Below are 45,165 nucleotides of genomic sequence, written 5' to 3'. Positions count from 1 at the left end.
AGAGAGGACGAAAAAAGGGCGTGAGCAAGACCGATCCGCCCACCCCCCCCCCCCCCCCCCCCCCCCCCCCCCCCCCCCCCACGGCGGGGTCACATCATGGCCTGCTCGGTGCGGTCGGCCGAGCGGACGTCGGGCTGGGCGGAGAGGTAGGCCCCGCCGCAAGCGGTCAGGCGCAGCGCGGTGTCGATCAGCGGCACGTGGCTGAACGCCTGCGGGAAGTTGCCGACCTGCCGCTTGGCGACCGGGTCCCACTCCTCGGCCAGCAGGCCGAGGTCGTTGCGCAGGGAGAGCAGCCGGTCGAACAGCTCCCGCGCCTCGGTGACCCGGCCGATCATCGCCAGGTCGTCGGCGAGCCAGAACGAGCAGGCCAGGAAGGCGCCTTCGTGGCCGGCCAGCCCGTCGACGTTCTCGCCGGAGGCGTCGTGGGTGGGGTAGCGCAGCACGAAGCCGTCCTCGGTGGCCAGTTCGCGCTGGATCGCCTCGATGGTGCCGATGACGCGCTTGTCGTCCGGCGGCAGGAAGCCCATCTGCGGGATCAGCAGCAGTGAGGCGTCCAGCTCCTGGCCGCCGTAGTACTGGGTGAAGGTGTTGCGGTCGGGGTCGTAGCCCTTCTCGCAGACGTCCGCGTGGATCCGGTCGCGCAGTTCGCGCCAGCGCTCCAGCGGGCTCTCGCCGGCGAACCCGTGGACCTCGTACGGGGACTGCTCCAGCAGTTTGATGGTGCGGTCGACGGCGACCCAGGCCATCACCTTGGAGTGGACGAAGTGGCGGCGCGGCCCGCGGACCTCCCAGATGCCCTCGTCGGGCGCGGTCCAGTGCTTCTCCAGGTAGCTGATCAGCTTGAGTTGGAGCTGGTGGGCGTGGTCGTGCCGGGACAGGCCGGTCATGTGGGCCAGGTGCAGGGTCTCCACCACCTCGCCGTAGACGTCGAGTTGGAGCTGGCCCGCGGCGCCGTTGCCGATCCGGACCGGCCTGGAGTCCTCGTAGCCGGGCAGCCAGTCGAGTTCGGACTCGGTGAGCTCGCGCTCGCCCGCGATGCCGTACATGATCTGCAGGTTCTCCGGGTCGCCCGCGACCGCGCGCAGCAGCCACTCGCGCCAGGCGCGGGCCTCCTCGCGGTAGCCGGTGCGCAGCAGGGAGGAGAGGGTGATCGCGGCGTCGCGCAGCCAGGTGTAGCGGTAGTCCCAGTTGCGCACCCCGCCGATGTCCTCGGGCAGCGAGGTGGTGGGGGCGGCGACGATGCCACCGGTGGGGGCGTAGGTGAGGGCCTTGAGGGTGATCAGCGAGCGGACCACCGGCTCGCGGTAGGGGCCCTGGTAGGTGCACTGGCCGACCCACTCGCGCCAGTACTCCTCGGTGTGGGCGAGGGCGGCTTCGGCGTCGGGTGCGCTGGGGGCGGGCAGGTGGCTGGCCTGCCAGGTGAGGGCGAAGGCGATCCGCTGGCCCGCGGTGACGGTGAAGTCGGCGTAGGTGGTGAGGTCGCGGCCGTAGGTCTCGGCCTTGCCGTCCAGCCAGACCGAGTCGGGGCCGGCCATGGCGACCGTTCGGTGGGTGCCGTCGGCCTGTTCGACCCGGTGCACCCAGGGGGTGATCCGGCCGTAGCTGAACCGCATCCGCAGGGCGGAGCGCATCCGCACCCGTCCACAGACGCCTTCGATGATCCGGATCATCTGCGGGACGGCCTCGGCCCCGGCGAGCGGGCGGGGCGGCATGAAGTCGATCACCCGGACACTGCCGCCCTGGGCGTCCCACTCCTGCTCGAGGATCAGCGAGTCGCCCCGGTAGCGGCGCCGGTCGGCGGGTACGGCCGGGGCGGCCGCGGTGGCCGGCACCGCCCGGGACTCACCCGAATCGGTGAAGTGCGAGCGCTGAGGCGGGGCGGTGGGGGCGACCTCCTCGCCGACGGGTTCGGCCGGGCCGATCCGCCAGAACCCGTGTTCATCGGTACCGAGCAGACCGGCGAAGACGGCCGGAGAGTCGAATCTGGGGAGGCAGAGCCAGTCAACGGCTCCGTCCCTGCTGACCAGGGCGGCGGTCTGCATGTCCCCGATGAGTGCGTAGTCCTCGATACGGCCGGCCACGTGGGTCTCCAGTTCGCAATTTGGGCGGCGGCAGCGCAGACGGTCGGTAGCAGGCGGTCTGCGGGGCCGGAGATCCGGGCTGGGCGGCCCCCGGACCCCCGACCGGTGTGTGCGGGGAGGACCGTGGGTCGCCCGGCGGGGCGGTGTGCGCCCCTGGCCTGGACGGGTGAACTGGTACGGGAGGTGTCCGGTCGCGCATCGGGGACCAAGAGGTGTCGTCCTGACCCCCTCGCCCTCCGCGTGCTCTGCTGTCGGCGATGCGTCCGTGCAGGATACGTCGGTGAGCTGGGGTGCGGCACGTGGAGAGCGTCCGGTTCGGGCGCCGTCACGCCTGTGATCGACAAAGTGGCCCGAGTGGGGGATCGAAGACGGTCCGGACGGACCAGGCGGGGCTCCTCCCTCCGGGCCCCTCGCGGTGTTGTCGGAACCACCCCTTCCGGGCGGTATCCGCCCGTCCGTTCGGAGCAGCCGGACGACCCGGACGGGCACGCCGCGACGGCCGGAACGCGATCGGTGCCGCTCGCTGATACGCTGGTACCCCGTGGACTGGTGGGATCAACCACCCCGGATCCGCCGCCCTGACGACCCCGTCGGAGCTCTCTTCGGGCTCCCCGGTCGAGTGCAAACTCCTCGTCGGCGCGGATGCGGGCAGTCCTCCACCGGAGTCACTTCGACACGCGACCCACGGGAGCCCCCTCTTGGCACAGCCCCATTCCGGCAAGGCAGCGAACGGCCGCGCCGTGACGACCAAGCACCTCTTCGTCACCGGGGGTGTCGCCTCTTCACTCGGCAAGGGCCTCACCGCCTCCAGCCTCGGCGCGCTGCTGAAGGCACGCGGCCTGCGCGTGACGATGCAGAAGCTCGACCCGTACCTCAACGTGGACCCGGGCACGATGAACCCGTTCCAGCACGGTGAGGTCTTCGTCACCGACGACGGCGCCGAGACCGACCTGGACATCGGTCACTACGAGCGCTTCCTGGACACCAACCTGCACGGGTCGGCGAACGTCACCACCGGCCAGGTGTACTCGACGGTCATCGCCAAGGAGCGCCGCGGCGAGTACCTGGGCGACACCGTCCAGGTCATCCCGCACATCACCAACGAGATCAAGTCCCGGATCCGCCGGATGGCGACCGAGGACGTCGACGTGGTGATCACCGAGGTCGGCGGCACCGTCGGCGACATCGAGTCGCTGCCGTTCCTGGAGGCCGTCCGCCAGGTCCGCCACGAGGTCGGCCGGGACAACGTCTTCTTCGTGCACGTCTCCCTGCTGCCGTACATCGGTCCCTCCGGCGAGCTGAAGACCAAGCCGACCCAGCACTCGGTGGCCGCGCTGCGCAACATCGGCATCCAGCCCGACGCGATCGTGCTGCGCGCCGACCGCGAGGTGCCGCAGGCCATCAAGCGCAAGATCTCGCTGATGTGCGACGTGGACGAGGAGGCCGTGGTCGCGGCCATCGACGCCAAGTCGATCTACGACATCCCCAAGGTGCTGCACGGCGAGGGCCTGGACGCCTACGTGGTGCGCCGCCTCGACCTGCCGTTCCGCGACGTGGACTGGACCACCTGGGACGACCTGCTGCGCCGCGTCCACGAGCCGCAGCACATCGTCAAGGTCGCCCTGGTCGGCAAGTACATCGACCTGCCGGACGCCTACCTGTCGGTGACCGAGGCGCTGCGCGCCGGCGGCTTCGCCAACAACGCCCGGGTCGAGATCAAGTGGGTGACCTCGGACGACTGCGTCACCCCCGAGGGCGCCCAGGAGCAGCTCGGGGACGTGGACGCGATCTGCATCCCCGGCGGCTTCGGCGACCGCGGTGTGGACGGCAAGGTCGCCGCGATCACCTACGCCCGCGAGAACAGGATCCCGCTGCTGGGCCTGTGCCTGGGTCTGCAGTGCGTGGTCATCGAGGCCGCCCGCAACCTGGCCGGCCTGCCCGAGGCCAACTCCACCGAGTTCGACCCCGCCGCCAAGTACCCGGTCATCTCCACCATGGCCGAGCAGCTGGCGATCGTGGACGGCAAGGGCGATCTGGGCGGAACGATGCGCCTGGGCCTGTACCCGGCCAAGCTGGCCGAGGGCTCGATCGTCCGCGAGGTGTACGGCGGCGAGCAGTACGTCGAGGAGCGCCACCGCCACCGCTACGAGGTCAACAACGCCTACCGCGCAGACCTGGAGAAGACCGGCCTGCACTTCTCGGGCCTGTCCCCCAAGGGTGACCTGGTCGAGTACGTCGAGTACCCGCGCGAGGTGCACCCCTACCTGGTCGCCACCCAGGCCCACCCGGAGCTGAAGTCCCGCCCGACCCGCCCGCACCCGCTGTTCGCGGGCCTGGTGGCCGCGGCGATTCGGATCAAGACCGGCGCCGAGTAGGCGTCCCGTCGTCGGACGGCGGTCGTGCGGATCTTCGCACGGCCGCCGTTTGGCATAGTTGGCCCTGAGCGCTAAGGGGAGAGAGATGACGGACATCCAGCAGATCAGGGACGTGGCGGAGGACTGGCCGGTACGGGCCTCCTCGGTGCCCTTCCAGGGGCGGGTCACCGGCGTGCGCACCGACGAGGTGCTGATGCCCGACGGCAGCTACGCCCGCCGCGACTACCAGACCCACCCCGGTTCGGTGTCCGTCCTCGCCCTCGATGACCAGCAGCGGGTACTGGTCCTGCGCCAGTACCGGCACCCCGTGCGCCAGCGGCTCTGGGAGCTGCCCGCCGGGCTGCTCGACGTCCCCGGGGAGAACCCGCTGCACGCCGCCCAGCGCGAGCTCTACGAGGAGGCGCACTGCAAGGCGGGGGAGTGGCGGGTGCTGGTCGACTTCTACACCTCGCCGGGAGGGACGGACGAGGCGCTGCGGCTCTTCCTCGCCACCGACCTCGCCGAGGCGGAGGGCGAGCGCTACCAGGCGCACGGCGAGGAGCTGGAGATAGAGACCGCCCGGGTGCCGCTGGACGAACTGGTCCGGCTCGTCCTCGCGGGCGAGCTCCACAACCCGACCCTGGTCACCGGGACGCTGGCGCTGCACGCGGCCCTGGCCGGCCCCGGCCTGGACGCGCTGCGCCCGGGCGACAGCCCCTGGCCGGCCCGGCCGTTCGGGGGGAACTGAGCCAGCGGCGCGCTCCCGGGGCGGGGGTGGGAGCAGGGCGGCCCACCCGGTCCCAGGCCCGGGTAGGGACCGGGGTCGGGCGTACGGGAACCGAGTGCGCGACCGTGCGCGTTCCCAGGGGGCCGGCGCTCGCCGTCGAGGAGTTCCGCGTGGCTGGCGGGCCGCCAGGAGACGTGCCGGGGCCTGGGGTTGACGGCACGCGCGGTCCTCTTCGGGGCACCTGGTTCTGACGGGTGATTTGCCGGTTGGTACTACCGGTGTCAGCACCGGTCCGTCGGGCGGCCGAACTACGCTTCGCAGACGGACTCACGGCGGGTCCCGGGGGCGGGTCGGCTGGTCAGGAGTGACGCGGGTGACGAGGAAGACGGCGATGGACGCACGGCCCACCGAAGACGGCGCACTCGACCGGCTGCCCCCGGTGCCCGCGCTGTTCAGCGGCCGGCGGACCGAGCTGGCCGCCCTCGCCGCAGCCGCCGCCCGCCCGGCGCGGGGCCGCTCCCCGGTCGTGGTGCTGGCCGGGCGGCCCGGCTCGGGGCGCACCACGCTCGCCGTACGGTTCGTCCGCTCGATCGCCCACGCCTATCCCGACGGCGTCCTGTTCACCCGGCTCTCCGCTCCCGACGGCAGCCGGGTCCCGCCGGGGCAGATCGCCCGGCGGCTGCTCGAACAGCTCGGCCCGGTGCCGGACGCGGTCCTGGTACCTGGCGGCGGGGACGGCGCCGACGGTCCGGCCTGCGGGGCGCTGCGCGAGGAACAGGCGGGCCGGCGGCTGCTCCTCCTGTTGGACGACGCCCGGGACGCCGGCCAGCTGTGGCCGCTGCTCGCCGACGAGCCCGGCTGCCTGGTGGTCGCCACCACCGCGGGACCGCTCACCGGGATCGAGGACATCGACCCGGTCATCCTCGGCGGTCTGGACCAGCCCTCGGCCGGCGACCTGCTCAGCGGGCTGGTCGGCGGCACCAGGATCGGCTGCGACCCGGTCGGCGCGGCCGACCTGGCCGAGGCCTGCGGGTCCGGTCCCGCCACGCTGCGGTTGATGGCCGGCTGGCTGCGCAACCACCCCAAGGCCGCCGTGACCGAGGCGGTGCGGGTACTGGCACAGGCGGCCCCGGCGGCCGCGAAGGCGACCGTGGTGGCCCAGGGCGGAGCCGGCGGCCGGGGCGGGGCGGTGCGGGAGCAGCTGCCGAAGCCCGTCCTGCGCGGCCAGGCGGGACCGCGGGACGGCGTACTGGTCCCCGTTCCGACGGGCGGGCCGGCCGGCGAGGCCGCCGGATCGGGCGCCGTGGCGCGACTGATCGGCCAAGCGGCGCGGCTCGGAGCCGGGAACCGCTCGACGCGCGCGGCCACGGGCGACGCCGCCGGGCGCGGGCCCGGCGACCCGGGCGAGGGAACCCGTACGGCGCCGGGCAGCCGTGAGGCGGTCCGGGCCGGCGACGGCCGCCCGCGAGGCGCGGACCGCGGGCGGCCGGGCACCGGTGCGGTTCCGGCGGCCGCCCGGGACATCTCCGATGCCGCGGGCGGCCGCCCGGGAGAGGCGGAGCGGGGGCGTCCGGTCGACGGGCGCGGGCAGCCGGGGGTGGAACCCGGACCGGGCGCCGGTGGTCGGGCCGGCCGGCGGCGGGGGGGACAGGACGCCGAGGCCGCGGCCCAGGGGCCGGTACCGGTGCCGGACACCGATCCGCTCAGCGCCGCCTTCGACCTCACCTACCGATCGCTCAACCCCGCACAGGCGCGGATGCTGCGGATGCTCACCCTGGCCCCGGCCCAGCTCGCCGATCTGCGGACCGCCTCCGCGCTGGTCGGCTGCCCGCCGCCGGAGGCCGAGGCGGTCATGCGGCAGCTGGCCGAGCGGGAGCTGCTGGACGTGGAGCCGCCCGCCGCCGACGGCACACCGCGCTACCGGCTCCCCGGGCGGCTGTACCTGCGGTTGGCACGGCTGCGCGATGCAGCCGACCGCCCGGCCGAGCTGCAGCTGGCCCGCGCCCGACTGCTGGAGCGGCTGGTGCGGCTGGTGGACTCGGCCCGGCAGCTGCTGGACCCGGCAGCCGGTCCGGTGACGGACCCGCTGCCGGGTCCGATCCGGCTGCGGACCGCCGCGCAGGCCGCCGGCTGGCTGATCGGCGAGCGCGAGTCGCTGTTCGGCGCGGTGGCGGAGGCGATCGGCCAGGCGGACCTGGACGGCTCGGCGGGCCGGCTGGTCACCGCGCTGCTGCGGGCCCTGCCGCTCACCGGCGCCGCCGCCCCGGCCGATCTCTACAAGCTGCACGGCCTGGTGCTGGAGGTGGCCGAGCGCGGCGGGGCCACCCGCCGGGCCGCCGCCGCCCTGCTCAACCTGGGCGACCTGCAGGCCGCCGCCGGCCGCTGGGAGCAGGCCGCGGCGCGCTACCGAGCCGCCCTGGACCATGCCAGGACCGCTGCCGACGACCCGGCCCGCGCCCGTGCGCTGGAGGGGATCGGCGAGTGCCACCGGGCTCTGGGCGACCCGGTGCGGGCGGCGGACTGGTACGGCCGCGCGCTCGCGCTGCGCCAGGGCCTGAACGATCGTCCGGCGGAGGCCCGACTGCTGGTCAGGACGGCCGAGGCGCATGCGGGTCAGCGCCGTTTCGAGGAGGCCGACCGCGAGTACCGGGCCGCGCTGGCGCTGCTGCGCCGCCTCGGCGACGAGCGCGGCCGGGCGGCGGTGGCGGGGGCGCTGGACGCCCTGCGGCAGTAGGCCCGGGCCGGGTCGGACCATCCGACCTGGGAGTAATGTCGTAACTGTGCGGTTGATGGCGATCTGCGGTGCGCAATCGTCACGAGCCTACGAAAGTGCCAATGTAACAAGCTGATTTATTCAGTTTGGAAGGCTGGCGGATTCGCTGGGCTTCATTACACTCGACAGCAGTCGCGCAGCGAAGTGTCTTTCGGTGTCTTCCGATGGCTTCCCCCCGTGCGCGTCGCCCGCCGGTCTTCTCCGGTAGGGACCCCCATGGCAAGAGGACGTGTTTAGCCGTGAAGGTCGGCATCCCCCGCGAGGTCAAGAACCACGAGTACCGCGTGGCCATCACGCCCGCCGGCGTGCATGAGCTGGTCCGCAACGGACACGAGGTGTTCATCGAGGACAACGCCGGTGTCGGCTCCTCGATCTCCAACGAGGAGTACGTGGCCGCCGGTGCCACCATCCTCCCCACCGCCGATGAGGTGTGGGCCACCGCTGACCTGCTGCTGAAGGTCAAGGAGCCCATCGCCGAGGAGTACCACCGTCTCCGCAAGGGGCAGACGCTCTTCACCTACCTGCACCTGGCTGCCGACCGGGCCGGCACCGACGCGCTGCTCGCCTCCGGCACCACCGCGATCGCGTACGAGACCGTGCAGCTCGCCAACGGCGCGCTGCCGCTGCTCGCCCCGATGTCCGAGGTGGCCGGCCGGCTGGCCCCGCAGGTCGGCTCGTACCACCTGATGCGCCCGACCGGCGGCCGCGGCGTGCTGCCCGGCGGTGTGCCCGGCACCCACCCGGCCAAGTGCGTGGTCATCGGCGGTGGCGTCTCCGGTTGGCACGCCGCCACCATCGCCATCGGCATGGGCTACGACGTGACCCTGCTCGACCGCGACATCAACAAGCTGCGCGAGGCCGACCGCATCTTCGGCACCAAGGTCAAGGCCATCGCCTCCAACGCCTACGAGCTGGAGAAGGCCGTCATCGAGGCCGACCTGGTCATCGGCGCGGTGCTGATCCCGGGCGCCAAGGCCCCGAAGCTGGTCACCAACGAGCTGGTCTCCCGGATGAAGCCGGGCTCCGTGCTCGTCGACATCGCCATCGACCAGGGCGGCTGCTTCGAGGACTCGCACCCGACCACGCACGCCGAGCCGACCTTCCAGGTCCACGACTCGGTCTTCTACTGCGTGGCCAACATGCCGGGCGCCGTCCCGAACACCTCCACCTACGCGCTGACCAACGCGACGCTGCCGTACGTCGTCGAGCTGGCCAACCGCGGCTGGAAGGAGGCGCTGCGCCGCGACCCGGCGCTGGCCAAGGGTCTGAACGTCCACGAGGGCCAGATCGCCTACGCGGCCGTCGCCGACGCCTTCGGCCTGGAGTCCATCTCCCTGGACAGCGTGCTCGCCTGACGGGACATCAGCTGAACGGTCCGCCTGACTGAGGCGGTGCCACGCCCCCGGCCCTCCCTCCTGCCCGCCATCGGGCGGGAGGGGCCCCCTCCTCGGGCCGGGGGCTTCGGCGTGCCCGGAACCGGTGGTGAAGGTCGGGTGGCGCCACGATGTCAATTCATGTGCAACACGTCACCCGCCGACCGCAAACAGCGTGGGTGACCCGCACGCCCCGGGGGCGGTGACCTCCGCGGAAACGTTAGGGCCAAGGGCCCTTTAAGGCCTTGACAGCGACCGGTCCGACAGCCGACACATCGTGCCCACTACCGTGGATTGTGTTGCTGCGAACGCCGCAGACGGCCTAGAGTCGCAAACCGTCGGCATGCTGCCACGCTGACGAATCGACATAGAGTCCTGGATGCCCAAGGAGGTAAGACGACTTGTGAATGAGTCGACATTTGCTCCCGGGGGTGGTCAGCCAGGACTGGCGGAGCACGCCGCCGGACAGCCGAACGAGGAGCTCACGGCCCGGCAGGCCACGGTGGGTTCGGTAGAGGTCGGCTCGGTCGCGGTCCGCACCTTCGAGGCACGCCAGAGCACCGGTGTCAGCACCACCTCCGTCATCGACTACGACGCCGACCTGGCCGCGCACGGCCTGGTCTACGGCGACTTCGCCTACGGCTCGTACGAGGACCCGGACGCCGAGTACGAGCCCGACCCGGAGTACGCCGCCACCCTGGCCCCCGACGCGGCCCGCCAGCGCCGCGAGCGGATCGGTCCCACCGGCCGCCCGCAGCCCTACTTCCCGATCCCCGCGCCGGTGGCCGAGCACGGCCCCGCGCAGATCATCGCGATGTGCAACCAGAAGGGCGGCGTCGGCAAGACCACGTCCACCATCAACCTGGGTGCCGCACTCGCCGAGTACGGGCGCCGGGTGCTGCTGGTGGACTTCGATCCGCAGGGCGCTCTCTCGGTCGGCCTCGGCGTCAACCCGATGGAGCTGGACGTCACGGTCTACAACCTGCTCATGGAGCGGGGCCTGACGGCCGATGAGGTGCTGCTGAAGACCGCGATCCCCGGCATGGACCTGCTGCCCTCGAACATCGACCTGAGCGCCGCCGAGGTGCAGCTGGTCAGCGAGGTGGCGCGGGAGTCCGCGCTGGCCCGGGCGTTGAAGCCGCTGCTGCCCGACTACGACTACGTCATCATCGACTGCCAGCCCTCGCTGGGCCTTCTGACGGTCAATGCCCTGACGGCCGCTCACAGCGTGATCGTCCCGCTGGAGTGCGAGTTCTTCGCGCTGCGCGGTGTCGCGCTGCTCACCGAGACCATCGAGAAGGTCTGCGAGCGGCTCAACCCCGAGCTGCGCCTGGACGGCATCCTGGCCACCATGTACGACTCGCGCACCGTGCACAGCCGCGAGGTGCTGGCCCGGGTCGTCGAGGCGTTCGGCGACCACGTCTTCCACACCGTGATCGGCCGGACCGTCCGGTTCCCGGAGACCACGGTGGCCGGCGAGCCGATCACCACGTACGCGACCAATTCGGTCGGTGCCGCCGCCTACCGCCAGCTCGCCAGGGAGGTGCTCGACCGGTGCCGCCCCGCCGAGTGAGTCTCCCGGGGGCCGACGAGCTGTTCCGGACCACGGGCGGGATGGCGCTCTCGCCCTCCCTCTCCCGGCCGGCCGAAGCACCCAGAGCGGAGACCGCCCGCGCGGCCGAGAACGGCACCGGGCCGCGAGACACCCCCCGGGACGCCTCCGGTGGCCGCGGCGAGCAGCCGGGGCCCGCCGAGAGCGCGCCGGACGGGCCTCAGCCGACCGGCGGACGGCAGCCGCAGGGGCAGCCCGGAACGGCGGCCGGGCCGGGAGGGGCGGCGCAGGCCGACGAGCAGGCGGGCGAGGCCACCAGGCGGGTCCGCCCCCGGGGCCGGGCCGTGCGACGGCCCACCGGACGCGAGCGGCACGACGAGAAGATCACCGTGTACGTGTCCGCCGAGGAGCTCATGGACCTGGAGCACGCCCGTCTGGTGCTGCGCGGTGAGCACGGGCTGGCGGTGGACCGGGGCCGGGTGGTCCGGGAGGCCATCTCCGTCGTCCTCGCCGACCTGGAGCAGCGCGGCGAGGCCAGCATCCTGGTGCGGCGGCTGCGCGGCCGCTGAAGCCGTCCCGCGGACTCTCCCGGCGGCGCGGGCCACTCGCCACGGCGGAAGGCCGTCGGGTCACGACTCCCTCGGGGACGCCCGCCCGATCGCACACGGATCCGCGCCCTTTGGGCGCTGCCTCGCCGTCCGCGGGCGTGGCGCAGGTGAAGATGGGGCGTCATGTCGAGTGCTGGGGCAACCGTCGGAGCCGTCCGGCCCGCCGAGGAGGCGGGTGAGGCGCGGGCCGGCTTCCTCGTGCGGCTGGACAACTTCGAAGGCCCGTTCGACCTGCTGCTCAGCCTGATCGCCAAGCACCGGATGGACGTCACCGAGGTGGCGCTGTCCAAGGTGACCGACGAGTTCGTCGCCCACATCCGGTCCATGGGCCCCGACTGGGACCTGGACGCGGCGACCGGGTTCCTGGTGGTCGCGGCCACCCTGCTGGACCTCAAGGCGGCCCGGCTGCTGCCCGCCGCCGAGGTCGAGGACGAGGAGGACCTCGCCCTGCTGGAGGCCCGCGACCTGCTGTTCGCCCGGCTGCTCCAGTACCGCGCGTACAAGCAGGTGGCGGCGGTGCTGGGCGAGCGCTGGGAGGCCGAGCTGCTGCGGCGTGCCCGCAGCGTGGGCCTGGAGCCGCGCCACGCCGAACTGCTGCCCGAGGTGGTGCTGGGCATCGGCCCCGAGCGTTTCGCCCAGCTGGCGGCGCGGGCGATGGCGCCCAGGCCCAGGCCGGTGGTCTACGTGGACCACATCCACACCCCGCCGGTGAGCGTGCGCGAACAGGCCGCCCGGGTGGTCGACCGGCTCACCGCGCTCGGTTCGGCGACCTTCGACCAGCTGGTGGCGGACGCCGAGTCCACGCTCGTGGTGGTCGCCCGGTTCCTGGCGCTGCTGGAGCTGTACCGGGAACGGGCGCTGGACTTCGAGCAGCCGCAGGCGCTGGGCGAGCTGCTGGTGCGGTGGGTCGCCGATCCCGGGCGGCCGGTCGAGGTCACCGACGAGTTCGACCACCGGCCGGTGGACGGGGACCGGGAGACGGCTGAGGAGGCATCGTGACGGAGCAGCCCGAGGGAACCGACCGGCCGGGCCCGCGCAGGCGGGCCCTGGGCGTCCCGGGGCAGCCGAGGGCGCACGAGTGGCAGGAGTCCGCCCACGGCCCGCAGACGCCTGCCCGTGGGCCCGCGGAAGCGGTGCCGGTGCCCGCCGGGCCGGCTGACGGGCCGTTGGCCGGCGGGAGCGAGGTGACCGGGGACGGAGGGCCGCTGCGGGCCGCGCTGGAGGCGGTGCTGCTGGTGGTGGACGAGCCCGCCACCGAGGCGCGGCTGGCCGAGGCGGTGGAGCGTCCGCGCGCGGAGGTGGCCGCGGCGCTGCACGAGCTGTCCGCCGAGTACACCGCCCAGGGCCGGGGCTTCGACCTGCGGCTGGTGGCCGGGGGCTGGCGGTTCTACACCCGCGCGGAGTGCTCGCCCGCCGTGGACCGCTACGTCCTGGACGGCCGGCAGGCCCGGCTCACCCAGGCCGCGCTGGAGACGCTGGCGGTGGTCGCGTACCGGCAGCCGGTGTCGCGCAGCCGGGTCTCCGCGGTACGCGGTGTGAACTGTGACGGCGTGATGCGTACCCTGGTACAGCGAGGACTGGTGGAAGAGACCGGATCCGAGCCCGAAACAGGTGCGATCCTGTATCGGACGACGAACTACTTCCTGGAACGGATGGGGCTGCGCGGCCTGGACGAGCTGCCGGAGCTGGCACCCTTCCTGCCCGAGGTCGACGACGTGGAAGCGGAGTCCCTCGAAGGCACGATGATCGCGGAGGCGGTCGCCGCCGCACGTGCGGCGGGCGGCCCGGACGAGACCGGTCGGGCTCGCGTCTGATCGGCAGGGGGCGGTGAGGTCGGCCGAAACGACTTGCACTACTCCCAACGGATACGACGTACGGACATTTTGATGCGTAGCAGTGGCAACGGCAGGAACAGCGGCGGCGGCCAGGGCCGTGGTGGACAGGGCGGGGGCCGGGGCGGCTCGTACGGCGGCTCCCGGGGCGGCTCGTCCTTCGGCGGCGGGCGGGGCGGTTCCTCGTCCTCGCACGGCGGCGGCTCGTACGGGCGCGACCGCGACTCCTACGGCGGCGACTCTTCGTCGCGCGGGGGTTCCTACGGCCGGGACGACCGGCGGCAGGGCTCGGGCCGCAAGGGCGCGCCCCGCCCGGAGGAGCGCCGGTACGACCGGCCCGAGTACGGCGGCGGGCCGAACGCCACGCCGGGCCGCAGCGGCTTCGCCGCCCGCAAGCCCGGGCCGGCCCCGCGGCCGCGCCGCGAGGGCCAGGGTGCGCCGGGCGACCCGCGCCGCCAGCCGCAGCGCTCGCGCGAGCTGCAGGCCCGGATCGAGGACGCGGTGCTGGCCCGGCACGACAAGCCGGCCGCCAAGCTGCCCAAGACCTTCGGCGAGCCCGAGGGCGAGCGCCTGCAGAAGGTGCTGGCGCGGGCCGGTATCGGCAGCCGCCGGGCCTGCGAGGAGCTGATCGCGCAGGGCCGGGTCGAGGTCAACGGCGTGCCGGTCACCGAGCAGGGCAAGCGGGTGGACCCGCAGAAGGACGAGATCAAGGTGGACGGTCTGACCGTCGCCACCCAGTCGTACCTGTTCTTCGCGCTCAACAAGCCGGCCGGTGTGGTCTCCACCATGGAGGACCCGGACGGCCGGCAGTGCCTGGGCGACTACGTGACCAACCGGGAGACCCGGCTGTTCCACGTCGGCCGGCTGGACACCGAGACCGAGGGCATCATCCTGCTCACCAACCACGGCGAGCTGGCCCACCGCCTCACCCACCCCCGCTACGGCGTGACCAAGACCTACCTGGCGGCCATCCAGGGCCCGATCCCGCGCGACCTGGGCAAGCAGCTGGCGCAGGGCATCGAGCTGGAGGACGGCTTCGCCCGCGCCGACAGCTTCAAGGTGGTCTCCAACGTCGGCAAGAACTACCTGGTCGAGGTCACCCTGCACGAGGGCCGCAAGCACATCGTCCGCCGGATGCTCGCCGAGGCGGGCTTCCCGGTCGAGAAGCTGGTGCGCACCCACTTCGGTCCGATCGCCCTGGGCGACCAGAAGTCGGGCTGGCTGCGCCGGCTCACCAACCCGGAGGTCGGCCAGCTGATGCGCGAGGTCGGCCTGTAGGGACCTGCCGCCGCCCCGCCATCCGGTGGTGCCGGGCTGTAGTACCTGATGAGGAGGGCCTCCCCGTCGATCGGCGGGGAGGCCCTCTGCTGTACTGCGGGGATGTGGTGTGAGCCTGACCGCACCCCGTTGTCCCGGCTTGTCAGCCCGTGGATCCGTGGCGCACGATGGCCAGCAACTGGCGCCCGGCCGGATGGCGGGAGTGCGCCAACCGGGGTGAGCAGTGGGGGGAAGGAACGTCGTGCCCGACGCATTCGGAGTGCTCGGTCTTGGCCGGCCGGACGGACAGGTCTACGCGGCGCTGGTGGCCGCACCCCAGTCCACCGCCGAAGAGCTCGCCGAGCAGTGCGGACTGACTCCGCAACAGAGCCGGGAGTCCCTCGACCGGCTGGCCGCGCAGGGCATGGTGACCCGCAGTCCGGTCGACCGCGAGCGCTATCTGTCCGTCGCCCCCGACGTCGCCATCGGTACCCTGATCGGCCACCGCGAGGCCCAGCTGCGGGACGCCCGCGCCGAGATGCACCGGCTGATGGACGCCTTCCGGGAGGCCAGCCGGTTCACCGACCCCGCCCACTCGGTCGAGGTGCTGACCGGTGCCGAAGCCATCGCCCAGCGGCTGGAGCACCTGGTCGGGACGGCCCAGTACCAGGTGCGCGGCTTCGACTGCCCGCCCTACATCCAGGACCCGGTGGCCAGCCTGTCCAGGCAGCGCCAGCGGCTGCGGGCCGGGCTGAAGTTCCGGGCGATCTACGACAAGGAGGCCGTGGCCTGGCCCGGGCGGCTGGAGAAGGACATCCTTCCCGGGGTCGCGGACGGCGAGGAGTGCAAGGTCCGGCCGGTACTGCCGATGAAGATGATGATGGCCGACGACCGGATGGCGATCATCCCGATCAGCGTCGGCGACGCGGTGCTTGACGCCGCGTACGTGGTCCATCCGTCGGCGCTGCTCCAGGGGCTGGACGCGCTCTTCGAGGCGGAGTGGGAGCGGGCGGTCCCGTTGCAGGCGGCGATCGGCGACGGGGACGACGGTTCCGGCCCCGAGGAGGACCACCGCAAGCTACTCGGTCTGCTGGCGGCCGGGCTCACCGACGAGTCGATCGCGCGGTCGCTCGGCTGGAGCGCCCGGACCACCCAGCGGCGGCTGCAGACGCTGATGCGCCAGCTCGGCGCGACCACCAGGTTCCAGGCGGGCATGGCGGCCCGGGAGCGCGGCTGGCTGTGAGCCGCACGGGCGAGCCGCGCGGTGGGCGGCGGTAGGCCCGGGGCGGTCGGGCAGGCCTTCAGGGGCGGGGTTCTTCGCCGCGCCCCTGAACCGCGTCCTCGGCCCTGAACCGCTTCCTCGGCCCTGAACCGCTTCCTCGGCCGTGAACCGCTTCCCCGGTCGTGGCCGCTTCCCCGGCCGCGCGGAAGGGGCCCTCAGCTCCAGGGCTGGAGGGCGGCCCAGCGGCCGTCCGGGCCGCGCTCGACCTTCTCCAGACCGACCACCGCGGTGCGGTTGAGGCGCCCGTAGATGTGCGGGAACAGCACGCCCGGGGTCGCGCCCGGCGGCGGCGCGCCGTGCGGCGCCTCCCACTTCACCATCGGCTCCACCAGGCTCTCCTCGATCAGCAGGGCCATCAGCGGCTCCGGCGCGTCCTGGTAGAAGGCGTTGGCGACGGCCAGTGCGGTCTGCTCGTCGGCCGAGCAGTGGATGAACCCGTCGGTCAGCAGGGAGGTGGTGGCGTACGGCCGCCCCGGGTCACGGAGCCAGTCGTCCAGGGGTGCGAGATGGTAGATCATGTGTCTGTTTTACCTGATTCGCACCGGAGTTGACGGGTCTGTGCGATGCCGGTCGGGGCCGGTCAGATCCCGGCCACCCTGGCCGCCGCCGAGACCTCGTACACCAGGGTGACGGTCCGTCGGCCGCCCGGCGGCAGCGCCACGTCCCAGCGGACGATGCCCTCGGCGTCCAGCTCGTCCGGCGGTGGGGAGCAGGCCTCCTTGCGCAGCCGTACCTCCACTGCCGAGACCTCCGAGACCGGGATCCGTTCGCGCACCACGACCACCTGCTCGCCCTGCTCCTGCGGGTCGGAGAAGCGGGACAGGTGCAGCCGGACCGTACGGGTGAGCACCGTGCGGCGGTCCAGTCCGGCACTGCCCCTGGTCTCCTCGGTCTCCCGGACCACCCGGTAGCCGTCCGAGCTGCCGAAGGAGAGTTCGGCCGGTGCGCCCGGGGCGGTGAAGCGCAGCTCCGCGCGGCCGACGAAACCGCTGTCGCGGACCAGGTCCACCGGGCCCGCCAGCAGCGCGTGCCCGGCGCCGTTGCGGAACCGCACCACCTGGGTGACCAGCGGGGACAGTTCGGGCGCGCAGGCGCACTCGCTGCTCGCACCGGCGGTGAAGGCGGTGAGCGGCACCCGGTGCGGACGGCCGTCGCCGGGCACCGAGGCCGGCCCCGGAGCGCACAGGGTGCGCACCTCGCCGCCGTCGTCCACGCCCGGGAGGCCGTCCACCGCGGCCGGCCCGGTACTGCCGATCTCCTCCTCGCGCAGCTCGACGTCCACCGTGCGGCGCTCCTCGGCGGACTTGTCGCGCAGCACGAGCACGTCCTCGGCCAGCCGCGGCGGCTCGCCGGGCAGGGCGGAACGGGCGGTGGACAGGGTCAGCCGGACCTGCGACCAGTCCTCGCCGGTGCGCTGCCAGACCACCGCCTCGGTCTCCAGCAGCAGACCTCCCTCGCCGAGCGTCGCCCGGTAGGCGGGCCGCCACAGGGCGCACGGCGCGAGGTGGGAGACCGTCAGCCCGTGCGGGCCGGCCTCGGCGGCCTCGACCGTGAGCTCCACGTACCCGAGCAGCTCGACGGGCTCCTCCTCGGCCTGGTCCAGCGCCGACTGGGCCTGCCGCAGCTCCTCCTCGACGGCCCGCAGCCGCGACCGCACCGCCCGCAGCTGCTCCCCGTACGACTCGCGCTCGGCGTCCACCCGGTCCAACTCGCGCCCCCAGCGGGACCGTTCGATCTCGCCGTGGCCCGCGCCCTCGCCGATCTCGCGCAGCAGATCGGCGGCCAGCTGGGCGAGCAGGGCCTGCCGGGCCTGCAGCCGGCGGCGGCGGGCGTCCTCGGTGAGCTGCTCCTGCTCCAGGGCGTGCACCAGGCGGCGCAACTCCGAGTCGGCCTCGGTGGGCGGAAGCGGGGCGCGCGGGGTCCAGGAGCGGATGATCCGGGCGTCCAGCACCCTGGCGGCCCCGGCCCGGCCGCCGGTCACGTCGGCGCGCAGCGAGCGGTCGACGGCGAGCGCGGTGATCGGGCCGAGGCGCAGCCGCTGCACTCCCGGGTGCAGAGCGAGGGTGGTGGTCCGCATCACCAGGGTGCGGTCCTCCAGACAGGTGACGGCCGTGACCGGGAGCGGGCGGACCGGGACGGAGGACGTGGCGGGCGGGTTGGTCATGGGTCAGTTCCTCCGGTTTCCGCCGAGGATGGCCTTGCCGGCCGGGATTCGGATCTCGTAGCCGCCGTCCAGCTCGACCGTGCCGCCGGCGGGCAGTTCCACCCGCCACACGCGGGTGCTCGGCGGGTAGGTGTCCGAGGGCACGGCGGCGGGTCGCGGTCCGTCGGGCCTGCTCGGGGTCGTCCAGCCGGACCGCTCCTCGATCCGGATCTCGGCGTCGGCGGTGACCGGTACGCGTTCGCGGACCTCGACCGTGACGGGGTGGCCGAGCCGGTTGACCAGTTCCACATGGACACGGTGGTCGAGCACGGTGGTGTTGTTCAGCAGGCCCGCCGTGGACTCGCGCAGTTCGGTCCTGCGGGCCACCCGGATGCCCTCCGCCACGCCGAGGCCGACCCGCCGGGTGTCCCCGGGCGCCAGGGTCGGCAGCGCGGCGGTGAGCAGGAACTCGCCGTCCACGCTCACCTCGACCGGCCCGGCGAGCAGCGGCTGCGCGCCCGGGTTGGTGAGCAGCAGGGTGGCGTACACGGTCTCCTCGACGGAGGGCACGCAGACGTGCTCGGTGCGCAGCTCGACCGGGACCTCGGCGATCGTGACGGTGTGCCACCCACGGCCGGTGGACGGGATGTCCACGGGCGCGGCGGCGTCGTACCGGTAGGCGAACGACCCGGCCGACCGGTGGGGGAGGACGGCGTGCTCGGGCAGTGCCGGCACGGCCGGTGGCACCGCGGCGGGCAGGCCCGCACCGGCACGGCCGAGGACGGGGTCGGGAAGCAGGCGGCCACGGGCGGCGGGCGGTGCGTCCGGGCCGCGCAGGGTCAGTGCGGCGTAGTCGAGCCACTCGGGGGCCGGGTGGGGGTGTGCGGGTGCGGCGGGCTCGGGCGCCTGGGCCTGGAGGGGCGGCGGAGCGGCGAGCGGTGCGGCCGCCATCCGCATCCGCGGCGCCATCGCGGGCGCGGGCGCGGCGGGGCCGAGCGGCGGGGCGCCGGCGGTGCCAGGCGGGTACCCGTATGCGACGGGAGCGGCGGGAGCCTGGGCACCGGGCGGAGCGGGTGCGGCAGGTGGGGCCGGTGCAGTGGGAGGGGCCGGTGCGGCGGGTGCGGGCGCGGGGGCCCCGGCGGGCACCTGGGGGAGGGCTGCGCCGCCGTAGCCGGGCAGGCCCGCGTCGAGGACCTCCGGCACCTCGGCCGTCCCGCCGCCGGCGGGTGCCAGCGGACCGCGCGGCCCGGGTGCGGGGGAGGCCGCGCCGAAGGCCCGGACGGACCGCCAGGCCGACGGGCGCGGGCCGGCCGCGTCGTACCCCGCGAACAGCTCGGACAGGCCGGCCGGAGCCTCCCGCCAGCCGGAGGGCACGGGGGCGGGCTGGCGGCGGCCGATCCGGATCGAGCGCAGCTGCGGCAGGTCGGTACGGCGGCTCAGGTCGGCGGTGGAGAGCGCCAGCCGTACGCCCGTCCAGTCCTCGCCGCTGTGCTGGAGGACGGAGGCGCGCAGCACGAGCGATCCCGAGCCGCCGTCGACCTGGCGGTGGCTCAGCCGGTACGACGGGACCCAGTACGCTCCCTGGACGCCGTACTCCAGCTCGATCTCGACGTACTCGACGTCCTCGCTGTGCGCGACGTGCTCGCTGCTGGTGAGGGTGAGCACGGCGACGGCGCTGGTCTCCACCGGGTGGGCGGGCTCCGCGGTGGAGGCCTGTCCGAGGGCCTCCAGGGCGACGGCCAGGGCGTGCTCCGCCTGGCGGACCTCGTCGGCGAGCTCCAGGGCGCGGGCGTTCAGGGCGGCGAGCCGGTCGTCGACGAAGTCCGCCAGTTCGAGCCAGGCGTCGGCGGGGGTGCGGCGGTGCGGTTGCTCGGGAGTCCGGTCCGGCGGGATCACACGCAGGGCGGCGATCTCCGCTATCCGGCCGAGCAGCCCGGAGTGCCGTTCGCGGGCGGTCTCCAGCGTCTCCTCGGCCTGCTCGGCCCGGCGGCGCAGTTCGGGCAGCTCCGCCGGTTCGCGCAGCTCGGCGGCCGCCTCCAACCGGGCCTCGGTGACCCGCCAGGCGCTCTGGCCGACCACCCGGGCGCGCAGGGAGCCGCCGTCGAGTGCCCGGGGCAGTCCCGGCAGCCGTACCCGGCCGTCCGGTGGCACGGTGCCGCGGGCCCGGCGCAGGCAGAGTGCGCCGGACGCGTACACCACCACCGATTCGAGTACCGATCCCCAGCTCCGCGCCGCGCCCCGCCCGGTCTCCTGGACCGCTTCAGCCGCCATCCCGCCCACCCTTCGTCCGAGCCGTCCCCCGGCGGCCCAGTCTGCCCCCGGCGTGCCCGGGTGTCAGCGGATTTCGCCCGCGTGCCGCACGGGTGTCCCGGGTGGGGCGCGACACGGCCGAGGATGCCCGGTGCCCTTGTGCTTCCGGCGGGCGGTACCGGGGGAGGTGGTGGTGGACGGTGGGCCTCGTGGTGCGTCAACTCTGGCTGGTGGGGCGGTGGTCGGAGGTGGGGTCGGGCGGCGGTCGGTCCGAAGGCGGTTCGCGTCACGGGTGGTACGGGGGCGCCGCAGCGGTGGCCGCACCGGCCGAAGGATGCTCGCCGGCCCTGCCGCGGCGGGTGGAGCAGTTGCCTGAGCAATCGCTCCGCTGCCGTGAACACCCGCCCCGGGCAGGCGGGATCGAGCCGACCCGAACCTGCCGGGCCCGCCCGCGCGAGCGCCCATGGCCAAGAATGATCCCCGGTACGAGAGGATTGGTGTCCACCAGGATCGGCACCTGACAGGAGACGAACCCCCATGCGCACTGCCGCCGTCGTCGGCACCGGACTGATCGGCACTTCTGCTGCCCTCGCGCTCACCGGTCGCGGCTTCAGCGTGTATCTGGAGGATGCCGATCCGGATGCCGCGCGTACGGCGGCCTCGCTCGGTGCCGGTACCACCGAGCTGCCCGAGGGGCCGGTCGACCTGGCGATCATCGCGGTACCGCCCGCCCTGGTGGGCAAGGTGCTCGCGGACTGCCAGCGCCGGGGTCTGGCCCGCTGGTACACGGACGTGGCGAGTGTGAAGTCGGGGCCGCGGGCCGACATCGCCTCGCTGGACTGCGACACCACCCACTACATCGGCGGCCACCCGATGGCCGGGCGGGAGGTGTCCGGTCCGCTGGGCGCCCGGGCGGACCTGTTCGAGGGCAGGCCGTGGGTGCTCACCCCCACGCCGGACACCGACACGGACACCCTGAACGCGGCCCTGGAACTGGTCGCGCTCTGCAGCGCCGTGCCGATCGTGATGGACGCCTCCACGCACGACCGCGCGGTCGCGCTGGTCTCGCACGCCCCCCAGCTGCTCTCGTCGCTGGTGGCGGCCCGGCTGGAGCACGCGGACGAGACCGCCATAAGGCTCTCGGGCCAGGGCGTCCGGGACGTGACCCGGATCGCGGCCTCCAACCCCGCGCTCTGGGTGGACATCCTGTCCGCCAACGCCGGAGTGGTCGCCGACATCCTGGAGGAGGTCGCGACGGACCTCGGCGAGACCGTCACCGCGCTGCGCGCGATGGAGGCCGCCGACGAGATCGAGCGCCGCAGCGGCGCGGCCGGGATCGAGGCCGTGATGCGGCGCGGCAACACCGGTCAGTCCCGGATCCCCGGCAAGCACGGCGCTCCGCCCACCCGGTACGAGACGGTCGCGGTCGTCCTCGGCGACCAGCCCGGCGAGCTCGGGCGGCTGTTCGGCGAGGTCGGCGCGCTCGGGGTCAACATCGAGGACGTGGCCATCGAGCACTCCAGCGGCCAGCAGGTCGGCTTCGTCCAGCTCTCGGTCGCCCCGGCAGCGGTGCGGCGGCTCATCGGCGCGCTGCGCGAGCAGGGGTGGAGCGTCCGGGACTGAGCGCCGGGGCCCGGACGGGCCGGCGGTTCGGGGCCGTCCGGGGCCCTCCGGGGCCGGGCTCTCGGGAACCGGCGTGCCCGCCCGGCTCCGGCCGCGGGCCCGGCGGGCTGGTCCGGATGGGTGAACCCGGGGATTCGACTACCCTTGTGAGGTCAACCCCAGGCTGTAGAGAGAGGTTCGCCCCGTGGACACTGCCGACCGAGCGTCCGCCCCGGTCGTCGTCGCCATCGACGGACCCTCCGGCTCCGGTAAGTCGACCGTCTCCCGGGCGGTCGCCGCCCGGCTCGGCCTGAGCTTCCTGGACACCGGCGCCATGTACCGCGCGATGACCTGGTGGATGCTGACCAACGACATCGACGTCGAGGACGCCGACGCGGTGGCCATCGCCTGCGGCAAGCCGGTGATCGTCTCCGGCACCGACGCCGCGGGCCCGACCATCACGGTCGACGGCCAGGACGTCTCCGGACCGATCCGCGGCCCCGAGGTCACCTCGAACGTCAGCGCCGTCGCCGCGGTCCCGCAGGTGCGGGCCCGGCTGGTCGAGCTGCAGCGCGGCTGCGCCGAGGTCGCCGAGCGCGGCATCGTCGCCGAGGGCCGTGACATGGGCACCGTGGTCTTCCCGGCCGCCACCCTCAAGGTCTTCCTGACCGCCTCGCAGGCCGCGCGCGCCGAGCGCCGTGCCGCCGAGCTGCGGGCGAAGGGCGTGGACGAGGCGACCATCGCCGCGATGGCCGCCGACCTGACCCGCCGGGACGCCGCCGACTCCTCCCGCGAGACCGACCCGCTGACCCAGGCGTCGGACGCCGTCCTGGTGGACACCAGCGACCTCACCCTGGAGCAGGTGATCGACCGGATCGTCGGTCTGGTCCAGGAGCGGACCGGCTGCCTCGCCGCCTGACGACCCGGCCCCGGCCGGACCATCGGGCCCGTATCCGGGGCCCTGACAGACAGACCTGCGGCCGCCCGCGACGAGGGCGTCACGCACCGCGCTGCCCCCGAGGGGCAGGTACGCACGGCACGTCCCTGGGAAGGGCCGGTGCCGGGAAACGGAAACACGAAGATGAGCAACGAGACCGCGCACGGTTCGCACGGAGAGCTCGACGCGTCCGAGTACGCCGAGTTCATGGCGCTGGCCGCCGAGGAAGGCTTCGACATCGACGAGATCGATGCCGAGCTGGACGCCGCCGGGCACGGCCCGCTGCCGGTGCTGGCCGTGGTCGGCCGCCCGAACGTCGGCAAGTCGACCCTGGTGAACCGCATCATCGGCCGCCGCGAGGCCGTGGTCGAGGACCGCCCCGGCGTCACCCGCGACCGCGTCACCTACGAGGCGGCCTGGAACGGCCGCCGGTTCAAGCTGGTCGACACCGGCGGCTGGGAGGTCGACGTCCTCGGCATCGACGCCGCCGTCGCCGCCCAGGCCGAGTACGGCATCGAGACCGCCGACGCGGTGCTCTTCGTGGTGGACGCCACCGTCGGTGCCACCGACACCGACGAGGCCCTGGTCAAGATCATCCGCAAGGCCGGCAAGCCGGTCGTGCTCTGCGCCAACAAGGTCGACGGCCCCTCCACCGAGGCCGAGGCCGCCTACCTGTGGTCGCTCGGCCTCGGCGAGCCGTACCCGGTCTCCGCGCTGCACGGCCGCGGCTCCGGCGACCTGCTCGACGCCGTCATGGCCGCGCTGCCCGAGGCCCCGCCGCAGACCTTCGGCGACAGCCCCGTCGGCGGCCCGCGCCGGGTGGCCCTGATCGGCCGGCCCAACGTGGGCAAGTCCAGCCTGCTCAACAAGGTCGCCGGCGAGGAGCGGGTGGTCGTCAACGAGCTGGCCGGGACCACCCGCGACCCGGTCGACGAGATGATCGAGCTCGGCGGCAAGACCTGGAAGTTCGTGGACACCGCCGGTATCCGCCGCCGGGTCCACCTGACCGCCGGCGCCGACTTCTACGCCTCGCTGCGCACCGCCTCCGCGCTGGAGAAGGCGGAGGTCGCGGTCGTCCTGATCGACGCCAGCGAGACCCTGGCCGAGCAGGACACCCGGATCATCTCGATGGCGGTCGAGGCCGGGCGCGCCGTCGTCATCGCCTACAACAAGTGGGACCAGATCGACGAGGAGCGCCGCTACTACCTGGAGCGCGAGATCGAGCGCGATCTCGTCCAGGTCCGCTGGGCGCCCCGGGTCAACGTCTCGGCGAAGACCGGCCGGCACATGGAGAAGCTGGTCCCGGCGATCGAGACCGCGCTGGAGGGCTGGGAGACGCGCATCCCGACCGCCAAGCTGAATGCCTTCCTCGGCGAGTTGGTGGCCGCTCACCCGCACCCGATCCGGGGTGGCAAGCAGCCGCGCATCCTGTTCGGCACCCAGGCCGGTACCCGGCCGCCGCGCTTCGTGCTCTTCGCCTCCGGCTTCCTGGAGGCGGGTTACCGCCGCTTCGTCGAGCGCCGGCTGCGCGAGGAGTTCGGCTTCGCCGGTACGCCGATCTCGATCTCGGTGCGAGTGCGGGAGAAGCGCCGCAAGAAGTGAGCAGGCCGCCTGAGCGGCAGTCCGGAGGCCGGGTACCCGTTGCGGGGCCCGGCCTTTGGCGGTTCTTAGGGTCCTTAGCGCTTTCTGGCGGTTATCGGCGCCTCGTGGCGCGTCGTATGAGGTGTGTCGTGCGGTGCCGTGTCTGTCCCGTCCTGGCGGCCCGTGGCACGTGCTGGCGCGCGCCGTGGCACTTCTTGGCACTCTGTGGCGTTTCCGGGCGTGAAGTTCACGGGCGGAAGCGGTAGTTCGGTGCGGGGCAGGTCGGGACCGGCGTCAGCCCTGGCCGGGGATGCGGCCCGGGGGCAGTGACAGCACGCCGCGGTGGCGCCCGCTGAAGCCGTTCACCTCACCGACCCCGCCGACGACCGGCTGCGCGGGGGCGAGGTAGCCCGAGGCGACCCAGCCCTGACCGCCGGAGGCCTGGGCCGCGCCCGCGTACTGGCCGTTGCCGGCCGGTTGGCCGGTGGTGGTGGGCCGAGCGGCGCCGGGGTGCCCGGCGGTGGCCGCCGCTGCCCCGAACTGCCCGGTCGCGGCGAGGAATTGGCCCGCGCTGAACTGGCCCGACGTCACCTGACCCGGCGTGAACGACCCGGTCGAGTGCTGTCCGGTCCCGTACTGCCCGCCGTTGCCGCCGCCCTGCTGGCTCGGCATGAACTGCGGCGTGCCCTGGGCGTGCCCCCCATAGGTGTCGAACACCTGGTGCTGCGGCGGGTACGCGGTCAACTCCGCACGGGTGCCGTACGGCTCGCCGCGCGAGGCGTACGAGTCCCCGGGCGGGAGAGCCTCACGGACGGGCTGGGAGTCCCGGCTGAAGTACCCCGCCCGGTGCGTGTCCCGTACCGCGAAGCCGGTGAAGCGCAGATCCTCCTCGCCGGTCCGGTCACCGGGAAGGGCCCGGAACAGTCGCCGGTACTCCGAGTACAGCGCGTCGTAGATGGGGGTCGGCGAGGAGGGGTGCTCCGCGTCGTACGACGGGCGCATGCCCGGGATGGAACGGGCGGCGGTGGCGGAGGGGCGGTGGGTGGCGACGTCGTAGCTGTACACACGAAGGCCAACGATCGAGGCGGCCGGGGGATGCGGGGCCGGGACGGGCCGTCCTGTGCCACTCCCGGCACTCGGCGGCGGGATCGCCAGGCTGTTCGCCGGTTCGTCCACGGGTTCGCCCGTCGGATTGCCCGTCGGATTGCCCGTCGTGCCGGTCCTTCGCCGGCTCGCCTCCAGCCCCTCGTGCCGGCCCGACTCGTCCGACCTCCGGTCGCGGCGAGGACGGAGCCGCAGCACGTCATGGTGGGACGGCTGCGTCACCGGGCCCGGACGGACGTTCTCCGGCCCCGGGCGGGGTGCCGGAGGGCCGGAGAACGGGGAGCGGCTCGGGAGTTCGGCGCGGCGGCCCGCTACGAGGGACGGGCCCGGCGTGCGCGGGAGGACCGTCAGGTCCCGGCCAGCGGCAGGATGGCACCGACCAGCAGGCCCTTGGCGGCGGCCCGGTCGAGCGCCTGGCGCAGCAGGTCCTCGCGGGGCTGGCGGCCGACGGTGCCGGCCGGAACCGCGTACATCGTCACCGTGGCCTGGGCGTTGGCGGCCTGCCGCCAGGCGTCGGTGACCTGGAGCGGCTGGTGCGCCTGCCACCAGGCGGAGCTGCCGCCGGTCGCCGAGGGCTGCAGGATCGCGTGCAGCTTGCCCATCGCCATCAGCACCGACCAGCCGGGCAGCGGTGAGTCCGGGGCCCTGTCGACGTCCATGACCTGCTGGAAGTGGTGGTCGGTCAGCAGCGAGAGGAACTCGTCCTCCCCGGAGGTGTTGCCGGGGCGGCCGACCGGCCCGGTCGGTTCGACCACCAGTGCGGCGTGCGGGGTGTCGCCGCACATCACCAGACCGCAGGTGATCCCGAGGACGGCGGGCTGCCCGGCGGCCGGCGGCGCGGGCCGCTCGGCCTCGGGCGCCGTCTCCGCAGCGGCTCCGACGCCACCCCCGGCACCACCCCCGCTCCCGGGCGCGCCGACGGTCGGAGCGCTGCCCTGGGCCTGGTTGATGCTCTCCACGGCACCGCGCAGCTGAGCCTCGGAGACCGGTACCACCTGCGAGGGAATGCAGCGGGCGTGGGCGAAGGCGAGTACCGCCGTCTCGTCACCGACGAACAACACGGTACTGGTGGCCTCCTGGGAGGAGTCGCCGGGGGCGCGGCACGAAGTGCAGTCGTAGGTTTCGGGTGCATGTGCACCGGCGAGCAGGCGGTCTGCCTCGTCGTCGCCGATCTCGGCTCGGACCTCGTCGCTGACAGCGAGCATGCGCGGCAAGGGGGACTCCTCGGGTCGTCAGGTAATGGCGGCCGGGCGCGTCCGACCGCCATTACCAACGGGCCGCCCGGCCAGGGGTCACGGGTGAACGCACGCGCGACGGGAATTGCCGCTAATCCGACTGCGAGCTGTGAACACCTGAACGCAATGTGTCGACGCCGTACCCGAGCGCACCGGGTTCCGCCGTTGTCGGGGCGTCGGCGGCCGGACTGCCGGGAGTCCCGGCCGGTAGGTGATATGTGGACTCCAAGGGCCTTCAATTCCAGCGCAGTTCACCCATGGCGACCTTGGTGCCGAGTTCCACCGCGAGCTTCAACCCGGCCTGCGGGTAGTGCCGTTCCAGCGCCTCCTGCGCGGCTGCCGCGCTCTCGGCCTGGCCGACCTCGGTCTCGAACGTCCGCAGGTACTCCCGGGTGTAGTGGATCGCCGACACGTCGGCGGGTGCGCCCGCCCTGCGGTGTCCGGCGGCCACGAAGGACGGATCGAGCGCCTCCATGCCGTCCAACAGGTCGATCCAGGCGCCGCGTTGGGCCTGCGTCGGGGTGTCGGCGGTCCACACGTGCAGCCCCTGGAACAGCAGCACGCCGCCGAGGACCGCCCGCTGCCGGTGCTCCCACAGGTAGTGCCGGTCCGGGAGGTGGAAGTCCGTGCCGCGCAGTTCCAGCCGGTGGCCCTCGAACTCGATGGCGTCACCGGCCAGCGGCTCGGGCAGGACCACCCGCGTCGGGAGTTCGGGGCCGAGCCGCGCCCAGGTCTCCAGTTTCGACTGGTGCGTCTCCTTGATGTGCGCCACGATCGCCGGGGCGGCGAGGAACCTGGCCTTGGGGAAGGCGTGGTGGATCGCCTCGGAGCCGAAGTAGAAGTCGGGGTCGCCGTGGCTGATGAAGACCGTGGTCAGCTTCTTGCCGCAGACCCTGACCTCCTCCGCCAGACGCTGGCCGTCGGAGCGGGTGAAGCCCGCATCGACCAGGAGTGCTTCGTGCCGGCCGGTGACCAGCACGGCCGACTTGCCGAGGGAGGACTCGGGAAGGTCGATGATCTTGAAATCCAGGGTCTTCATGCTGGCTCCTCGGCATTGGCTGCCCGGCACCGGCTTCTCGGCGCCGGTGCCTCGGCCGGACCTCGGTCGGGTTCCTCGGTCGGGTTCCTCGGTCGGGCTCCCGATCGGGGCTCGTCGGTCGGCATCCCGATCGGGGCTCTCCGGTCGGGGTACTCCCAGCTCAGCCCTGGACCCGGCACGCTGCACCCGCAACCGGTCAGGCGTGCGCCGAACGGCTGACCCCCCCGGGCCCGCCGCCGCCCGGCCGACGCGGGCCGGACCGCTGGGAGGATGGGTGCATGGACGGTGAGACGTTCCCCCTCTTCCCCGCGGAGCCGCTGTTCCCGCCGGAGCCGCTGTTCCCGCCGGAGCCGCGCGAGCGCTCCGAGCCGGCGCCGGGCGCCGTCCACGTCCCCGACTGGCTCTCCCTCCCCGAGCAGCGCGGACTGGTCGAGGCCTGCCGCGCCTGGGCCCGCCCGCCGGCCGGGCTGCGCACCGTCCGGATGCCCCGCGGTGGCGAGATGTCGGTACGGATGTTCAGCCTCGGCTGGCACTGGTACCCGTACGGCTACGCCCGCACCGTGGTGGATGGCGACGGCGCGCCGGTCAAGCCGTTCCCGCCCGAACTGGGCGCGCTCGCGGTCCGCGCACTCGCCGAGGCTTACGGCCCGCGGCTGCCCGAGATCGCCGGGGCGGTCGGCTACCGGCCCGACATCGGGGTGGTGAACCACTACCCGCACGGCGCGAAGATGGGCCTGCACCGCGACCGCGAGGAACGCATCGACGCCCCGGTGGTCTCCCTCTCGCTCGGCGACAGCTGCATGTTCCGGCTGGGCAACACCGAGACCCGCACCCGCCCCTGGACCGACCTGGAACTGCGCAGCGGCGACCTGCTGGTCTTCGGCGGCCCCTCCAGGTTCGCGTACCACGGGGTGCTGCGGACCCTGCCGGGCACCGCCGACCCGGCACTCGGGCTGGTCGGGCGGCTGAACATCACCGTTCGGCAGTCGGGCCTGACGTGAGCGGGGGCGTACGTCGGGGGAGGTCGGTACGGCGGGCCGGGGGCCGTGGGCGGTCCGTACGGCGGGCCGGGGGAGTTCGTCCGTACGGCGAGCTGGGGCCGGCCCGTACGGCGGACCGGTGACCGGGGTACCCGCAGGCCGCAGGCCGCAGGGCGCACGGGGGGCTGCCGCCGACCTCCATCCGACGCGTGCCCGACGCGCACCCCCGGGCGGCGGGAATTACGGCGGGCCGAGCAGACTTCTGGGTAGACGGGGCGGTCGTCGGGTGAACCGTGCCCCACGAGCCCGTCGAGAGAGGAAGTGTGGCCATGGAGACACCCGTCGATCACCTTGTCGACCTGCTCGACCTGGAACAGATCGAGCACAACATATTCCGTGGCCGGAGTCCCGAGGAGGCGCTGCAGCGCACCTTCGGCGGCCAGGTCGCGGGGCAGGCCATGGTCGCGGCGGGTCGCACGGTGGAGGGCGGCAGGCCGGTGCACTCGCTGCACGCCTACTTCCTGAGGCCCGGCGTTCCCGGCGTGCCCATCGTCTACCAGGTCGACCGGATCAGGGACGGCCGCTCCTTCACCACCCGGCGGGTACTGGGCATCCAGCAGGGCCGCAGCATCTTCGCCCTCACCGCAGACTTCCACCAGCCCGAGCAGGGCGGCATCGAACACCAGGCCCAGATGCCCGACGTGGCCGACCCCGAGGACCTGCCCAGCGCGCTGGAGGAGGTCGGCGCCAAGCTCGGCGAACTGCCGCCCTTCATCAGCCGCCGCCAGCCCTTCGACATCCGCTACGTGGACCGTCTGCGCTGGAGCAAGGACGAGCTGGCCGACGTCGAACCGCGCAGCGGCGTCTGGCTGCGCACCCACGGCGCCCTCCCCGACGACCCGCTGATCCACGTCTGCGCCCTCACCTACGCCAGCGACATGACCTTGCTGGACGCCGTCCGTGCCCCCGTCGAACCGCTGTGGGGCGAGCGGAACTTCGACATGGCCTCCCTCGACCACGCGATGTGGTTCCACCGCCCGTTCCGCGCCGACGACTGGCTGCTGTACCAGCAGGAGTCGCCGATCGCCCACGGTGCCCGCGGCCTGGCGCGCGGTCAGATCTTCGACCGGAAGGGCCGGCTGGTCGTCTCGGTCGTACAGGAGGGGCTCTTCCGGCCCCTCACCGGCCGCGGCTGACCCGCGGCCCCGAATCACCCGATCCGACGAACGGCTGAACCATCTGACTGTCGCATCGACCGAACCCTCGCATTGACTTGGACCGTCGCCTCGACCCGGACCGCAACATCGAGCCGGATCGTCGCACGCCGACCAGGACCTTCGTGTGCGGATCGTCGTGCCACGACCCGGACCGTCGTACGCCGACCGTCGTACGCCGACCGTGGTGCACCGATCGTGGTGCACCGCCCGCGAGGCACCGATCGGAAAGGTCGTACCGAGCCGCACCGAGTCGCACCGAGTCGAAACCGTCGCCTCGAGTCGAACCCTCGTACCGAGCTACCCGGGAGGCACGCACCGTGACCGCCACCGCCACCGAGGAATGGAAGCACTGGACCGAGGCCCGCACCGCCTCGGTGACCGCACCGCACGGCCAGCTCGCCCTCACCGGCACCCACTGGCTGGACTCCGAACCCATCGAGATCTCCGGGCTGCCCGGGCTCTGGTGGGCCTCCGAAGGCCTGGTACGGCTGCGCGCCAAGGCCGACGACGACATCCGGATCAAGGGTGCCCAGGCGCCGGTGGACGGCGAGGCCGCGCTGCGTCCGGACACCGCGCGCAGCCCAGACCTGGCCGAGCTGGGGGAGCGGTTGCTGGCCCCGATCGAGCGCGAGGGCGAGCTGGCCCTGCGGGTCTTCGATCCGGACTCGGCACGGCGCACCGCCTTCGCCGGGATCGCCGTGTATCCCTACGCCCCGGAGTGGGCCGTAACGGCCGTCTTCACTCCGTTCGAGGCGGAGAAGTCGGTCAGCGTGCCCAACGCCGACGGGCGGGAGCGCCCCCTGGAGGTCACCGGGCAGATCTCCTTCACCCTGGCCGGCGAGCCGCACACGCTCACCGTCAGCCGCGCGGGTAGGTGGCTCAGCGGCGTGATCAGTGATGCCACCAGCGGCAGCGAGACGTACCGCTTCCGCTTCATCACCCTGCCCGAACCCGACGAGAGCGGGCACACCGTGCTCGACCTCAATCGGGCCCACCTGCCGCCATGCGCCTTCTCCGACCACTACATCTGCCCGTTCCCGCCGCCCGGCAACCGGCTGACGATCGCGGTGGAGGCCGGGGAGAAGCAGGTGCTGAGCCGGTGACCGCCGACGCGGCGGGCGGGGGCGGTGGCGACGAGGGCGGGGTGTGGCCGAGCATGAGTTCCCGTGTCGACTAATCCGCCTCCGCCCTCGTCTCCGCGCTCGTTCGCGCCCCCGTCCGCATCTCCGTCCTCGTCTCTGTCCCCATCACCCTCGACTTCGGCCTCCGCCCACGACTCCGCCCACGACTCCGATTCCCGCTCCGGCTCCGAGGCGTCCGTCCGGGACGTCGGTCCGGCCGCAGGCCGCTCCGGCGGGCGGCTCCGGCGGCTGACCAGGGGAGCGTTCGCCGACCTCACCCCGCTGCGGGAGATACCGGACTACCGCCGGGTCTGGTTCGGCCAGTCCGTCTCCTCGATCGGGCAGCAGATGACCGCCGTCGCGGTCTCCGTCCAGGTCTACCAACTGACCGGCTCCAGCTTCGCCACCGGCCTGGTGGGTCTCTTCGCACTGGTGCCGCTGGTCGCCTTCGGTCTCTACGGCGGTGCGATCGCGGACACGGTGGACCGGCGACTGCTGGGACTGGTCGGCTCGGGCGGTCTCGCCCTGGTCTCGGCGGTCCTGGCGGCGCAGGCGATGCTCGGCTCGCACGCGGTCGCGGTGCTGTACGCGGCGGTGGCCGTGCAGGCGGCCTTCTTCGCCCTCAGCTCGCCCGCCCGGTCCTCGATGATCCCCCGTCTGGTGTCGAGTCGTCAGCTGCCCGCCGCCAACGCCCTGAACACCATCAGCATGAACCTGGGCTCGACGGTGGGCCCGATGCTCGGCGGCGTCCTGATCGGCGCGTACGGGGTCCGGGCCGCCTACCTGGTGGACACCCTCGCCTTCGGTGCCACGCTTTACGCGATGTGGCGGCTGCCCGCGATGCGGCCCGGCGGCGACGGCGAGCGCAGGCGGCGCGCCTCGGTGCTGGACGGCCTGCGCTTCCTCCGTGAGCAGCCCAACCTGCGCACCAGCTTCCTCGCCGACCTCGCCGCCATGATCTTCGGCCTCCCGCGCTCCCTCTTCCCCGCCATCGCGGTCGGCTTCTACGGCGGCGGCCCCGGTACCGTCGGCCTGCTGGTCGCGGCCCCCGCCGTGGGAGCACTGCTCGGGGCCGCGTTCTCCGGCTGGGTCGGCCGGGTCCGGCGGCACGGCGTCGCCATCCTGGCCGCCGTCGCGGCCTGGGGGCTGTCCATCGCCGCCTTCGGCCTGGTCCACAACCTCTGGCTGGGCCTGACCCTGCTCGCCGCGGCCGGCTGTGCCGACACCATCAGCATGATCTTCCGGAACACGATGATGCAGGTGGCCGCCCCCGACGAGATGCGCGGCCGCCTCCAGGGCATCTTCATCGTGGTGGTCGCCGGCGGCCCACGCCTCGGAGACTTCGAGTCCGGCACCGTCGCGTCCCTCACCTCCCCAGCGGTCTCCGTGATCACCGGCGGCCTCGCCTGCCTCGCCGCCGTCCTCTTCCTGGCGGCCCGCCGTCCCGCCTTCCTCCGCTACGACGCCCACCACCCGACACCCTGACCTGCGCCGCCCACCGACCCCCAGCACGCCAGTAACGACACCTGGCAGCGAGCACCCCCCGTTGTGCTGTATTGTTTTCCACGTCGCCGGGACACCGGGGACGAGGTCAAGAAGCCGAAGACCGGAAGCCGCAGGGCAGTCGGCCGGAGGCGTCAGGACCACGGGACGTGGCGCAGCTTGGTAGCGCACTTGACTGGGGGTCAAGGGGTCGCAGGTTCAAATCCTGTCGTCCCGACTGGAGTTCGCTCCATTGTCGCAGGTCAGAGGCCGTTTTCTCCTTCGTGAGGAAGCGGCCTTCGGCATGCCTTGGGGCCTGCCTCTCACATTCGTCTCACGGTTTTCACGGTTCGGAGGCGGTACCGCGGACCGCTCAGCGCCGCAAGCCGGTGACTGTATGCGCCGTTTCTCCTGTATGTCGGATTTTGCGATCACTGTAATGGGTTAAATGATCGCTCGCCGTGATCGGGGATTCTGCCTAGAGGGTTCGCACTTGACGTATCCGCCATCGATCAAGTGCGCGCCGGTAGGTCCGGCAGCTCCCCAAGCGTCGGGCGAGTTGGGTGACGATGAGGCGGCTGCGGCTGCCTTCGTCGAGGGAGTGCGCGACGCAGGAGGGGCAGCGCTCCTGGCGCGACGTCAGGTACCTACTTCCCCAAGAGAGCACTCCTCGGCGCGCAACCGGAACCCTGCGGGGTGGGCCAGCGACTGCCCGGAGGCCGGCACGGAAAGTGATTCAGAACCAGCTTTCGCCCGCCGTCGATACCAACCCCACCGCTGGCAAGGTTCAAGCAGCGCTGTGAGGCGCGGTGGCGGGGCCTCTGCCATCGAGGGGCAAGGCATCATTCCCGACTGGTAGTCAGTCCACCGTTCTGAGTAAGCCATCGTGGTCCTGGACGGTCAATGGGTTGGACGATGTTCGGCAATCAGCGAAGCTGGAGGGCCCATGCCTGCCACAATGGGTGCTTGATGCGGGGAGCGTCAGGGACGGGTGGAGGAGCTGCGCGTGGCAGGACAGATGATCGACGATCGTTTCCTGCTGCTAAGCCAGGCGCCCCGTCTAGGTGGCCTGTCTGAGGTCCGCAAGGCCGTGGACGTCCATAGCCCCGAGGGCGACCCAGTGGCCATCAAGCTGTTGCGCCAGCGCGAGAGCGGCGAAGCAATCAGCATCTTCCTGGAGCGGGAGACCGGGGCACTCAAGGAGCTACATCACCCGAACATTGTCCGGATGCTCGACGCTGGGTGGAACGAAGACTTGGGGCGCTACTACATCGCCCTGGAGTGGATCGATCACAGCCTCAAGGACGACATGGCTGATGGGCGGCCGATGGCGTGGACTGGGTTCTTCGACCGCATCGGCGCCCCGCTCGCGGAAGCCCTGGCTCACGCGCATGTGCAAGAGATTGAGCACCGCGATCTCAAGCCCGCCAACGTGCTGATCACTGAGGACGGCATTGTCAAGCTCGCTGACTTTGGCATCGCCAAGATCCGCTCGAAGATCAGCATGACTGATGAGACTGTCGCTGACTACCGTTCCAGCCTCTACACACCCCCTGAGCAGTCCGATGCGATCCCGTACGTCCGCGACGTGTTCAGCTACGGCGTTCTCGCTATCCAAGCCATGTCCGGTAGCCGGGCGACGGACTACCACGACCTGACCGAAGTCCTGGACAGCCTCGAACTCGATACCGAAATCCACGCGATCCTGCGTAGCTGTGTTGACTTCGACCCCAAGCAGCGCCCGGCGAATGCCGCCGTCCTCGAGCAGCGGCTGTTGGCGACCCAGCAGGCTTTGCGTGATCGACATGCGCGCCGCAGCAACTACCTGTGGCTGAAGCTCACGCGAACGGCTGCTGAGGGCATTCTGGGCGTGCCCAAGGGCGGGGACGTGGACTGGGTAAAGGCGCAGTCCGCGGTCCTAGCCGATCTCGGTGGCACAGTGCACGCGGACTATGGATATAACGCTCAGACCAAAGAGGTCGACGACTCCTCGATCCGACTGGCGGGCCGCTCCCTATTCCTGCGTCTGAAGCCCGACGAGCGGGATCGCGACCGCAACGTCCTCGTGCAGGCTGCGGCCAAGGGTGAGGAATGGCTAGCGAAATGGCGCACGCGGGCCCTGCCCGTGGGCCCGGTACTGACCTTCTCCTTCGACGACCCTGGCCCGGACGCGGCCAACGACGGTCGGCAGGAACTGCTCGGGCGACTAGACGCGCACATTGCCGAGCGCGCACAGGCAGAAGAGGCTCGCGAGGCCCAGAACCTGGGGGATTTGTTCCAGGGCTGGTCCCGGCTCTTGGAAGCACGTGAGGAGGTCGCTGCCGGCGGCCGCCAACCGGTGTCCTACAGCCGCGTCACCACTAAGGGCGCGCGCACCCTGGCATTCCATCTGACCCAGCCCAGCACCGACTCCCTTCTGGGAGAGGAGTGGTCGGTCGCCGACTACGCGCAGGGCCGACCCGTTGAACGCGGCGAGGTCACCGCACAGACCGACGAATCCGTGACACTCCGTTTCCGGCGCGAGAATATCCGTGTTCCAGAACGCGGCGTGCTGATCCCGTATCTGGGTCCCTCGCAGACCGCCCTGAACCGCCAGCGCGACGCGCTCGCGAACCTGGCCTCCGGCCGGACCGCGAACCGACTGCTGCGCTCCCTGATCGAGGACCCGGCCCGGATTGAAGCTGGCCAGCCCGCCGAGATCACTGACTGGTTTCGTTCAGACCTCGACTCCAGCAAGCGCGAGGTAGTACGCCACGCCTTGGGTTCGCAGGACCTGCTGATCGTCGAGGGCCCGCCGGGGACCGGGAAGACCACCGTCATCGCCGAGATTGTCGAGCAGACCCTCAAGCGGTCGCCCAAGGCGAGGATCCTGATCGTCAGCCAAACTCACATCGCCATCGACAATGCACTGCGGCGTATCCAGGATGCGGGAGTCGAAGATGTAGTGCGCCTGGGGCGCCCCGACGACTCGCGAGTCGCGGATAATGTCCAGCACTTGCTCCTGGACCGGCAGGTGAAGCGCTGGTCCCGGCAGGTACGCGCGAAGGCGGAGCGCCATCTAAAGGCTGTGGCCGACCAGAGCGGGCAGGAGCCGCGGCACCTGATGGCGGCGCTGTTGCTCGAGGAGCTCGCTGCGGTTGCCGGCCATCTCAGCCACGTTGAGCAGCATCTGCGGGACCTGCACGACCAGCCTCCCTCGGAACGCACAACCTCCACACGGGAGCTGGGCGAGCAGTTGGTGACGGCACGGGCCCAACGTGATGACCTGATCGAGCAGCGGCATGAGCTTTTTACTCAGGTGCAGCAGGTACTTGAAGGCGACCTCACCCTGAAAGAGGAACTCACCAAGGCTGACGCCCACGATGCGGTGGAGGTACTTCTTGGCACCGGTGGCCCTGGTCGGGACCTGATGGAACTACTGAAGCTGCAGGGCGAGTGGCTGCAACGCATTGAGACCGACCAGAACCTGGTTGCCTCGTTCCTGCGCACCCGCAAGGTTGTCGGCGGCACTGCCCTGGGATTCCTGGGCCACCCTGCAGCCCGGGACCTTGAGTTCGATCTGTGTATCTTCGACGAAGCGTCCAAGGCCACGGCCACCGAGGCTCTGGTCCCGCTGGTCCGCTCACGCCGGTGGATCCTGGTCGGCGACACCCGCCAGCTGCCGCCATTGGACGAGGATCTGTTGCGTGAGCCGCGGATCATGAATGACTACCAACTTGTGCCCGAGCTGGTTACCACCACCTTGTTCCAGTACCTGGTCAACCACACCGCCACACCAGTCCGGCACATGCTGCGCGAGCAATACCGCATGACACCGGCGATTGGCAACATGATCTCCCACTGCTTCTACAGGGATGACCTGCGATCGCCCAACCCCCAGGTACTGGAGGGGTATGAGCAGGTCAGCAAACCGGTCCTTTGGCTGGATACCTCCAAGCTGGGTAACGTAAGGCGGGAATCCGACCGATCTGCGGCCCAGACCAGTATCTCTAATCGCACCGAGGCGCAGCTGGCAATGCGGCGGCTGGAGTTCATCGACAAGGCCATCGAGCACCGCGTGATCAAACCGATGGGATCCCGCAAGCTGGAGGTCTTGGTCATCGCCCCCTACGGGCAGCAGGTCGAGGAGCTTACCCGGCGCCTGGCCTCGACCCGTCTGACACACCTGGCACCCGAGGTGCTGTCCGTCGACGCCGTCCAAGGCCGTGAGTGCGATCTGGCGATCTTCTCAGTCACCCGCAGCAATGACCGCGGGGACTTTGGCTTCCTTGGTGAGCCCTACTGGCGGCGCATCAACGTCGCGCTCTCCCGTGCCCGCTTTGGCCTGGTCGTCATCGGCGACGTGTCCTTCTGCCGCAGCAAGCCTGGGGCGCTGCGCAAGGTCTTGGACTACATGAGCGGCCACCCTCAGGAGTGCGAGGTCAGCGATGCCCACCTTTAGCCCCGACAGTCTCCTCGCGGTCCGCTTCCACAACGCCCGCCCGGGCCTCGAGCTGATCGCCATCATCGACGCAGGCCTGCCTGTAGCCAAGATCACAGCCGATGTCGAGGCCCAGGACCGCAAAGAGCTTCCGTTGCTGGACGAGTTTGTCCTGCGCTTGGTCGACAGCAAGGTCACCACCCAACAGGGGATCAGTGGCTTCCTTGGACTGCCCGAAGCCATGGTCACCCAGTCCATCGCCGAGCACTTTTTCAATGACTACCTCGCGTACGGCCGGCTCCGCGTCGACAGTCCCGCCGACCGCCGGCCACTGCGGCTGACTACCCGCGGCGCCGCGGTTGCAGAGGACCATGCGGCTATCAAGCCCGTCCGCGTCACGCTGCCATTCATTTGGGACCGGCTGCTGTGGAAGGTGCGCCCCTACGACCCGCATGTGCTTCTCTCCGTCCACCAGGCCGAGGAGGAGGGCCTGTTGCTACTGCCGGCTTCTCAGCAGGAAGCCGTGCAGACTGGCGACCTCTCGGCAGCCGAGATCAACGCCCTGCTCGGGGCCCGGGTCGATAATCGGCGCGAGGTCCTTGCCGTCAAGCGCGTTGCACAGAACCCCGCCCGCCGGGCGATGCCCGCGAAGGTCCTCGTCTACGCAGACCCGGACCGCACCGATATCCAGCTCGGGGTGGTCGTGGACGGAGAACTCTCCCCCGTCCACGAGCTCGCCCTGCTCAACCATGGTGGCGCCAAGGCACTGCGGATCCAGGTCGAACCTCCACAACAGCGCCCTGCCCTCGACGCGGAACTGGAACGCAACCGTGTGCCCCTGACCGAGGTCACCAGGTCCCGGGCCGAAGCTGCCGCCGTTCAGCTGAGCAGCAAACCGCGCCCGGCTGCACCCCCCGTGCCTGAGGCCGTTGACGATGAAGTCCGCGCAATTAGCGTCTTCGAGCATCCGGACCTCCTCGACGAGGCCCTCACCCAGGCAACCCGACGCATCCTGCTCATCTCGCCGTGGATCAAGCGCGCCATCGTCACTACCGACTTCATCAGCAAGCTCGAAGGGCGCCTGCGGCGCGGTGTGACAGTCCATATTGCTCACGGATACGCGCACGACGATGCGAAGTCCGACATCGACGCCGTCCGTAAGCTGGAGAATCTGGCCGGGCGCTACCCTGCTAAGTTCGCCTTCACCCGGCTCAAGAGCACCCACGCGAAGATCCTCATCTTCGACGATGTCTGGGTTGCCACCAGCTTCAACTGGCTCTCCTTCCGAGGCTCCCGAGACCGGACTTATCGCATGGAGGAGGGGACTCTTGTGCGCGGTAAACAAGCAGTGGACACCCAGTACAGCCGCTACCTGGAGCAGATCGACCAGGAACGAGAGCAGTAGAGCGACCTGACAGCGATACCGCAGCACCCCACGACCTCCGAACCGGAGACCTTACCTGGGTGCCGCCCGGAGCGCTGTTCTCGTCGACTGCGCCTGACGATGCCATCTTTACCAACTGCCCTGGTGTACCGTGCATGTCCGCAGTTGGGCAGACGGTGCAGGCTTCGCATTGCCATGCGGAGCCCAGAAGGCAGGGCCCGATATCCTCGGGGCTTCCAGGGAGACTCTGGAGACCCCGGATGAAGGAGATCCGACTGTGAAGCCGCTGGAGGACACCGATCCGCGTCAGTTGGGCGGTTGGCGCATCGTCGCCCGGATCGGCGAGGGCGGCATGGGCATCGTGTACCTCGGTGTGTATCTGGACGACGATCCTCCGATCGGGCTGTTGGAGTCGATGACGCCGCCGGTGGACCCGTTCTTCGAAGCTCAGATCGGCCGGCTGCACCCGCCGCTCCTTACCCCCTGGAATCTGGTCCGGCGTGGTCCGGTTGCCATCAAGCAGCGGACCAGGCGTCGGTGCCAGGCCAGCAGCGTGCTGGGGGTGACGAGCCGGTTCCGGCGCAGGGCGGAGGGGAGCTGCCGGGCGAGCGCGGAGAGCACGGCGCGGTCCACCCAGGACATCCGCGGTCTCTCCACCTGGCGGCGGAGTATGGCCACCTCGTGCCGTAAGGCGAGGATCTCGGCGTTGTTCACGGCGGAGGAGCGGCCCAACAGGACCAGCCAGCCCAGTACACGGCAGAAGATCAAGTAGAGCAGTCGCAGACCCACGACCAGCGATCATGCCCGGGACCTGGCCGCTTAGAAAGCCGCTGCTCAGCTGCTGTGTGGACGTAAAGACACCCTTCAGGTGTCCCAGCCGTGGACGGAGAACGCGGTGATGACGGCCGGTGCCCTCGCATTGGCTGCGGCCGATCTGCACAGCAGAGCCGGCCGCGTGAAGATCCGCGTGGTGGAACAGGTAGATCATCCGTACGAGCAGTTGACCGATCATGCCGCACTGCTGGCCTCGGCCACATTGTCCGAGGCCAGCAGCGGTGAAGCAGGTCTGGAACTCTACTGGCCTGCCTGCGCGGTGGACCGCGCCGTTTCCTCAGTCCCGACTCTCGCTCCGGACGAGTACGCAGCGGAACGGCACACTTCGCCCTGCCCACTCCTTCGAGATGTCTGCGAGGATCTCCGCGAACATGTCCCTGATGTCCGTCGACTCGTCCTGGAGGACGGAGTCGGCGGAGTCGATCACCAGGAGATATCCCGGGCTGTCCAGCCAGTCCAGGTCCGCCAGGCACTCGTCGAGGGCATTCCAGTTCCCGCCGAAGTAGTCCGGGAACTGAAGCGCGCGGGCGAACTCGGTGAACAGGTCCTCCTGGCGTGACATCCGGGAGCCGTCTAGGTGGAAGACACCCAGCCCGTTCGAGCGGGCCTCCTCGGTCACTGCCAGGGAGCACTCGCGGTCCACGGACATGGGTGCAGCGTAGCTAGTGTTGTCTGTGGAGAAGAAGCCGTCCACGTCACCTCATCCTGGTGAACGAGTAGTAGTGGTCACTGGTATACCAGGCTGATCCGTCGCTGCCGGTGACGATCCGCTCGGCGTTCCGCCTGCCCGGACGGGGCGGGGTCGGGTCGACATCCCATTCCTGATATGTGACGGGATTGCCGTGTGCGTCATGGGTGGGGAGAACGGGGCCGCCACCGGGAGGCGGACCCACGACGCCGGGTGGCGGGGTCGGTACGTGGCTCGGGTGCGCGGGGTTCGCAGGGTGGGACGCCGGAGGGGGACCGGGTGGGCGGTTGCCGAAGCGGCGGCCACCCGAGTAGCCGGCCTGCGGATGGGTCGGATGGGTCGCCGGGAGCGGGTTCGACCCGAGAGCGGTGAGAGTGTTGTTGGCCTTGCCCGGGACCGTGGTGCAGGTCCAGAGTCCGAGCGGATCGGACCATTCCAACGGATTGGTGACGTAGGCGTGATGGTTCGGGGCGGGTTCGAGTCCGAGTGGGTCGGGGCTCAGGTACCGGGCCGTGGACGGGTCGTAGTAGCGGTAGAAGTTGTAGTGCAGTCCGGTCTCGGAGTCGTGGTACTGCCCGGGAAAGCGGAGCGGGCAGTAGTCGGTACCACCGGCCGCGGGTGCAGCGGGACTGCCCCACAACGAGGTCCGGCCGACGCGGACGATCTGTCCGTGTTCGTCGACCAACTCGGTTGGCGTGCCGATCAGATCGCCGATGATGGCGTGGAACCGTTGGTCGGCGGCTTTCTGGTCGGCAAGTTGATCGATGCGCGTACTCAGCTGGGCTACGGGGCGATGCGAGTGCGGCTCGAACTCCCAGCTGACGGTGCGGATCGCAGTCGAGTCCGCGCCCGTCCAGGTCTCCTCCGCGAGCCTGCTGCCGTCCCAGGTGAAGCTCGTCTGCTCGATGATCGAGCCATCGGGTGCGAGGCGCTGCTTGGCCAGGCGTCGGCCGAGAGGGTCGTACAGGTAGCACCAGCGGATGTTGTCGAAGGTGACGATCGAGGTCAGTTGGTCGGCAGCGTTCCAGCTGTAGGTCTGGGTCGCCGTGCCGCCCGAAAGTAGCTTCCGGGTCTCGCGGATGAGACGGCCCTGGCCGTCGTACTCGTAGCTGGTGCGGCCGGCACGGTGCAGCAGGGTGCCGGAATGCTCGCGACTGCCTACGACCGCGCCGTCGGCGGGCCTACCGTCCGTCGGCCACTCGGCATGCGTCAGGTTGCCGTTGTGGTCGTAGGCGTAGGTCTCGGTCCAGTTCTGGCCGGTGAGGGACGTGACGCGGCCCGTCCGGTCCAATGCGACCGTCCGGGGGCCATCAAGGTCGTCGGTGACGGCTGTGAGGAAGCCGTCCGCGCGATGGTCGAACATCCGGCTGAGCAGCGGCTCGAGGTCGCCCTGGGCGCTCGATAGGTTCAGCCGGGTGAGCCGGCTACCGGTGTCCCAGCGACGCGTCAGGAGGACCGCTCCGAGGTCCCGTCGGGTCTCCCGCCCTGCGGCGTCGTGCTCGAACCTGATGGTGCGGTCCGCTACGGTCAGCGAGAGCGGTTGGCCGAGCAGGTCGTACGTCCAGGAGCTCAGGGTCCCGTTGGGGGTGCGGCGAGCAATGCGACGGCCAAGAGCGTCGTAGGAGTGGTTGAGAGTACGCGAGTTGCTTGTCTCTGCGAGCAACCGCCCGGTGCGGTCGTAGCTGAAGGCGATCTCCGCATTCGGGTTCCGGGCGCTGACCATGCGCCCGGCGGGGTCGTACTCGTAGGTGGTCAGCTCCTGCCCGGCTTCCTGCCGTACGACGCGACCGTGGCTGTCACGGACGTACCGCATGGTCTGCCCAGCGCCGTTGGTCTGAGCTATCAGTCGGCCTACCGCGTCGCGGACGTAGGTCAGTCTGCGGTCGTTGAAGTCAACTTCCGCCAGGAGGTTCCCGGCCGGGTCGTACTGGTAACTCCAGCGCAGCCCAGCAGGATTGACCACTTCAGTCAGGCGTAGATTGGCATCGTAGCCGAACGTGTACCTGGTGCCGTCAGGGTGAGTGCGGGCTGCGACGCGGTCGAAGGCGGTGTACTCGTAGGTGGAGCTGGCACCAGTGTGATCGATGTGCTCGAGCAGGTTGCCCTCGGCGTCATACCGCCAGCGTTCGCCGGCACCGTCCGGGGCGATCTGCCAGGCCGGTCGGCCTTCCACGGTCCAACCACACCTGGTGACGCCGCCGAGCCGGTCGGTGAGTGCGATCGGACGGCCGAAACCGTCTCGGACGCAGGAAACGGACGTGCCGAGCGGATAGCCGACCGCGAGCGGCAGCCCCGCGGCGTCCGTGGTGATGCTCGTGACCTGGCCCAGCGCATCCGTGACCGTCAGCGGGTGTCCGAGCTCGTCGTAGGTGTACCGGATGGCGGCCCCGGACGGGTCGGTCAGCTCGAGCAGGTTGCCCTGCTGGTCATAGGCGTACTGCCAGACCGCTCCGCCAGCCTCGGTGCGCTGAACGACCTGACCGAACTCGTTGTGGACGGCCGTAGTGACGGTGCCGTCCGGCATGGTGACGGCGGAGAGATTGCCGTCGACGTCATAAGCGTAGGAAACCGTCTGCCCCAGTGCATCGGTGCGCGAGAGCAGTCGGTCGTAGCGATCCCAATCGAAGGTCGTGGTGGCGCCGAGCGGATCGGTCTCCGCGATGGTCTGACCAGCTTCGTTGAACTGGTAGGCCGTCACTGCGCCAAGGCCGTCCCGGACGGTCGTGGTCAGCCTCTCCGTGTCGTAGGAGAACACGGCGTCGACGAATCCACCGTCACCGCGGGTCTGGACGCAGCGTCCCGAACGGTCGTACAGGTAGCGGTAGCGGAAGCCGTTTCGATCGGTCCACGTAGTGATCCGCGAGGACTCGTCGTAGGTGAACCGCATCGCGTCACCGGACGAGTTGACTACCTCGGAGAGGTTTCCGTTCCCGTCGTAGCCGAACTCCGCCAGGACGACGGTCGGTGGCTCCGACGTCTCATCGACGGTGGCTGAGGAGAGCCCGGTCCCGTAGCTGGGTCCCTCACCGACCAGACGGAGGGCGGTTACTCGCTGACCGCTGGTGTCGACCAGGATCCGGTATCCACCGCTGTGGCGGACCTCTACCGGGACGCCGAGCCTCGACCGGTGAATGTCGATCCGTCGGCCGTTGCGGTCACTGATGGCCGCCAGGTACAGCTTCGACGCGTTGGCAGGAGCATCCGATGCATCCGGTGTGTCCGCTGAATGCTCGAAGCGCCAGGTCGTGCCATCTGACGGGTTGGTGACCCGGATTCCCGGCCCGGCCGCCGGATCCCAGAGCAGCGGCCAGCGCGGGCCCTCAATGGGCATGGTCTCGATTCCCGGTTCCGGGACAGGGTAAGCCAGCAGTACGCCGTCCTCGGCGGCGAACACCACACCCTCGCTGTCCAGCTCGAGACGCTGGTCGAGCGTCGAGGCCCAGGACCGGCCGAACCACCCGCCGACCCGGTACGAGGATATGTGTGTCCGTGAGAGGACCAGTGGAAGTGAACTATCGAGACTCACGTCGCGCTGCTGCAGAACCATCTCGCCCGATGCGACGTCCACCGGGTCACTGGCGCAGGTGCGCTTGTTCACGGGCATCCTGGTCTTGCCCGGATCCTGGGCGCCATCCCGCAGCCGCGGAGAGCGGGGCTTGGGTGCGCCCTTCCCACGGGAGCGCGGAGCACTGTGTCCGCCCGCTCCGCCACCACCGGCGCTCGCGCGAGGATGTGGGAGGTCCTTCTTGCCGCCTTGCGTGATCTTCTTCAGCTCACCCGCATGCTTGGCGTCCACCTCACGGGTGTTCTTGGCGACCTTCTTCAGATTGTCCCCGGCCTGCTTGTACAGGCCCTTGACCGCCTTGCCCGCATCCTCCGCCAGCGTCTTACCGAGCTTCTGTGCCCCGTGCTCAAGGGCCTTGACTATCTGGTTGCTCATTCGAAGCTCACCCCCGCAAGCTTGGACTGGAATGCCTGTGCATGGCCGGCAACAGTCTCGGCGTGATCGTGCATGGTCTGCGCGTGGGCCTCCAGCGCCGCTGGATCTATTCGGAATCCGGAGCCTGACGCGCCGCCGCCGGAGACGCCAAGGGCGGACTCGGCGGCTTGGAACACCAGACCGGACAACGCCCGGCCAACGACCTCAACAAGCGGATCGACCGCAGCCTCGATCACCTGGCCGATGATGTACTGCTCCAGCTGCTGCTCCAGGTAGTTGACGAGCTTCTTCGCCGCCTCCTCGATCAACAGCACCGCGGCCTCCGCCGCACCGAAGGTGGCCACCGCAGCCGCCTGGTCCGCCACGAACGCCGCAGCCATCACCGCCAGCTCGCCGATCGCCTCCACCTTCATGCCGACGATCACATCCGCAGCCACGTCCAGTGCCGTCGCCACCGCATGACAGGCCTGCACCAGCTCATCCATGTGACTGCCGGACAGCTGCGCCCACTTGGCCAGCAGCGCCTCGTACGATGCACCCTGGTACGCCTCACCCAGCCGCTGGATCGTCGCCGTTGAATCCCGGTGCGCCGCATCGATGTTGTCCGCGAACTCCCGCACATGCGAGGCGAATTCACGAACCCTGTCCTCGTTCACCGTCGGCCAGTTGATCCCGATGAACGACAGGAACGACACCACCTCGCCAGGCAACTCGATCGCCATGTGCTTCCTCCCCCGACAAACGGCTGCGCACTCGACCTTAACCCAGGACGCCACGAGCACGAACGCAAGTTCCACTGGCGCACGCTCGGGCGTGAGCTCGACGCCGTGGGCTGTCCGAAATCCGTGATGCGACGGGACCGGCCAAGGTTCGGCCCCAGTCGTCGGTCGGCGTTCGCCGAACCCACGCGTCGGGCAAGGGGGGGGCCGCGTTCGGCGCTCTGGGGCGTCCAGCGGCGTTCGAAGGCAGGCGAACTGCGCAGATCTTACGACTATGGCGGCGGAGCCGGTCCGAGCCGCTGTACGTCTCTCAAAATCCTTGTATGGAACCTCTATGTACGAGGAGGTATTTGAGGTGCCTTGAGAGTTGAGGCTTCTGACGGATTGACATGCGGCTGGGGGTCAAGGGGTCGCAGGTTCAAATCCTGTCGTCCCGACCGGCGTTTTCGCAGGTCGGAGGCCGTTTTCGCAGTGATGCGGAGGCGGCCTTTTTGTCGTTCCGTCAGGCTGTGGTCGCATTGTGGTCGCAGGTCTCTCTGGAGCAGCGCGGGCAGTGGTCTAACTAGCCGTTGCTCTATCGATCCTGGTGATCGTGAGTTCGAGTCTGCCAACTCGGTCGGGTGATCTTCTGGTCGGCAGGGCATGAAAGT

30 protein-coding genes and 1 tRNA gene are annotated in these 45,165 nt (G+C 71.2%); 21 read left to right on the top strand and 10 right to left on the bottom strand.

From position 1 onward, the window contains the following. Positions 1-89 precede the first annotated feature (89 nt). Positions 90-2,081 carry a glycoside hydrolase family 15 protein gene (locus ACZ5ON_RS31535; protein ID WP_465599841.1) on the bottom strand — a complete coding sequence of 664 codons (1,992 nt, stop codon included), beginning with the start codon at positions 2,079-2,081 and terminating at the stop codon, positions 90-92. Between the two features lie 698 nt (positions 2,082-2,779). Between ACZ5ON_RS31535 and ACZ5ON_RS31530 the strand changes: the two genes are divergently transcribed. The 10 genes from ACZ5ON_RS31530 to ACZ5ON_RS31485 all read left to right on the top strand — a co-directional run bounded on the left by ACZ5ON_RS31530 (position 2,780) and on the right by ACZ5ON_RS31485 (position 15,800). Further along, on the top strand, positions 2,780-4,456 hold the full coding sequence (locus ACZ5ON_RS31530; RefSeq protein WP_465599839.1) for a CTP synthase: 1,677 nt from the start codon (positions 2,780-2,782) through the stop codon (positions 4,454-4,456). An 85-nt stretch (positions 4,457-4,541) separates the two neighbouring features. Next, positions 4,542-5,183: an NUDIX domain-containing protein gene (locus ACZ5ON_RS31525; protein WP_465599837.1), complete on the top strand. Its 642-nt coding sequence runs from the start codon at positions 4,542-4,544 to the stop codon at positions 5,181-5,183. A gap of 352 nt (positions 5,184-5,535) precedes the next feature. Continuing rightward, the gene (locus tag ACZ5ON_RS31520; protein ID WP_465599835.1) at positions 5,536-7,896 is read left to right on the top strand and encodes a tetratricopeptide repeat protein; all 2,361 of its coding nucleotides are present in this window, start codon (positions 5,536-5,538) and stop codon (positions 7,894-7,896) included. Positions 7,897-8,174: 278 nt separating this feature from the next. After that, positions 8,175-9,290, top strand: a complete 1,116-nt coding sequence (ald, locus tag ACZ5ON_RS31515) for an alanine dehydrogenase (RefSeq protein ID WP_465599833.1) — start codon at positions 8,175-8,177, stop codon at positions 9,288-9,290. Positions 9,291-9,711: 421 nt separating this feature from the next. Next, entirely contained in the window at positions 9,712-10,881 is a 1,170-nt protein-coding gene (locus ACZ5ON_RS31510; protein ID WP_465599831.1) for a ParA family protein, read from the top strand. A 41-nt stretch (positions 10,882-10,922) separates the two neighbouring features. Further along, the gene (locus ACZ5ON_RS31505; protein ID WP_465599869.1) at positions 10,923-11,429 is read left to right on the top strand and encodes a hypothetical protein; all 507 of its coding nucleotides are present in this window, start codon (positions 10,923-10,925) and stop codon (positions 11,427-11,429) included. 162 nt (positions 11,430-11,591) lie between these two features. Next, the gene (locus ACZ5ON_RS31500) at positions 11,592-12,467 is read left to right on the top strand and encodes a segregation and condensation protein A (RefSeq protein ID WP_465599829.1); all 876 of its coding nucleotides are present in this window, start codon (positions 11,592-11,594) and stop codon (positions 12,465-12,467) included. A 167-nt stretch (positions 12,468-12,634) separates the two neighbouring features. Next, positions 12,635-13,282, top strand: a complete 648-nt coding sequence (scpB, locus tag ACZ5ON_RS31495; protein WP_465599867.1) for an SMC-Scp complex subunit ScpB — start codon at positions 12,635-12,637, stop codon at positions 13,280-13,282. Positions 13,283-13,354: 72 nt separating this feature from the next. Then, a complete protein-coding gene (locus ACZ5ON_RS31490; RefSeq protein ID WP_465599827.1) occupies positions 13,355-14,578 on the top strand; it encodes a pseudouridine synthase in 1,224 nt (407 codons plus the stop codon). A 241-nt stretch (positions 14,579-14,819) separates the two neighbouring features. Further along, the gene (locus ACZ5ON_RS31485) at positions 14,820-15,800 is read left to right on the top strand and encodes a helix-turn-helix domain-containing protein (RefSeq protein ID WP_465599825.1); all 981 of its coding nucleotides are present in this window, start codon (positions 14,820-14,822) and stop codon (positions 15,798-15,800) included. Positions 15,801-15,994: 194 nt separating this feature from the next. Here ACZ5ON_RS31485 and ACZ5ON_RS31480 read toward each other — a convergent pair whose 3' ends face one another. From ACZ5ON_RS31480 to ACZ5ON_RS31470, 3 genes are all read right to left on the bottom strand, one after another. Beyond that, positions 15,995-16,357, bottom strand: coding sequence for a DUF952 domain-containing protein (locus ACZ5ON_RS31480; RefSeq protein WP_465599823.1), 363 nt, complete (start codon positions 16,355-16,357; stop codon positions 15,995-15,997). 62 nt (positions 16,358-16,419) lie between these two features. Continuing rightward, a complete protein-coding gene (locus ACZ5ON_RS31475; RefSeq protein WP_465599821.1) occupies positions 16,420-18,003 on the bottom strand; it encodes a mucoidy inhibitor MuiA family protein in 1,584 nt (527 codons plus the stop codon). Between the two features lie 3 nt (positions 18,004-18,006). Beyond that, positions 18,007-20,253 (bottom strand): DUF4139 domain-containing protein, encoded by a 2,247-nt coding sequence (locus ACZ5ON_RS31470; protein WP_465599819.1) that lies wholly within the window; start codon positions 20,251-20,253, stop codon positions 18,007-18,009. Between the two features lie 516 nt (positions 20,254-20,769). On the opposite strand from ACZ5ON_RS31470, the gene ACZ5ON_RS31465 reads away from it, so the two are divergent. The 3 genes from ACZ5ON_RS31465 (at position 20,770) to der (ending at position 24,373) form a co-directional block, all read left to right on the top strand. Further along, on the top strand, positions 20,770-21,855 hold the full coding sequence (locus ACZ5ON_RS31465) for a prephenate dehydrogenase (protein WP_465599817.1): 1,086 nt from the start codon (positions 20,770-20,772) through the stop codon (positions 21,853-21,855). A 184-nt stretch (positions 21,856-22,039) separates the two neighbouring features. Next, positions 22,040-22,753 (top strand): (d)CMP kinase, encoded by a 714-nt coding sequence (cmk, locus tag ACZ5ON_RS31460; protein ID WP_465599815.1) that lies wholly within the window; start codon positions 22,040-22,042, stop codon positions 22,751-22,753. A gap of 162 nt (positions 22,754-22,915) precedes the next feature. Further along, positions 22,916-24,373: a ribosome biogenesis GTPase Der gene (der, locus tag ACZ5ON_RS31455; protein ID WP_465599813.1), complete on the top strand. Its 1,458-nt coding sequence runs from the start codon at positions 22,916-22,918 to the stop codon at positions 24,371-24,373. A 273-nt stretch (positions 24,374-24,646) separates the two neighbouring features. Here der and ACZ5ON_RS31450 read toward each other — a convergent pair whose 3' ends face one another. The 3 genes from ACZ5ON_RS31450 to ACZ5ON_RS31440 all read right to left on the bottom strand — a co-directional run bounded on the left by ACZ5ON_RS31450 (position 24,647) and on the right by ACZ5ON_RS31440 (position 27,730). After that, complete coding sequence (locus ACZ5ON_RS31450) at positions 24,647-25,417, bottom strand: hypothetical protein (RefSeq protein ID WP_465599812.1); 771 nt, start codon at positions 25,415-25,417, stop codon at positions 24,647-24,649. A gap of 386 nt (positions 25,418-25,803) precedes the next feature. Beyond that, complete coding sequence (locus tag ACZ5ON_RS31445; protein WP_465599865.1) at positions 25,804-26,661, bottom strand: hypothetical protein; 858 nt, start codon at positions 26,659-26,661, stop codon at positions 25,804-25,806. A gap of 265 nt (positions 26,662-26,926) precedes the next feature. Next, positions 26,927-27,730, bottom strand: a complete 804-nt coding sequence (locus tag ACZ5ON_RS31440; protein WP_465599810.1) for an MBL fold metallo-hydrolase — start codon at positions 27,728-27,730, stop codon at positions 26,927-26,929. Between the two features lie 278 nt (positions 27,731-28,008). Here ACZ5ON_RS31440 and ACZ5ON_RS31435 point away from each other — a divergent pair, with 278 nt between their 5' ends. The 8 genes from ACZ5ON_RS31435 to ACZ5ON_RS31400 all read left to right on the top strand — a co-directional run bounded on the left by ACZ5ON_RS31435 (position 28,009) and on the right by ACZ5ON_RS31400 (position 39,106). Beyond that, positions 28,009-28,731, top strand: a complete 723-nt coding sequence (locus ACZ5ON_RS31435; RefSeq protein WP_465599808.1) for an alpha-ketoglutarate-dependent dioxygenase AlkB family protein — start codon at positions 28,009-28,011, stop codon at positions 28,729-28,731. A 308-nt stretch (positions 28,732-29,039) separates the two neighbouring features. Then, positions 29,040-29,906, top strand: coding sequence for an acyl-CoA thioesterase (locus tag ACZ5ON_RS31430; RefSeq protein WP_465599806.1), 867 nt, complete (start codon positions 29,040-29,042; stop codon positions 29,904-29,906). A gap of 338 nt (positions 29,907-30,244) precedes the next feature. Continuing rightward, entirely contained in the window at positions 30,245-31,030 is a 786-nt protein-coding gene (locus ACZ5ON_RS31425) for a DUF1684 domain-containing protein (protein WP_465599804.1), read from the top strand. Positions 31,031-31,297: 267 nt separating this feature from the next. Beyond that, entirely contained in the window at positions 31,298-32,533 is a 1,236-nt protein-coding gene (locus ACZ5ON_RS31420; protein WP_465599863.1) for an MFS transporter, read from the top strand. A 161-nt stretch (positions 32,534-32,694) separates the two neighbouring features. Then, positions 32,695-32,768 (top strand) — tRNA-Pro (locus ACZ5ON_RS31415). Positions 32,769-33,536: 768 nt separating this feature from the next. Beyond that, a complete protein-coding gene (locus tag ACZ5ON_RS31410; RefSeq protein ID WP_465599802.1) occupies positions 33,537-36,971 on the top strand; it encodes an AAA domain-containing protein in 3,435 nt (1,144 codons plus the stop codon). Continuing rightward, positions 36,958-38,355 (top strand): phospholipase D-like domain-containing protein, encoded by a 1,398-nt coding sequence (locus ACZ5ON_RS31405; RefSeq protein ID WP_465599800.1) that lies wholly within the window; start codon positions 36,958-36,960, stop codon positions 38,353-38,355. Before ACZ5ON_RS31410 ends, ACZ5ON_RS31405 begins: the two co-directional genes overlap by 14 nt. A 256-nt stretch (positions 38,356-38,611) precedes the next feature. Beyond that, on the top strand, positions 38,612-39,106 hold the full coding sequence (locus ACZ5ON_RS31400; protein ID WP_465599798.1) for a hypothetical protein: 495 nt from the start codon (positions 38,612-38,614) through the stop codon (positions 39,104-39,106). 339 nt (positions 39,107-39,445) lie between these two features. Here the strand turns inward: ACZ5ON_RS31400 and ACZ5ON_RS31395 are convergent, their stop codons facing one another. From ACZ5ON_RS31395 to ACZ5ON_RS31385, 3 genes are read right to left on the bottom strand one after another with little or no spacing between them, the layout of a single operon-like run. Beyond that, complete coding sequence (locus tag ACZ5ON_RS31395) at positions 39,446-39,817, bottom strand: barstar family protein (protein WP_465599796.1); 372 nt, start codon at positions 39,815-39,817, stop codon at positions 39,446-39,448. A 46-nt stretch (positions 39,818-39,863) separates the two neighbouring features. Next, positions 39,864-43,796 (bottom strand): RHS repeat-associated core domain-containing protein, encoded by a 3,933-nt coding sequence (locus ACZ5ON_RS31390; RefSeq protein ID WP_465599794.1) that lies wholly within the window; start codon positions 43,794-43,796, stop codon positions 39,864-39,866. Then, a complete protein-coding gene (locus ACZ5ON_RS31385; RefSeq protein ID WP_465599792.1) occupies positions 43,793-44,518 on the bottom strand; it encodes a WXG100 family type VII secretion target in 726 nt (241 codons plus the stop codon). Before ACZ5ON_RS31385 ends, ACZ5ON_RS31390 begins: the two co-directional genes overlap by 4 nt. Positions 44,519-45,165: the final 647 nt, after the last annotated feature.

The organism is Kitasatospora sp. NPDC032150, from assembly GCF_055579945.1.
This window is presented reverse-complemented; position numbering and strand designations above follow the sequence as displayed.

Excerpts from the sequence above, each read along its gene's own strand:
- ACZ5ON_RS31525 (WP_465599837.1), top strand. The coding sequence starts at position 4,542 with ATGACGGACATCCAGCAGATCAGGGACGTGGCGGAGGACTGGCCGGTA.
- ACZ5ON_RS31505 (WP_465599869.1), top strand. The coding sequence starts at position 10,923 with ATGGCGCTCTCGCCCTCCCTCTCCCGGCCGGCCGAAGCACCCAGAGCG.
- ACZ5ON_RS31500 (WP_465599829.1), top strand. The coding sequence starts at position 11,592 with ATGTCGAGTGCTGGGGCAACCGTCGGAGCCGTCCGGCCCGCCGAGGAG.
- ACZ5ON_RS31490 (WP_465599827.1), top strand. The coding sequence starts at position 13,355 with ATGCGTAGCAGTGGCAACGGCAGGAACAGCGGCGGCGGCCAGGGCCGT.
- ACZ5ON_RS31480 (WP_465599823.1), bottom strand. The coding sequence starts at position 16,357 with ATGATCTACCATCTCGCACCCCTGGACGACTGGCTCCGTGACCCGGGG.
- ACZ5ON_RS31475 (WP_465599821.1), bottom strand. The coding sequence starts at position 18,003 with ATGACCAACCCGCCCGCCACGTCCTCCGTCCCGGTCCGCCCGCTCCCG.
- ACZ5ON_RS31470 (WP_465599819.1), bottom strand. The coding sequence starts at position 20,253 with ATGGCGGCTGAAGCGGTCCAGGAGACCGGGCGGGGCGCGGCGCGGAGC.
- ACZ5ON_RS31465 (WP_465599817.1), top strand. The coding sequence starts at position 20,770 with ATGCGCACTGCCGCCGTCGTCGGCACCGGACTGATCGGCACTTCTGCT.
- der (WP_465599813.1), top strand. The coding sequence starts at position 22,916 with ATGAGCAACGAGACCGCGCACGGTTCGCACGGAGAGCTCGACGCGTCC.
- ACZ5ON_RS31445 (WP_465599865.1), bottom strand. The coding sequence starts at position 26,661 with ATGCTCGCTGTCAGCGACGAGGTCCGAGCCGAGATCGGCGACGACGAG.
- ACZ5ON_RS31440 (WP_465599810.1), bottom strand. The coding sequence starts at position 27,730 with ATGAAGACCCTGGATTTCAAGATCATCGACCTTCCCGAGTCCTCCCTC.
- ACZ5ON_RS31435 (WP_465599808.1), top strand. The coding sequence starts at position 28,009 with ATGGACGGTGAGACGTTCCCCCTCTTCCCCGCGGAGCCGCTGTTCCCG.
- ACZ5ON_RS31430 (WP_465599806.1), top strand. The coding sequence starts at position 29,040 with ATGGAGACACCCGTCGATCACCTTGTCGACCTGCTCGACCTGGAACAG.
- ACZ5ON_RS31405 (WP_465599800.1), top strand. The coding sequence starts at position 36,958 with ATGCCCACCTTTAGCCCCGACAGTCTCCTCGCGGTCCGCTTCCACAAC.
- ACZ5ON_RS31395 (WP_465599796.1), bottom strand. The coding sequence starts at position 39,817 with ATGTCCGTGGACCGCGAGTGCTCCCTGGCAGTGACCGAGGAGGCCCGC.
- ACZ5ON_RS31390 (WP_465599794.1), bottom strand. The coding sequence starts at position 43,796 with ATGAGCAACCAGATAGTCAAGGCCCTTGAGCACGGGGCACAGAAGCTC.
- ACZ5ON_RS31385 (WP_465599792.1), bottom strand. The coding sequence starts at position 44,518 with ATGGCGATCGAGTTGCCTGGCGAGGTGGTGTCGTTCCTGTCGTTCATC.